Origin of the sequence: Pseudomonas lutea, assembly GCF_000759445.1 — a bacterium.
Lineage (GTDB): Bacteria > Pseudomonadota > Gammaproteobacteria > Pseudomonadales > Pseudomonadaceae > Aquipseudomonas > Aquipseudomonas lutea.
This window is the reverse complement of record NZ_JRMB01000002.1, coordinates 1,435,626-1,493,296: the sequence shown is the minus strand read 5'-3', so window position 1 is coordinate 1,493,296 and position 57,671 is coordinate 1,435,626. Positions and strand designations below refer to the sequence as shown.

The 57,671-nt window shown below is 59.4% G+C and carries 46 protein-coding genes and 1 pseudogene (2 of these 47 cut by a window edge); 28 read left to right on the top strand and 19 right to left on the bottom strand.

Annotation, left to right across the window (positions count from 1 at the left end; genetic code table 11):
• The 4 genes and pseudogenes from tauD to tauA all read right to left on the bottom strand — a co-directional run.
• On the bottom strand, window positions 1-307 hold the start of the coding sequence (gene tauD / locus LT42_RS18755) for a taurine dioxygenase (protein WP_037017545.1). Its footprint begins 515 nt before the window's first position; 307 of the gene's 822 nt are visible here — the first part of the coding sequence; it begins with the start codon at window positions 305-307; the stop codon falls past the left edge of the window.
• Window positions 308-377: 70 nt separating this feature from the next.
• A pseudogene (gene tauC / locus LT42_RS18750) lies at window positions 378-1,142 on the bottom strand (taurine ABC transporter permease TauC); the annotation flags it as partial.
• 77 nt (window positions 1,143-1,219) lie between these two features.
• Complete coding sequence (gene tauB, locus LT42_RS18745; protein ID WP_037016252.1) at window positions 1,220-2,011, bottom strand: taurine ABC transporter ATP-binding subunit; 792 nt, start codon at window positions 2,009-2,011, stop codon at window positions 1,220-1,222.
• A 648-nt stretch (window positions 2,012-2,659) separates the two neighbouring features.
• Window positions 2,660-3,637: a taurine ABC transporter substrate-binding protein gene (gene tauA / locus LT42_RS18740; protein ID WP_037016250.1), complete on the bottom strand. Its 978-nt coding sequence runs from the start codon at window positions 3,635-3,637 to the stop codon at window positions 2,660-2,662.
• Between the two features lie 791 nt (window positions 3,638-4,428).
• On the opposite strand from tauA, the gene LT42_RS18735 reads away from it, so the two are divergent.
• From LT42_RS18735 to LT42_RS18710, 6 genes are all read left to right on the top strand, one after another.
• Window positions 4,429-5,796, top strand: coding sequence for an OprD family porin (locus LT42_RS18735; RefSeq protein ID WP_037016248.1), 1,368 nt, complete (start codon window positions 4,429-4,431; stop codon window positions 5,794-5,796).
• Window positions 5,797-5,938: 142 nt separating this feature from the next.
• Complete coding sequence (locus tag LT42_RS18730; RefSeq protein WP_037016244.1) at window positions 5,939-6,577, top strand: peroxiredoxin; 639 nt, start codon at window positions 5,939-5,941, stop codon at window positions 6,575-6,577.
• 390 nt (window positions 6,578-6,967) lie between these two features.
• Window positions 6,968-7,933, top strand: a complete 966-nt coding sequence (locus tag LT42_RS18725) for a sulfonate ABC transporter substrate-binding protein (protein ID WP_037016241.1) — start codon at window positions 6,968-6,970, stop codon at window positions 7,931-7,933.
• Window positions 7,934-7,959: 26 nt separating this feature from the next.
• On the top strand, window positions 7,960-8,748 hold the full coding sequence (ssuC, locus tag LT42_RS18720; RefSeq protein ID WP_037016238.1) for an aliphatic sulfonate ABC transporter permease SsuC: 789 nt from the start codon (window positions 7,960-7,962) through the stop codon (window positions 8,746-8,748).
• A complete protein-coding gene (gene ssuB / locus LT42_RS18715; protein ID WP_037016235.1) occupies window positions 8,745-9,554 on the top strand; it encodes an aliphatic sulfonates ABC transporter ATP-binding protein in 810 nt (269 codons plus the stop codon). Before ssuC ends, ssuB begins: the two co-directional genes overlap by 4 nt.
• Before the next feature lie 51 nt (window positions 9,555-9,605).
• Window positions 9,606-9,821: a TOBE domain-containing protein gene (locus LT42_RS18710; RefSeq protein ID WP_037016233.1), complete on the top strand. Its 216-nt coding sequence runs from the start codon at window positions 9,606-9,608 to the stop codon at window positions 9,819-9,821.
• A 526-nt stretch (window positions 9,822-10,347) separates the two neighbouring features.
• On the opposite strand, the gene LT42_RS18705 is transcribed toward LT42_RS18710, so the two are convergent.
• From LT42_RS18705 to LT42_RS18695, 3 genes are all read right to left on the bottom strand, one after another.
• Complete coding sequence (locus LT42_RS18705; RefSeq protein WP_037011250.1) at window positions 10,348-11,319, bottom strand: IS110 family RNA-guided transposase; 972 nt, start codon at window positions 11,317-11,319, stop codon at window positions 10,348-10,350.
• Window positions 11,320-11,807: 488 nt separating this feature from the next.
• Entirely contained in the window at window positions 11,808-12,446 is a 639-nt protein-coding gene (locus LT42_RS18700; RefSeq protein ID WP_037016231.1) for a TetR/AcrR family transcriptional regulator, read from the bottom strand.
• 265 nt (window positions 12,447-12,711) lie between these two features.
• The gene (locus LT42_RS18695) at window positions 12,712-14,088 is read right to left on the bottom strand and encodes a glutamine synthetase family protein (protein ID WP_037016229.1); all 1,377 of its coding nucleotides are present in this window, start codon (window positions 14,086-14,088) and stop codon (window positions 12,712-12,714) included.
• Between the two features lie 651 nt (window positions 14,089-14,739).
• On the opposite strand from LT42_RS18695, the gene LT42_RS18690 reads away from it, so the two are divergent.
• From LT42_RS18690 to LT42_RS18660, 7 genes are all read left to right on the top strand, one after another.
• Window positions 14,740-16,098, top strand: coding sequence for a glutamine synthetase family protein (locus tag LT42_RS18690; protein WP_037016227.1), 1,359 nt, complete (start codon window positions 14,740-14,742; stop codon window positions 16,096-16,098).
• A gap of 80 nt (window positions 16,099-16,178) precedes the next feature.
• Window positions 16,179-17,543, top strand: coding sequence for an aspartate aminotransferase family protein (locus tag LT42_RS18685; RefSeq protein ID WP_037016225.1), 1,365 nt, complete (start codon window positions 16,179-16,181; stop codon window positions 17,541-17,543).
• A 72-nt stretch (window positions 17,544-17,615) separates the two neighbouring features.
• On the top strand, window positions 17,616-18,713 hold the full coding sequence (locus tag LT42_RS18680; protein WP_037016222.1) for a polyamine ABC transporter substrate-binding protein: 1,098 nt from the start codon (window positions 17,616-17,618) through the stop codon (window positions 18,711-18,713).
• Window positions 18,714-18,983: 270 nt separating this feature from the next.
• Window positions 18,984-20,078: a polyamine ABC transporter substrate-binding protein gene (locus LT42_RS18675; RefSeq protein ID WP_037016219.1), complete on the top strand. Its 1,095-nt coding sequence runs from the start codon at window positions 18,984-18,986 to the stop codon at window positions 20,076-20,078.
• Between the two features lie 56 nt (window positions 20,079-20,134).
• Window positions 20,135-21,277, top strand: coding sequence for a polyamine ABC transporter ATP-binding protein (gene potA, locus LT42_RS18670; protein ID WP_037016216.1), 1,143 nt, complete (start codon window positions 20,135-20,137; stop codon window positions 21,275-21,277).
• Window positions 21,274-22,194: an ABC transporter permease subunit gene (locus LT42_RS18665; protein ID WP_037016213.1), complete on the top strand. Its 921-nt coding sequence runs from the start codon at window positions 21,274-21,276 to the stop codon at window positions 22,192-22,194. Before potA ends, LT42_RS18665 begins: the two co-directional genes overlap by 4 nt.
• Window positions 22,191-23,081: an ABC transporter permease subunit gene (locus tag LT42_RS18660; RefSeq protein ID WP_037016210.1), complete on the top strand. Its 891-nt coding sequence runs from the start codon at window positions 22,191-22,193 to the stop codon at window positions 23,079-23,081. Before LT42_RS18665 ends, LT42_RS18660 begins: the two co-directional genes overlap by 4 nt.
• Before the next feature lie 577 nt (window positions 23,082-23,658).
• Here the strand turns inward: LT42_RS18660 and LT42_RS18655 are convergent.
• On the bottom strand, window positions 23,659-26,052 hold the full coding sequence (locus LT42_RS18655; RefSeq protein WP_037016209.1) for a penicillin acylase family protein: 2,394 nt from the start codon (window positions 26,050-26,052) through the stop codon (window positions 23,659-23,661).
• A 163-nt stretch (window positions 26,053-26,215) separates the two neighbouring features.
• On the opposite strand from LT42_RS18655, the gene bipL reads away from it, so the two are divergent.
• Window positions 26,216-27,157: a phospholipase BipL gene (bipL, locus tag LT42_RS18650; RefSeq protein WP_037016206.1), complete on the top strand. Its 942-nt coding sequence runs from the start codon at window positions 26,216-26,218 to the stop codon at window positions 27,155-27,157.
• Window positions 27,158-27,291: 134 nt separating this feature from the next.
• On the opposite strand, the gene LT42_RS18645 is transcribed toward bipL, so the two are convergent.
• Window positions 27,292-28,032, bottom strand: a complete 741-nt coding sequence (locus LT42_RS18645) for a DUF2059 domain-containing protein (protein ID WP_037016203.1) — start codon at window positions 28,030-28,032, stop codon at window positions 27,292-27,294.
• A gap of 195 nt (window positions 28,033-28,227) precedes the next feature.
• Between LT42_RS18645 and LT42_RS18640 the strand changes: the two genes are divergently transcribed.
• Both LT42_RS18640 and LT42_RS18635 read left to right on the top strand, forming a co-directional pair.
• Window positions 28,228-28,866 carry a 2OG-Fe(II) oxygenase gene (locus LT42_RS18640; RefSeq protein ID WP_037016200.1) on the top strand — a complete coding sequence of 213 codons (639 nt, stop codon included), beginning with the start codon at window positions 28,228-28,230 and terminating at the stop codon, window positions 28,864-28,866.
• Between the two features lie 335 nt (window positions 28,867-29,201).
• Window positions 29,202-29,639, top strand: a complete 438-nt coding sequence (locus LT42_RS18635) for a DUF4399 domain-containing protein (RefSeq protein WP_037016197.1) — start codon at window positions 29,202-29,204, stop codon at window positions 29,637-29,639.
• 720 nt (window positions 29,640-30,359) lie between these two features.
• On the opposite strand, the gene serA is transcribed toward LT42_RS18635, so the two are convergent.
• Window positions 30,360-31,589 carry a phosphoglycerate dehydrogenase gene (gene serA / locus LT42_RS18630; RefSeq protein ID WP_037016195.1) on the bottom strand — a complete coding sequence of 410 codons (1,230 nt, stop codon included), beginning with the start codon at window positions 31,587-31,589 and terminating at the stop codon, window positions 30,360-30,362.
• Between the two features lie 170 nt (window positions 31,590-31,759).
• On the opposite strand from serA, the gene LT42_RS18625 reads away from it, so the two are divergent.
• The 4 genes from LT42_RS18625 to LT42_RS18610 all read left to right on the top strand — a co-directional run bounded on the left by LT42_RS18625 (window position 31,760) and on the right by LT42_RS18610 (window position 35,806).
• Window positions 31,760-33,154, top strand: a complete 1,395-nt coding sequence (locus LT42_RS18625) for an FAD-binding oxidoreductase (RefSeq protein ID WP_037016193.1) — start codon at window positions 31,760-31,762, stop codon at window positions 33,152-33,154.
• A 38-nt stretch (window positions 33,155-33,192) separates the two neighbouring features.
• A complete protein-coding gene (locus tag LT42_RS18620) occupies window positions 33,193-33,861 on the top strand; it encodes a fumarylacetoacetate hydrolase family protein (RefSeq protein ID WP_037016189.1) in 669 nt (222 codons plus the stop codon).
• Window positions 33,858-34,757 (top strand): SdiA-regulated domain-containing protein, encoded by a 900-nt coding sequence (locus LT42_RS18615; protein ID WP_037016187.1) that lies wholly within the window; start codon window positions 33,858-33,860, stop codon window positions 34,755-34,757. The genes LT42_RS18620 and LT42_RS18615 overlap by 4 nt, the downstream gene beginning before the upstream one ends.
• Window positions 34,758-34,894: 137 nt before the next feature.
• Window positions 34,895-35,806 carry an SdiA-regulated domain-containing protein gene (locus tag LT42_RS18610; protein ID WP_037016185.1) on the top strand — a complete coding sequence of 304 codons (912 nt, stop codon included), beginning with the start codon at window positions 34,895-34,897 and terminating at the stop codon, window positions 35,804-35,806.
• 41 nt (window positions 35,807-35,847) lie between these two features.
• On the opposite strand, the gene rpiA is transcribed toward LT42_RS18610, so the two are convergent.
• On the bottom strand, window positions 35,848-36,519 hold the full coding sequence (gene rpiA / locus LT42_RS18605; RefSeq protein ID WP_037016182.1) for a ribose-5-phosphate isomerase RpiA: 672 nt from the start codon (window positions 36,517-36,519) through the stop codon (window positions 35,848-35,850).
• Between the two features lie 266 nt (window positions 36,520-36,785).
• On the opposite strand from rpiA, the gene ilvA reads away from it, so the two are divergent.
• Window positions 36,786-38,300, top strand: coding sequence for a threonine ammonia-lyase, biosynthetic (gene ilvA, locus LT42_RS18600; RefSeq protein WP_037016178.1), 1,515 nt, complete (start codon window positions 36,786-36,788; stop codon window positions 38,298-38,300).
• Window positions 38,301-38,997: 697 nt separating this feature from the next.
• Window positions 38,998-39,426 carry a DUF2269 family protein gene (locus tag LT42_RS18595; protein ID WP_037016175.1) on the top strand — a complete coding sequence of 143 codons (429 nt, stop codon included), beginning with the start codon at window positions 38,998-39,000 and terminating at the stop codon, window positions 39,424-39,426.
• Window positions 39,427-39,531: 105 nt separating this feature from the next.
• Here the strand turns inward: LT42_RS18595 and LT42_RS18590 are convergent, their stop codons facing one another.
• Window positions 39,532-40,188 (bottom strand): histidinol-phosphatase, encoded by a 657-nt coding sequence (locus LT42_RS18590; protein WP_037016171.1) that lies wholly within the window; start codon window positions 40,186-40,188, stop codon window positions 39,532-39,534.
• A 166-nt stretch (window positions 40,189-40,354) separates the two neighbouring features.
• Between LT42_RS18590 and LT42_RS18585 the strand changes: the two genes are divergently transcribed.
• Both LT42_RS18585 and ptsP read left to right on the top strand, forming a co-directional pair.
• The gene (locus LT42_RS18585; protein WP_037017543.1) at window positions 40,355-40,834 is read left to right on the top strand and encodes an RNA pyrophosphohydrolase; all 480 of its coding nucleotides are present in this window, start codon (window positions 40,355-40,357) and stop codon (window positions 40,832-40,834) included.
• Between the two features lie 21 nt (window positions 40,835-40,855).
• Window positions 40,856-43,135: a phosphoenolpyruvate--protein phosphotransferase gene (gene ptsP / locus LT42_RS18580; protein WP_037016168.1), complete on the top strand. Its 2,280-nt coding sequence runs from the start codon at window positions 40,856-40,858 to the stop codon at window positions 43,133-43,135.
• A 130-nt stretch (window positions 43,136-43,265) separates the two neighbouring features.
• On the opposite strand, the gene LT42_RS18575 is transcribed toward ptsP, so the two are convergent.
• Complete coding sequence (locus LT42_RS18575) at window positions 43,266-44,012, bottom strand: NRDE family protein (RefSeq protein WP_037016165.1); 747 nt, start codon at window positions 44,010-44,012, stop codon at window positions 43,266-43,268.
• A 266-nt stretch (window positions 44,013-44,278) separates the two neighbouring features.
• On the opposite strand from LT42_RS18575, the gene lgt reads away from it, so the two are divergent.
• The 3 genes from lgt to LT42_RS18560 all read left to right on the top strand — a co-directional run bounded on the left by lgt (window position 44,279) and on the right by LT42_RS18560 (window position 47,645).
• Entirely contained in the window at window positions 44,279-45,091 is an 813-nt protein-coding gene (gene lgt / locus LT42_RS18570; protein ID WP_037016162.1) for a prolipoprotein diacylglyceryl transferase, read from the top strand.
• 66 nt (window positions 45,092-45,157) lie between these two features.
• Entirely contained in the window at window positions 45,158-45,991 is an 834-nt protein-coding gene (locus LT42_RS18565) for a thymidylate synthase (protein ID WP_037016160.1), read from the top strand.
• A gap of 205 nt (window positions 45,992-46,196) precedes the next feature.
• Complete coding sequence (locus tag LT42_RS18560; RefSeq protein WP_037016158.1) at window positions 46,197-47,645, top strand: catalase; 1,449 nt, start codon at window positions 46,197-46,199, stop codon at window positions 47,643-47,645.
• A 265-nt stretch (window positions 47,646-47,910) separates the two neighbouring features.
• On the opposite strand, the gene cadR is transcribed toward LT42_RS18560, so the two are convergent.
• Complete coding sequence (gene cadR, locus LT42_RS18555) at window positions 47,911-48,369, bottom strand: Cd(II)/Pb(II)-responsive transcriptional regulator (RefSeq protein WP_037016155.1); 459 nt, start codon at window positions 48,367-48,369, stop codon at window positions 47,911-47,913.
• Window positions 48,370-48,453: 84 nt separating this feature from the next.
• On the opposite strand from cadR, the gene LT42_RS18550 reads away from it, so the two are divergent.
• The gene (locus LT42_RS18550; RefSeq protein WP_052075331.1) at window positions 48,454-50,814 is read left to right on the top strand and encodes a heavy metal translocating P-type ATPase; all 2,361 of its coding nucleotides are present in this window, start codon (window positions 48,454-48,456) and stop codon (window positions 50,812-50,814) included.
• 578 nt (window positions 50,815-51,392) lie between these two features.
• Here the strand turns inward: LT42_RS18550 and hutG are convergent.
• The 5 genes from hutG to hutH (LT42_RS18525) all read right to left on the bottom strand — a co-directional run.
• On the bottom strand, window positions 51,393-52,196 hold the full coding sequence (gene hutG / locus LT42_RS18545; RefSeq protein WP_037016152.1) for an N-formylglutamate deformylase: 804 nt from the start codon (window positions 52,194-52,196) through the stop codon (window positions 51,393-51,395).
• Between the two features lie 13 nt (window positions 52,197-52,209).
• Entirely contained in the window at window positions 52,210-53,415 is a 1,206-nt protein-coding gene (hutI, locus tag LT42_RS18540) for an imidazolonepropionase (RefSeq protein WP_037016149.1), read from the bottom strand.
• Window positions 53,416-53,619: 204 nt separating this feature from the next.
• Complete coding sequence (locus tag LT42_RS18535; protein ID WP_037016147.1) at window positions 53,620-55,014, bottom strand: amino acid permease; 1,395 nt, start codon at window positions 55,012-55,014, stop codon at window positions 53,620-53,622.
• Window positions 55,015-55,199: 185 nt separating this feature from the next.
• Complete coding sequence (hutH, locus tag LT42_RS18530; protein WP_037016144.1) at window positions 55,200-56,750, bottom strand: histidine ammonia-lyase; 1,551 nt, start codon at window positions 56,748-56,750, stop codon at window positions 55,200-55,202.
• Window positions 56,747-57,671, bottom strand: the 3' portion of a protein-coding gene (gene hutH, locus LT42_RS18525; RefSeq protein ID WP_081955416.1) for a histidine ammonia-lyase. It continues 728 nt past the right edge of the window; 925 of the gene's 1,653 nt are visible here — the last part of the coding sequence; the start codon falls outside the window, past its right edge — the gene reads right to left on this strand; the stop codon is at window positions 56,747-56,749. Before hutH (LT42_RS18525) ends, hutH (LT42_RS18530) begins: the two co-directional genes overlap by 4 nt.

The window sequence follows — 57,671 nt, the reverse complement described above, 5'->3', positions numbered from 1 at the left end:
CAGGCGTCGGCAAAAAGGTCACATCGGTGTGCCAGATGGCGTTGTCGCGCACGTCGGTCACCGCCGTGTCGAGGATCAGCACTTCTGGCTGCTCCGGCACATTGGGGTAAATCGGATGGATGTGCAGGTCGCCGAAGTTGGCAGCGAAACGTGCCTGTTGCCGAGGCGTGATCGGCTGATTACGAAAGAACAGCACCTGATGAGTGAGCAACGCCTGTTCGATGGCAGCGCGTTGATCACCGGTCAGGTCGCGGCTCAGGTCAACGCCGCTGATCTCTGCGCCCAATGCCGGGCTGAGCGGAATAATGTCGTGCTCATGATGTACTCGTTGTGTTCGGCGCCGAAATGTCGGCGTGGCCAGTTGTAAAACCGTGTTCTCAGTGATTCTGGCCGTGCCAGGGCACCAGCTTGCGTTGCAGCGCGCGAAGGCCCATTTCCAGGGCGAAGGCAATCAGTGCGATGACCAGAATTCCCAGCACGACGACGTCAGTCACCAAAAACTGCGCGGCTGACTGCACCATGAAGCCGAGGCCGCTGGTGGCGGCGATCAACTCGGCCGCCACCAGTGTCGACCAGCCCACGCCGAGACCGATACGCACGCCGGTGAGGATGTCAGGCAGGGCGCTTGGCAGGATAACGTGACGGATCAGTTGCCACCGGCTGGCGCCTAATGATTGCGCCGCGCGCAGTTTCGCGGTGTCGACAGTGCGCACCCCTGTCGCAGTCGCGATGGCAACCGGCGCGAAGATCGCCAGATAAATCAGCAGCACTTTGGAAAATTCGCCAATGCCACACCAGATGACGATCAAAGGCAGGTATGCCAGCGGCGGCACCGGACGATAAAACTCGATCACCGGGTCGAAAATCCCTCGCGCGATTCGGTTATGGCCAATCGCAATACCCACCGGAATGGCCGTCAGCACAGCGAAAAACAGCGCCAGGCCGATGCGCTGCAGACTCGCCCCCAAGTGCTGCCACAGGGTCGAGTCCATGTAGCCCTTGGTCATCAGCAGCCAGGCTTTTTCCAGCACGGCCGAAGGTGGCGGCAGGAACAGCGGCTCGACCCACTCAAATGCCGTGACCAGCCACCAACTGCCCAACAGCACGGCGAGCGTCAGCACACTGATGGCGCGAGTGCTTACATAAATAGAGGAGCCCTGACGCGAAGCGGTTTTTACCGGCACGTGCGTGAGCGCGGGCTCTGGCGATGGATAAAGACTCATGCCCGTTGCTCCCGAACGCTTTGCCGCTGGGAGAATACCCGCGCCAAAACGTGCTCGCGGGTTTCAATGAAGCGGGGGTCGGATTTAATCGCGCGGGCCGATTCACCTGCGCTGTAACGCTGACCGAAGTCCAGTTTCAAGTGCTCGACGATATGACCTGGGTTCGGCGCGAGCAGAATCAGATCCGTCGACAGGAACACCGCTTCTTCAATGTCGTGGGTGATGAGGAACACCGGCTTGGCGCTGCGTTGCCAGACTTGTAGCAGCAACTCTTGCATCTGTTCGCGGGTGAAGGCGTCCAGGGCGCCAAATGGCTCGTCCATCAGCAGCACGCTCGGGTCGGCTGCCAATGCACGGGCCAGACCGACGCGTTGCTTCTGCCCGCCCGACAACTCCCAAATACGCCTCTGCTCGAAACCGGCGAGGTCAACCAGCGCGAGCATGTCCCGCGCCTTGGCCTCGCGTTCGTCACGGGCAACGCCGGCGAGTTGAAGCCCGAATGCGACGTTGGCCAGCACATTCTGCCAAGGCAGCAGCGCGTCATCCTGAAACACCACGCCGCGCTCGGCGCCAGGACCGTTTACCGGCGCGCCATCGAGAGTGATGCGGCCTGCGCTTGGGGGGACGAACCCGGCGATCAAGTTGAGTAGCGACGTCTTGCCGCTGCCGGACGGACCAAGCGCTACCAGCAATTGCTGCGGACCGAGGGCGAGGGAAATATCCGACAGCACCGGCTCGGCCGCACCGGGATACCGTGCGCTGATGCGCTCCAGCTGTAACAAGGCCATGGCATGGGCTCCGATGAATGTAAGGACGTGCTTGAACGGTTGTGTAACTGATGTCGCTGAGAGTGGTTTCTCCGCAATGGCTGCAAGAGTTGCTGCTCATTCACCCTAACGCCCACTGCGAGTGGCACTGCTTGTGCGGCGTCACATCGCTGCGGCTGGCACTGCTTTTTACGGCATCACGTCGCCTGCGGGGTATGCCTTATGACGGCCTCACGCCGCATGTTGTAGGAGCCGGCTTGCTGGCGAACGGGTCGGGTCAGTCACCTCACAGCGAGTGACAGACCGGGTTCGCCAGCAAGCCGGCTCCTACAGAAACGGGCGCGCCAACGGGATGTGATTACTGCTTTTCAACGTCACGCCGCCAGCGGGCAGTACTGCTTTTTTGCGGCATCACATCGCATGCGGGTAGAGCTGCTTTTTGCGGCGTCTCATCGTCTGCGGGCGGTATGCCTTATGCGGCTTCACACCGCGCGTTGTAGGCGCCGGCTTGCTGGCGAACGCGTCGGGTCAGTCACCTCACAGCGAGTGGCAGACCGGGTTCGCCAGCAAGCCGGCTCCTACAGAAGCGGGCACCCGACGGACGTGAGTCCGCGTGTGAATCGCGGGGATACGCGGCTAATCCCATTGGTACACAGCTTCTGGCCAGCATCACTGGGCGACGAACTTGGTGGTCACGTAGGGCGCGTAATCGGCCAGCACGGCGTCGACCTTGCCCTGTTCTTTGAGGAATGCTGCGGTCTTGGTGATGGCGTCGGTGGTCGGCGCGCCCAGTTCGGTCACTTGGTCAGCCGCCAGCGGGTAGACGTTGCCCTGCAACAGACCAGGTATGTCGCCAGGTTTGGCGCCGGACAGCTTCACCAGCTTGTCGACGTTGCTGGCATCGGCCAGCCAGGCCGCTGGGTCCCTGCGGTAGGCGGCGTAGGCATCCAGAGTCGTTTTGGCGAAGGCACTGACGACTTCGGGATGCTTGTCGGCGAAATCCTTGCGCACAATCCATGCATCGAAGGTCGGTGCCCCGAGCTTCGCCAACTCACCCGAGGTAATCAGCACTTTGCCGGTCTCTTTGGCGACGCCCAATGCCGGGTCCCAGACGTAGGTGGCATCGATGTCGCCACGTTTCCACGCGGCGGCGATGGCCGGCGGAGCGAGATTGAGGATCGTCACTTTCGCCGGATCAATCTTCCAGTACTTCAGAGCGGCGAGCAGGCTGTAGTGACCCGTCGACACAAACGGCACGGCGACTTTCTTGCCAGTCAGATCCTGCGGACCGTTGATCCCGGAGCCATTACGCGCCACCAACGCTTCGGCGGCGCCGATTTGGGTGGCAATCAGGAAGATTTCGATTGGCACCTTTCGCGTCGCTGCTGCTGTCAGGGGGCTGGACCCCAAGTAACCAATTTGCACGTCACCCGACGCAATGGCGCTGATCACATCCGCGCCGTTATCGAACTTCCTCCAGGAAATTTTGGAATTGGTGGCCTTTTCGTAAGCGCCGTCAGCCTGCGCAACCTTGGCGGGATCCACAGTGGTCTGATAGGCAACGGTGAAATCTGCCGCTTGAGCAAGCAGCGCTGAACCGGCAAGCGACAAGGCTGCCAATAGGCGAAATGGGTTGAGCAGCTTCATGGGTGACGCTCCGATTATGGCAAACCAGCAGGAATGCGAACGAGCGTAAATGATCTAAGAAAGGCTAAATAAATAACATTTTGGAATTTGCTTAGTGGGAATTGAAACGTTGCGAGAGGTGGACTTCGTCATCGACAGATCAATGGCTATCGAGAAGCGGATGGATTCATCCAAACGTCACATTTTGTAAATACGATCTCGACGCGCGCCTACTGGATGCACCGCATGCGGCCTTGGGACGGGTAGGCGTAGCAGACGGGCCACGCCCGAAAAAATCGCCTGAAGGGGCAGGTCTGACTTGTTACTGAAATATTGGCTGGCGCTAGCAGAAAATAGACGAACAGCAAGGTGACAACTGCAATATTTGCGACTACCAACGCTAAATTACAGTCTTTTCATGGGCTTAGAGACGCAAATCTCACCCTGTTTCACAGGCAGACCGTGACTTGCTGGTCAAGTTCCTGAAGCGGGGGGCAGCAAAACCAAACGATCTGACGAATGGCACTGAAATATTTTTTGGGAATTAGGGAATAGGGCCGATACACTCCGCAACGGACGGCTGAAACGGCTTGTGACATATAACTGCTTGGCATAAAAGCAGATCCAACAAGTCTTTTTAGGTTTAAAGGATTTACCTTACCTTGCAGCCAGCTGTTACGCGGTCTAGTCAATTAGTCTTGGGGCCATTGACTCGCCGAGTCAGGTCCGGCGCTAATCGCGCATCCTCGGTTTTGAGCCTTAGGCTCTGGCCCGGGAACTACAAAAATTAGATTCATGAGGAGCGATACACAATGAAGAAGTCCACCCTGGCCTTGGCCGTATACGCAGGTGTCTTGGCCACTCAGGCTGGTGCAGCTGGTTTCCTGGATGACAGCAAAGCGACACTCAGTTCTCGTACTCTTTATTTCGAACAAGATCCGCGTGAGCCCTCTTCGAATGGAGCCAAAGGGCAGGATCAGCGTCAGACTGCCCAGGGTTTCCTGTTCAACTTCATTTCGGGATACACCCCGGGTACAGTTGGCTTCGGTCTTGATGTTCAGGGCATGTACGGTCTAAACCTGAGTGGTGGTATCGACAACCGTGCCGTAAACGGCAGCACTCCGAACACAGTGTCGCCAACATCTTCCGACGGCACGCCGGTTGCTGATTGGGCTCGCGCTGGCGCCAATGCCAAGGTGAAGCTATCCAAGACTGAACTGAAAGTCGGTAATGCGCTGCAGCCTAACCTGCCGATCCTCGTATCGAACGATGGCCGTCTGCTGCCGCAAACCTTCCAGGGTGGCATCGTTACCTCTAAAGAAATCGACGGTCTGACGTTGACCGCTGGTAAGCTGACCAAGGCAGCTGGCCGTGCTTCTTCGAACTATGACGACCTTTCCCTGAACGCCGGGACTAAGGGCTCGAACAACTTTCAGTTCGCTGGCGGTGATTACAAGGTCACCAAAGACCTGACCGTTCAGTACTACTACGCCAACCTGGAAGACTATTACAAGCAACATTTCCTGGGTTTGGTCCACGTTCTGCCTATTGCCGAAGACCAGTCGTTCAAAACCGATCTGCGTTATTTCCACAGCACATCTGACGGCAAGAACGGCCAGACGGCAAACGCAGGTTATAAGTTCAACAACGGCTACAGCGACAACGGTGAAGTCGATAACAACACCTGGACCGCAATGTTCACCTACACCCTGGGTGGCAACGCATTCCTGTTGGGCTATCAATCCGTAAGCGATGACGGCGCTATGCCATTTATCAATAATGGTAGCGTTATTGACAGTCGCGGTCGTAACGAGGGTGAGGGTGGCGCGAGCGTCTACCTGTTCACTGACAGTATGATCGGCAACTTTACCCGCACCGGTGAGCAAACTCGCTTCGGTCAGTACTCGTACGATTTCGCACGTTTGGGTATCCCCGGTCTGAAGGCGGCTGTTGCTTACCTGAAAGGCGATCAGATCCGTCTGCAAACCGCGTCGCTTGGCCGTGGTTCTGAGTGGGAACGCGACATGCGTGTCGACTACGTGTTTCAAGAAGGCCTGATGAAGGGCTTTGGCGTAACGCTGCGTCGCGCTAACCTTCGTACAGACTCCGACCTCTATGGTTCCCAAGCGAACGTCGATCAGACTCGTCTGATCTTCAACTACACCTACGCCTTCAAATAAGCGTGATGTGTTGAAAAGAGCCCCGCTTCGGCGGGGCTTTTTTATGCCTGAAACAATGTAATTCAGCACCAATTGTTCCTTTTGTTTTCAGATGCCCAGATGCACAGTAAACCGATGACTCACCACCAAGGAGCACGACTGTATGGGCCTTAAACTCGGCGACATCGCCCCCGACTTCGAGCAGGATTCCAGCGAGGGACCTATCAGGTTTCACGAGTGGCTGGATGGCAAATGGGGTGTCTTGTTCTCGCACCCTGCGGATTTCACCCCGGTGTGCACCACTGAGCTGGGCTTCACCGCAAAACTGAAAGACGAATTCGACAAGCGCAACGTCAAGGCGATTGCTCTGTCCGTGGACTCGGCCGAGTCCCACACCAAGTGGATCGCCGACATCAACTCGACGCAAAACACCCTCGTCAACTTCCCGATCCTGGCGGATGAAGATCGCAAGGTCTCCGAGCTCTACGACCTGATCCACCCTAATGCCAGCGAGACGCTGACCGTGCGTTCGTTGTTCGTCATCGACCCGAACAAGAAAGTCCGCCTCACCATTACTTACCCGGCCAGTACCGGACGCAACTTCCACGAAATCCTGCGGGTGATCGACTCGTTGCAGCTCACCGACAACTATAAGGTCGCAACGCCGGCAAACTGGAAGGACGGTGAAGACGTCGTGATCGTGCCGTCGATCAAAGACGAAGCAGAGATCAAGGAGCGCTTTCCTAAAGGCTATACCGCCGTCACGCCGTATCTGCGCCTGACGCCACAGCCGAATCGCTGATACTCGCGCTTTGCGCATCGCATGAGGGCCGACTTGTCGGCCCTTTTTTTGAGCCGCTCTGTTCGATTATCCGGGTATATCCGAAGCGTCTGAACGGCCCGCCACCTGTAGGAGCGCGCTTGCCCGCGATTGCGGTCCACCCGTGACATCAAACTTCCTGACACGATGCCTTCGCGGGCAAGCGCGCTCCTACAGAAAAGCTACCCCTACCTCGCCATATATTCTATTTGGTGCTAACCAAATGAATAAATATGATTTTAGAGAATAAACATCGCCTGTTATGTTCTCTCCGTCCTGGCGAGATCGCCGGCAATGAATCCCGTCTCACCTTACTGGTCCGCCATCGGACGAGCAGGTGCCACCTGTTAGCTACAAGCAAAGGAGCGTGCCATGCGCACCGTTATTTTGCGTCGAGGCCTGGTCGCTCTGTTTGCTGCGGCAGTTTCCTTCGGCGTACTCAATCAGGCCCAGGCCGATACGTTGCGCATCGGTTATCAGAAGTACGGCACGCTGGTGTTACTCAAGGCCAAAGGGTCGCTTGAGAAAAAACTCGCTGATCAGGGTGTGCAAGTTCAGTGGACTGAATTTCCGGGCGGCCCGCAGTTGCTCGAAGGCCTGAACGTGGGCTCGATCGACTTCGGCGTGACCGGTGAAACCCCGCCCGTATTTGCTCAGGCCGCTGGCGCAGATCTGCTGTATGTAGCCTCCGAGCCGCCGGCGCCGACCAGTGAAGCGATTCTGGTGCCCAAGGATTCGCCGCTCACCTCCGTCAAAGATCTCAAAGGCAAGAAGGTCGTCCTCAACAAAGGCTCCAACGTTCACTACCTGCTGGTGCGCGCATTGGAAGACGCCGGCCTTAAATACACCGACATCCAGACCGTATTCCTGCCGCCCGCCGATGCCCGCGCAGCGTTCGAACGCGGCAGCGTCGATGCCTGGGTGATTTGGGACCCTTACCAGGCCGCCGCCGAGCAGCAGTTGCAGGCGCGAACCCTGCGAGACGGTAAAGGCATCGTCGACAACAACCAGTTTTACCTCGCCAACAAGCCCTATGCGCAGCAGCATCCCAAGGTCATCCAGACCTTGGTTGAAGAAGTGCGCGCTGTCGGCGAATGGTCCAAAGCCAACCCGGAGGAGGTGACCAAACAGGTCGCGCCCCTGCTTGGCCTCTCGGAAGACATCACGCGTACTTCAGTAAAGCGTCAGGGCTACGGCGCGTTGTTCATCACGCCCGAGACGGTCGCCGCACAGCAGAAAATCGCTGACACGTTTTACCAGCTCAAGCTAATCCCTAAACCGTTGCGCATCGCTGATGTGATCTGGACGCCACCTGCTGCTGTTGCGAAAGCGCAGTAAGCCCGGCATTGGAAGGAGACAACTCCATGAGCGTGGAAAAAATCACCCACAGACTGGCGCCCTGGCTGCTACCGGTCCTGTTGTTGGCGGTATGGCAGCTGGCAGTCAGCGCTGGCTGGCTCTCGACCCGCATTCTGCCCGCCCCGAGCGCTGTGATTGAAGCCGGCGTGTCGCTGGTGCGCAGCGGTGAAATCTGGACCCACCTGGCAATCAGTGGCTGGCGCGCAGGGATCGGTTTTGCCATCGGCGGTGGGATCGGCTTGGCGCTGGGCTTTATCACCGGGCTGTCGAAATGGGGCGAGCGCCTGCTCGACAGCTCCGTGCAGATGATCCGTAACGTGCCCCATCTGGCGCTGATTCCGCTGGTCATCCTGTGGTTCGGCATCGACGAAACCGCCAAGGTGTTTCTCGTCGCGCTGGGCACGCTGTTTCCGATTTACCTGAACACGTATCACGGTATTCGCAACATCGATCCGGCGCTGGTGGAAATGTCCCGCAGCTATGGCTTGAGCGGCTTCGGGTTGTTCTGGCATGTGATCCTGCCAGGTGCGATGCCTTCGATTCTGGTGGGCGTGCGCTTTGCGCTGGGGTTCATGTGGCTGACGCTGATCGTCGCAGAAACCATCTCGGCCAGCTCCGGTATCGGCTATCTGGCGATGAACGCCCGGGAGTTTCTGCAGACCGACGTCGTGGTGCTGGCGATCGTGCTCTACGCCGTTCTCGGCAAACTGGCAGACCTCGCGGCGCGCGGTCTGGAACGGGTCTGCCTGCGGTGGCACCCGGCGTATCAAGTGGCAAAAGGTGGCGCCCAATGAGCAATCTCCAACAACCGGCAAACCTGTTGCGCGGGATTCCCTTGCAGGTTCGCAAACTGAAAAAAACCTTTGGCTCGCGGGAGGTGTTGAAAGACATCGATCTGCACATCCCGGCCGGCCAATTCGTGGCGGTCGTGGGCCGAAGCGGCTGCGGCAAGAGCACCTTGCTGCGCCTGCTGGCAGGGCTTGATCTGCCGTCGAGTGGTCAGCTGCTGGCAGGCAACGGGGCGTTGGCTGATGCGCGGGAGGACACGCGCCTGATGTTTCAGGAAGCGCGTCTGCTGCCCTGGAAAAAGATCATCGATAACGTCGGGTTGGGGCTCAGTGGCGACTGGCGCGGCAAAGCGCTTGAAGCGCTGGAGGCGGTAGGTCTGGCCGAGCGCGCCAATGAGTGGCCGGCGGCGCTGTCGGGTGGACAGAAGCAGCGTGTGGCGCTGGCCCGCGCGCTCATTCATCAGCCGCGCCTGTTGTTGCTCGACGAACCCCTCGGTGCGCTGGACGCTCTGACCCGAATTGAAATGCAGCAACTGATCGAAAATCTGTGGCGCAAGCACGGTTTCACCGTGTTGCTGGTGACCCACGACGTCAGTGAAGCCGTGGCCATTGCCGACCGGGTTTTGCTGATTGAAGAGGGACGCATCGGCCTTGATCTGCAGGTTGATCTGGCCCGTCCAAGGGCGCGTGGCTCCTATCAGCTCGCTGCGCTGGAAACCGAAGTGCTCAACCGCGTGTTGTCCCTGCCAGGCAACCCCCCCGAACCCGAACCGACTTCACCGCTGCCCACGCAATTGCGATGGGCCAACTAACTCCGCAGGGCAATTTTGCTCCCGGACTGATCTTTCAAAGGAAGCCTTACCATGACTATCAAAGCGATCAACGTGCGTAACCAGTTCAAAGGCACCATCAAGGAAATCGTTACGGGCGACGTACTGTCCGAAATCGACGTGCAGACCGCCTCGGGCGTTGTCACCTCCGTGATCACCACCCGCTCCGTCAAAGAGCTGGAACTGGTGGTTGGCAGTGAAGTGATCGCGTTCGTGAAATCCACCGAGGTGTCGATCGCCAAGTTGTGATCGGTCCTGAATGGCAAGCGCCCCCTGTACAGGAGCGCGCTTGCCCGCGAATGCAGCGTGTCAGCCACTGACCATGTGGGTGGCCCACCGCAATCGCGGGCAAGCGCGCTCCTACATTTTGAGCTCCGTCCAGACCTCAGCTCCGCGTCGCCTTCAGGGCTCTGCTGGTCGGAACCTGAATCAGAGCGTCCGCAAAACTGATCTTTGATCATTCCCACGCTCCGCGTGGGAATGCCGGTCTGGACGCTCCGCGTCCTTGGGGCTGACGCGGAGCGTCAGGGAATGGATTTCCACGCAGAGCGTGGGAACGATCATCAAAGCGATGTTGGTCGGAACCTGAATCAGGGCGTCCGCAAAACTGATCCTGGTCGAGCCCGAAATGTTCAACCTGTAGATATCGTCTTAATGCTCCTACTGCAAGCCCAGCAGCGCGCTAGCGCTGCTGCTTTTCAAGCAGGCACGAATATACGCCCGCGGCCCATCCCGCAGCGACATCCTAGCCATTCAAGTCCTACTTGATCAGCCGTTAATGAGCCAAAGCAATTTCAGGTTCGAAAGGCCTGTTGCTTTTAAGCACGCCATAGACCAAGTGCAACATCTTACGCATCACTGCACAGATAATTTGCCGGGGAGCCTTTCCGTTCGCCTTCAATCTCTTGGCGAACTCTCTCAGCACCACATTGTGTTGTATTCCTACGATCGCGGGCATGTAAAGGCCGCCCCTGAGTCGCGACGAGCCGGTTCGACTTATGCGGGTTGGACCCACGTAGCCTCCAGAGCGGTCCTGTCTGGGCGATAATCCAGCGAAGGCAGAAAGTTTTTTCGGTCCTTCGTAGTCCAGAGGGTCTCCCAGTTCCGCGAGGATCAGCGCGGCGGTCTTCTCGCCTAGACCATCAATGGAGGTCATCAACTCGCTCTTGCCGCGTAGGTCAGGATCATCGTCGATGTGTTGCTTGATCGCTTTTTCCGTTTTGGTGATTTCTTCCAAGACATGAGCAATCACCGATTCGATCGACGTTACGACGTTCGGGCTGGCAACTTCCAAGCGGTTTTTCTCCATCTGGCGGATCTCGTTGAGATCTTCCAAGCGGCGGACCAAAGCCCTCAGACGGCGCCGCGACTGTGGCTCAGGCACCCAAAGCCGTAACTTGCGATGCTTCTGCATGGCGAAATCGGAGATGAGTTTGGCGTCAGTCTTGTCAGTCTTGTTGCGTGACAACTCCGACTTGGCGTGAGCGGCGGTGGTGGCAGGGTTCGCGATATGAAGCCGATATCCCTTTTGAAAAAGGAAGTCAGCCAACGCTTCGTGATAATTACCCGTGGCCTCGATGACAATCAGCGCGTCCGCTGTGGCGTGCTTGCGAAGCCAGGACTCGAACTCGGCAAAGCCCTTGGCATCATTGCTCAACTTGCCCTTGGTGCGGTGTTTGCCATTGTCCAACGGCGTCGCAACATCAAAAGTATTCTTGGCCATGTCAACGCCAACGAATGAAGACATGCTGTTCTCCTTTTCAACTAAAGATCAATCATCGCGTCACTCGGCTTCGACCTTGTAAATGCGAGCTCACAAAGTGGCTCTAGATATCGTACGAGCTCAATGAGTGAGGTTGGAAAGGCGGAGAATGGATCTACTTCGCAGGCTACAACGCCACTAGGAGCCGGTCATCTTCACGCCTTTCCCTCGATGATCAGTCGAGAACTTTACCTTCTGAGAAGACAAAGTCGAGATACAAGGAGCCGGCTTGCTGGCGAACGCGATGTGTCAGCCGCGATCGACATCTCTGACCCGCTGCCTTCGCCAGCAAGCCGGCTCCTCGGACCCAGATCGGCCGCAGGATTTATGAATGACACAGATCCATTGTAGGAGCGCGCTTGCCCGCGAATGCAGCGTGTCAGCCACTGACCATATGGCTGACCCACCGCAATCTCCTGCATTTGATCTACGTCCAGACCGCTCCACGGTTTATGGAGCGTGGATGTGACTGGCTATGGCTGCTGCGCGCGCTTGGGCAGATAGGGCGGCAGGTACAAGCCCAGGTAGGCATCGAACACGCGCATGCCTTCTTCGGCCATGCGCTCGGTGATTTGATCATGCAGCTGTACCGAGCGGGCATAGACCCGGTCGGCCAGTTCGATGGCCAGGGCAAAGACATCGACGTCGTCCGGCAGGGTGGGCAATTGAAAGTGCATGGCGAAGAGCGCGTGCAGCAGCTTCCCCAACTCAATGTCATGTTGGCGATCGGCCTGAGTCACTTCAGTCAGCCCGTGTTGGGCGAGGATCAATTGCTGGGCAGCAACGTCTTCCCTGTAGATCGCCAGCATGCGGGCTTCGACCAGCGTGGATAGATCAGGCCATCTGTTGAGACGTTCATGATCAATGGGCTGCTGCAGGCTCTCACGAAAGGCTTCATGGACGTCGGCAGTAAGCGCTTCAAGCAGCGCCGGCACGCTGGCAAAAAAGTGATAAACCGAAGAGGGCGGAATGCCCGCGCGTTCGGCAACGCTGTAGATAGAAAGGCTGGCCACGCCGTCCGCAGCCAGGAGCGCGCGCGCGGCATCAAGGATCGAATCGATGCGTGCCTGGCTGCGTGCGCGTGGTTTACGAGGAGGGGCGAGGCGGGTCATCGGTGCTCTCTTGATCGGGGCCGCGAGCATTCTACAGTGACAGCCGACACATTGCCTTCGCGAGCAAGCTCACTCCCACCAAGGTAGCGGCGGGCTCGATGGCCAGGGACTGCGCCACTTCCGATGATCCCGCCACGCTCTGCGGCTCGACAGCCTCTGCGATTCGTCAGCCTCTGCGATTCGTCAGCCCTTCAAACGAAAACGCCACCGGTTCTTCCGAAGCGGTGGCGTTTTTCATAGCTCTGACAACTAAGTCAGGCAGGCATCAAACCGTGTGCAGATACCAGTTGTACTCAAGGTCGGAGATGGAGTGCTCGAACTCTTCCAGCTCACTTTCCTTGCACGCAACGAAGATATCGATGTACTTGGGATCGATGTACTTGGCCATGACTTCGCTGTCGTCCAACTCGCGCAGGGCATCGCGCAGGTTGTTCGGCAGGCTCTGCTCGTTCTGCTCGTAGGAGTTGCCTTCTACGGGCGGGCCCGGCTCGATCTTGTTGGTCAAGCCGTGGTGAATGCCCGCCAATACCGATGCCATCAACAAGTATGGGTTGGCATCTGCGCCGGCAACCCGATGCTCGATACGCACCGAATCTGCTGTTCCAGTCGGAACCCGCACGGCAACAGTCCGGTTATCCAGACCCCAGCACGGAGAGTTCGGAACATAGAACTGGGCACCAAACCTGCGATACGAATTGACGTTCGGGCAAAGGAACGCCATCTGCGCGGGTAGGGTCTCGAGCACACCGCCGATCGCATGACGTAATGCGGCGTTCTGCTCGGGATCCTCGCTGGTGAAGATATTTTTGCCATCGCGATCAAGGATCGAAATGTGAACATGCAGACCGTTGCCCGCCTGGCCCGGATAAGGCTTGGCCATGAAGGTGGTGTCCATCTCATGGTCGTAGGCGATGTTTTTGATCAGGCGCTTGAGCAGCACTGCGTAATCGCAGGCTTTGAGCGCATCGGCAGTATGGTGCAGGTTGACTTCGAACTGCGCCGGAGCGCTTTCTTTAACAATCGCGTCAGCCGGGATGCCTTGTTCTTTGGCGCCTTCCAGAATGTCCTGAAGGCAGTCGACGTACTCGTCCAGATCGTCGATCAGGTAGACCTGAGTCGAGTGCGGGCGTTTGCCGGAGATGGGCGAGCGTGGAGGCTGCGGACGACCGTTCACGTTTTCCTGATCGATCAGGTAAAACTCGAGTTCGAATGCAGCGCAGATGGTCAGACCCATCTCGTCGAACTTGCTGACAACCTGACGCAGCACTTCACGAGGATCGGCGAAGAAGGGCGTGCCTTCCAGCTCGTGCATGGTCATCAAAAGTTGTGCGGTAGGACGCTTCTGCCAGGGCTCATTGCAGAGAGTGTCGGGGATCGGATAACAGATTCGGTCAGCATCGCCGATGTCCAGACCCAGGCCGGTGCTTTCCACCGTCGAGCCGTTGATATCCAGTGCGAATAGAGAAGCTGGGAGGTTGATGCCTTTCTCGTAAACCTTATGAAGGCTGGTGCGTTCGATGCGCTTGCCGCGCACCACTCCATTCATATCTGCAATCAGAAGGTCAACGTATAGAACCTCAGGATGTTCCTTAAGGAACGCGTTCGCTTCGTTGAGCTGAACGGCACGCGGGGGTACCGACATGATGCAACACCTTTGTTGTTGAAAATATCAATCATCGAGCATTACGGGTTTCAGTCAATCCGAAAGGCCAGACGAAGTCAAGGAGCCATGATTTGCCCTAAAAGGGCGCCAAAGAGCCATTTTTGCCGCACTTTAGGGCAAATGTTGTGCGCGGGAACACTCGCAAACTGCGGGCTTGAGCAGGGCGTGTTTTATTTTTTACGGGCGTGTTGTGGAAAAAAATGAACAACGCTAAGCTCGATTGCAACCCATAACAGCAATAATACCGGGGGTCTCATGTTTCGCCTTCCGCTGATCGGCTTCACCGCCTGCACTCAGCACATCGGGCTCCCGCGCTCCACGTCCAAGCCTTTCACTGTTGCGGCCCAGCTCGGGCGCCGGGTGCTGTTCATGTTCCTGCGCAACATCCCGTCACCTTACTCTTTAACCACGCAGCGGTCCCAGCAGGCGCGCCTCTTGCTTCGGCCGTTATTCGGCTGTCCAGAATTTTTACCGCATGCGAAGTGGCACCCGATGCGTGACCGCGACTATCTTTCAGTCTTCCGGGCAATTGGCAATGCCGGGCCGAGGCCTGCAACACCCTGATGCCAGCGTTTCAAAGAACGCCTGACCGCCATGACGGCGACCAGGAATCAAAACCCTGAGGTATTTATGAGTACCAACCTCGACCAGCTCACCGATTGGTTGAAAGAACACAGGATTACCGAAGTCGAATGCATGATCGCCGACCTCACCGGCATCACGCGGGGCAAGATCTCACCGACCAACAAGTTCATTGCTGAAAAGGGCATGCGCTTACCGGAGAGCGTACTGCTCCAGACCGTGACCGGTGACTACGTCGAAGACGACATCTACTACGAATTGCTGGACCCTGCAGACATCGACATGTTCTGCCGCCCAGACCAGAGCGCGGTGTTTCTGGTGCCCTGGGCCATCGAGCCGACCGCGCAGGTGATTCACGACACCTACGACAAGCAAGGCAATCCTATCGAGCTGTCGCCGCGCAACGTCCTCAAGAAAGTGCTCAAGCTCTACGCCGACCAAGGCTGGCAGCCTATCGTAGCGCCGGAGATGGAGTTCTACCTGACCAAGCGCAGCGACGACCCCGACTATCCGTTGCAGCCGCCAGTAGGCCGCTCCGGTCGCCCGGAAACCGGGCGTCAGTCTTTCTCCATTGAAGCCGCCAACGAATTCGACCCGTTGTTCGAAGACGTCTATGACTGGTGCGAGCTGCAAAACCTGGACCTCGACACGCTGATTCACGAGGACGGCACTGCGCAGATGGAGATCAACTTCCGTCACGGCGACGCGCTGTCGCTGGCGGATCAGATTCTGGTGTTCAAACGCACGATGCGCGAAGCCGCGCTCAAGCACGATGTGGCCGCGACCTTCATGGCCAAGCCCATGACCGGCGAGCCCGGCAGCGCAATGCACCTGCACCAGAGCATCATCGACATCGAGACCGGCAAGAACATCTTCTCCAACGAAGACGGCACGATGAGCCAGCTGTTCCTGCAGCACATCGGTGGCTTGCAGAAGCTGATTCCCGAGCTGCTGCCGTTGTTTGCCCCCAACGTGAACTCGTTCCGCCGCTTCCTGCCTGATACATCCGCACCGGTCAACGTGGAGTGGGGCGAGGAAAACCGCACCGTTGGCTTGCGCGTGCCGGATGCCGGCCCGCAGAACCGTCGCGTGGAAAACCGCCTTCCCGGCGCCGATGCCAACCCTTACCTGGCCATTGCCGCCAGCCTGTTGTGCGGCTTCATCGGCATGGTCGAAGGTTTGAACCCCAGTGCTCCCGTGGTCGGCCGTGGTTACGAGCGACGCAACCTGCGCTTGCCGTTGACCATCGAAGACGCGCTCGAGCGCATGGAAAACAGCAAGACGGTCGAAAAGTACCTCGGCAAGAAGTTCATCACCGGCTACGTCGCGGTCAAGCGCGCCGAGCACGAAAACTTCAAGCGTGTGATCAGTTCGTGGGAGCGGGAATTCCTGCTATTTGCCGTCTGACTCCCGGGGCACCGTCAGAGCCGAGCGAATTCCAAGCGGATCGACGGCGCCCCACACGCGATATTTCTATGGAGTGATTCATGAGTTCCAACAACCCGCAAACCCTGGAATGGCAAGCCCTCAGCAGTGATCATCACCTGGCGCCGTTCAGCGATTTCAAGCAGCTGAAAGAAAAAGGCCCGCGCATCATCACCAAGGCCAAGGGCGTTTATCTCTGGGACAGCGAAGGCAACAAGATCCTCGACGGTATGGCCGGCTTGTGGTGTGTCGCCATCGGCTATGGCCGTGAAGAGCTGGCGGACGCTGCCAGCAAGCAGATGCGTGAATTGCCCTATTACAACCTGTTCTTCCAGACCGCTCACCCGCCGGCACTTCAGTTGGCCAAAGCCATCTCCGACATCGCCCCGGAAGGCATGAACCACGTGTTCTTTACCGGTTCAGGCTCCGAAGGCAACGACACGGTGCTGCGTCTGGTCCGTCACTACTGGGCGATCAAGGGACAACCGAGCAAGAAAGTCATCATCAGCCGCGTTAACGGTTACCACGGCTCAACCGTTGCTGGCGCGAGCCTGGGCGGCATGACCTACATGCACGAGCAGGGCGACTTGCCCATTCCCGGTATCGTCCACATTCCTCAGCCTTACTGGTTCGGTGAAGGCGGGGACAAAACCCCCGACGAGTTTGGCGTGTGGGCAGCCGAGCAACTGGAGAAGAAGATTCTCGAACTGGGCGTCGAAAACGTGGGCGCGTTCATCGCCGAGCCGATTCAAGGCGCTGGTGGCGTGATCGTTCCGCCTGACACTTACTGGCCTAAGATCAAGGACATCCTCGCCAAGTACGACATCCTTTTCGTCGCCGATGAAGTGATCTGTGGTTTTGGTCGTACCGGCGAGTGGTTTGGCAGCGATTTCTACGACCTCAAGCCGGACCTGATGACCATTGCCAAGGGCCTGACCTCGGGCTATATCCCCATGGGCGGCGTCATCGTGCGCGACGAGGTGGTCAAGGTGCTGAACGATGGCGGCGATTTCAACCACGGCTTTACCTACTCCGGCCACCCGGTGGCGGCAGCGGTTGGGCTGGAAAACATCCGCATCCTGAGTGAAGAAAAGATCGTCGAGCGGGTGAAATCCGAAACGGCACCCTATTTGCAAAAGCGTCTGCGCGAGCTGAGCGATCACCCGCTGGTGGGTGAAGTGCGGGGCGTCGGCATGCTGGGCGCGATCGAACTGGTGAAGGACAAGACCACTCGTGAACGCTATGCCGGCCGAGGCGCAGGCATGATTTGCCGCACTTTCTGCTTCAATAACGGCCTGATCATGCGGGCCGTGGGCGATACCATGATTATCTCGCCGCCGCTGGTGATCACGTTCGCCGAGATCGACGAGTTGGTCGAAAAAGCGCGCAAGTGCCTTGATCTGACGCTTGAGGCATTGCAAGGCTGAATTTTTATCGGGAAATTGCCAGACTGTCCGCCGTCTTGACGCCGCTTACATAAAAACACTGGAGCCGTACGAATGAAGAAATTTGGCAAAACCCTTCTGGCCTTGTCCCTCATGGGCGCAGCGGCCGCCGCCGCACATGCCGATGACAAGGTTCTGCACGTCTATAACTGGTCCGACTACATCGCGCCAAACACCATCGCCGACTTCGAGAAAGAGTCGGGCATCAAAGTGGTGTACGACGTGTTCGACAGCAACGAGACTCTCGAAGCGAAGTTGCTGGCCGGTAAATCGGGTTACGACATCGTCGTTCCGTCGAACAACTTCCTGGCCAAGCAGATCAAGGCCGGCGTGTACCAGGAACTGGACAAGTCCAAACTGCCAAATTACAAAAACCTCGATCCTGCTCTGTTGAAAGCCGTGTCCATCAGCGACCCGGAAAACAAGCACGCCTTCCCGTACATGTGGGGCTCGATCGGCATCGGCTTTAACGCCGAGAAGGTCAAAGCTGCACTCGGCGCTGACGCACCGGTGAACTCCTGGGACCTGCTGTTCAAGCCTGAAAACGCTGCCAAGCTGAAAGGCTGCGGTATCAGCTTCCTCGATTCGCCCACCGAAATGCTGCCGGTGGCGCTGCATTACCTGGGCCTGCCGACCGACACTCAGAAGAAGGAAGACATTCAGAAGGCCGAGGATCTGTTCAAGAAGATCCGTCCTTCGATCACCTACTTCCACTCGTCCAAGTACATCTCGGACCTGGCCAACGGCAACGTCTGCGTAGCCGTGGGCTATTCGGGTGACATCTACCAGGCCAAGGCACGCGCCGAAGAGGCGGGCGGCAAGGTCAAAGTCAGCTACAACATTCCGAAAGAAGGTGCAGGCAGCTTCTACGACATGGTCGCCATCCCGAAAGATGCTGAAAACGTCGAAGGCGCCTACAAGTTCATGAACTTTATCCTGCAACCGAAGGTAATGGCCGAGATCACCAACTCCGTTCACTTCCCGAACGGCAACAAGGCTGCGACCGAGTTCGTCGACAAGGACATCACGTCTGACCCGGGCGTGTACCCGCCGGCAGACGTCCTGGCCAAGCTGTACGCGATCGCCGATTTGCCTGCGGCCACTCAGCGCCTGATGACCCGCAGCTGGACCAACATCAAGTCGGGTAAATAAGCCTGGCAGGGCGCGTCGTCCCGTACGGCGCACCCTGTAGGAGCGCGCTTGCCCGCGATTACGGTGTCTCGGCCGACATCAATGTCGTATTTGCACAAGGCATCGCGGGCAAGCGCGCTCCTACAGTTCACGCTTCGAGATGGCATTCACAAAAAGTTTTTTTGCGAGAAGGGTTTATCGAAGGTAAGTTGCGCGCCGGATGGGTCACAGGCAGTCGTTACTGTCATCGGTACGGGCAATAGGCCCACCTACTAAAAAAGGACAGCACACGTGTCTATTTCTTTATTTTCGAAAGGCTTGCTGCTTGGCGCCGGCCTCATGGTCGCTGCCGGTGCCTACGCGGATTCCACTGTCCGCATTTATAACTGGTCCGATTACATCGGCACCACGACGCTGGACGACTTCACTTCCACCACCGGGATCAAAACCAAGTACGACGTCTTCGACTCCAATGAAACCCTGGAAGGCAAGCTGCTGGCCGGCCACACCGGGTATGACGTGGTCGTGCCGTCCAACCACTTCCTCGGCAAGCAGATCAAGGCCGGCGCTTTCCAGAAGCTCGACAAAAAGCAGCTGCCTAACTACTCCAACCTTGACCCTGAACTGCTCAAACGCCTCGAAAAGAACGACCCGGGCAACCAGTACGCAGTGCCGTACCTGTGGGGCACCAACGGCATCGGCTACAACGTCGACAAGATCAAGGAAGTGCTGGGCGTCGACACCATCGACTCGTGGGCGACGCTGTTCGAGCCGGAGAACATCAAGAAGCTGCAAAAATGTGGCGTCGCGTTCCTGGACTCGGCTGACGAGATGATGCCTGCAGTCCTGAACTACATGGGGCTCAACCCGAACAGCACCGACGAAAAAGACTACAAAGCCGCTGAAGCCAAGCTGCTGAAAGTCCGCCCATACGTGACCTATTTCAACTCGTCCAAGTACATCACTGACCTGGCCAATGGCGACATCTGTATCGCTGCCGGTTTCTCCGGCGACGTATTCCAGGCCAAGGCCCGTGCCGCAGAGGCCGGTAAAGGCGTCAACATCGCCTACGCCATTCCGAAAGAAGGCGGCAATCTGTGGTTCGACATGCTCGCCATCCCTGCGGATGCGCCGGACGTGAAGGCCGCTCATGCGTTCATCAATTACATCCTCAAGCCCGACGTCATCGCCAAGGTCAGTGATCAGGTGGGTTATGCCAACCCGAACCCGGCTTCAGGCGCGCTGATGGACCAGGAAATTCGCAACGATGAGGCGGTGTACCCCTCAAAAGAGGTGCAGGCACGTTTGTACGTCAACTCCGAACTGCCGCCCAAGATCCAGCGTGTGATGACGCGCAGCTGGACGAAGATCAAATCCGGTAAATAAAGACCTTGGCGCCCGGCCGCATTGGCCGGGCGCAAAAACAGTTGGGAGTTTCACCCATGGCAGTTGCCTCCGGCGCCTACAAGAAAGCCCTTGAGGGCGGTCAGCAACCCAAACAGGTGCTGGTCAAGATCGATCGGGTCACGAAGAAGTTCGATGAGACGATTGCTGTGGACGATGTGTCTCTGCAGATCAACAAGGGCGAGATTTTCGCCCTGCTCGGCGGTTCCGGCTCGGGGAAATCCACCTTGCTGCGGATGCTCGCCGGCTTTGAGCGCCCGACCGAAGGGCGCATTTTCCTCGACGGCGTCGACATTACGGACATGCCGCCGTACGAACGACCGATCAACATGATGTTCCAGTCCTACGCGCTGTTTCCGCACATGACCGTGGCGCAGAACATCGCGTTCGGTTTGCAGCAGGACAAGCTGCCCAAGGCCGAGATTGAAGCGCGAGTCGCGGAGATGCTCAAACTGGTGCAAATGACCCAGTACGCCAAGCGCAAGCCGCATCAGTTGTCGGGTGGTCAGCGTCAGCGTGTAGCACTGGCGCGTTCCCTGGCGAAAAAACCAAAACTGCTGCTGCTCGACGAACCCATGGGCGCACTGGATAAGAAGCTGCGCTCGCAAATGCAATTGGAGCTGGTGGAAATCATCGAGCGCGTGGGCGTGACCTGCGTGATGGTGACCCACGACCAGGAAGAGGCCATGACCATGGCCCAGCGCATTGCGATCATGCATCTGGGGTGGATCGCGCAGATCGGCAGCCCTATCGATATCTACGAAACGCCAACCAGCCGTTTGGTCTGTGAATTCATTGGCAACGTCAACCTGTTCGAAGGCGAAGTCATCGAAGACATGGAAGGCCATGCGCTGATCAGCAGCCCCGAGCTGGAACGCAAAATCTATGTCGGCCACGGCGTGACGACTTCGGTGGAAGACAAGCGCATTACCTATGCGCTGCGCCCCGAGAAACTCTTGGTGACCACTCAACAGCCAACGTTCGAGCACAACTGGTCGCGGGGCAAGGTTCACGACATCGCCTATCTGGGCGGTCACTCCGTGTTCTACGTACAGCTGCCGTCGGGCAAGCTGGTGCAATCGTTTGTCGCCAACGCCGAGCGTCAGGGCACGCGGCCCACCTGGGACGACGAAGTCTTCGTCTGGTGGGAAGACGACAGCGGCGTGGTGCTGCGCTCATGAAAATCCGAAAAATAAAACGGGCTTTCAACCGAATAAAACCCACTGGGCGTCAGGCCGTCATTGGCGTGCCATTCCTGTGGCTGTTTCTGTTTTTTGCGCTGCCGTTTCTGATCGTCATCAAGATCAGCTTCGCTGAGGCCGATGTGGCCATCCCGCCGTACACCGAGATCTTCACATACGTCGAGCAGAAGCTGGACATCGTGCTCAACTTTGCCAACTACGCACTGCTGACCAGCGACGATCTGTACATTTCGGCGTATCTGGGCTCCTTGAAGATGGCGTTCATCAGCACCGTGTTGTGTTTGTTGATCGGCTATCCGATGGCCTATGGCATTTCCATTGCCCGTAAAGAAATGCAGACCGTGCTGTTGCTGCTGATCATGATGCCGACCTGGACCGCGATTCTGATTCGGGTCTACGCGTGGATGGGCATCCTCAGCAATAACGGACTGCTCAATGCGTTCCTGATGTGGCTGGGGGTGATCAGCGAGCCGTTGCAGATACTCAACACCAACCTGGCGGTGTACATCGGTGTGGTTTATTCGTACTTGCCATTCATGATCCTGCCGCTGTACGCCAACCTGGTGAAGCACGATCAAAGCTTGCTTGAGGCGGCGTCCGACCTGGGTTCGAGCACCTTCAACAGCTTTTGGAAGATCACTGTTCCGCTGTCCAAGAACGGCATCATCGCCGGCTGCATGCTGGTGTTCATTCCAGTGGTGGGCGAGTTTGTCATCCCTGAATTGCTGGGCGGCCCCGAGACGCTGATGATCGGTAAAGTGCTGTGGCAGGAATTCTTCAATAACCGTGACTGGCCGGTAGCCTCGTCGCTGGCGGTGGTCATGCTGCTGATCCTCATCGTGCCGATCATTCTGTTCAACCGCAGTCAGGCCAAAGAGCTGGAGGGCAAGGCATGAGAGGCTTCCGATTCTCGAACCTGATGTTGGTACTGGGCCTGATCTTCATCTACGCGCCCATGGTCATTCTGGTGATCTACTCGTTCAACGCCTCCAAGCTGGTGACGGTCTGGGGTGGCTGGTCGGTGAAGTGGTACGTCGGCCTGCTCGACAACACCCAGCTGATGAGCGCAGTCATGCGTTCGCTGGAAATCGCGCTGTACACCTCGATAGCGGCGGTAGCGCTGGGCACCATGGCGGCGTTTGTGCTGACACGCATCACCCGCTTCAAGGGCAAGACGTTTTTTGGCGGTCTGGTTACCGCGCCGCTGGTCATGCCTGAGGTCATCACCGGTCTGTCGCTATTGCTGCTGTTCGTGGCGATGGCGCAGTTGATCGGCTGGCCCCAGGAGCGTGGCATCGTCACCATCTGGATCGCCCACACCACCTTTTGTGCGGCCTACGTGGCGGTGGTGGTGTCGGCACGGCTGCGCGAGCTGGACATGTCCATTGAGGAAGCGGCAATGGACCTGGGTGCGCGGCCGTGGAAGGTGTTCTTCCTGATCACCATCCCGATGATCGCGCCGTCGCTGGCAGCGGGCGCGATGATGTCTTTCGCGCTCTCGCTGGACGATTTGGTTCTGGCGAGTTTTGTGTCCGGCCCTGGCTCGACGACGTTGCCGATGGAGGTGTTCTCGGCGGTACGTTTGGGTGTGAAGCCGGAGATCAACGCGATTGCCAGTCTGATTCTGCTGGCCGTGTCGATCGCCACCTTCCTGGTCTGGTTCTTCAGCCGCCGCGCGGAGAACAACCGCAAACGCGCCATTCAGTTGGCCATCGAAGAAGCTGCAGCAGACGGCTGGAAACAACCGGACGTCCGCCGCGCGAAGGTGGTCGAGCCGGTTTGATCCCGATCACTGCTCCAGTGAGGTGTTCCCACTGGATGCACGCGATGCTGTAGCGGGACTCCAGCCAACCCCGCTGGATGCAGGCGATGCATTCAGTGGAACTCCAGCCAGCCCCACTGAATGCACGCGATGCTGTCAGTGGGACCGGCTTCAGCCGGGAAGAGGCCGGTATGTGCGCTACAGATATGCGGCGTAACGTCCGACGCCTTCCCGGCTAAAGCCGGTCCCACAAGTTGGGACTCCGGACGGTCTCACTGAATGCACGCGATGCTGTCAGTGGGACCGGCTTTAGCCGGGAAGAGGCCAGTGCGTGCGCTATAGATCTGCGGCGTAACGCACTACGCCTTCCCGGCTAAAGCCGGTCCCACAGTCGCGTCCACGTTCACTGCATGATCTCACTGGACGGATGCATTCCTCTGTAGGAGCCGGCTTGCTGGCGAAAGCGGTTGATCATTGACCGCTACGGTGTCTGGTGCAATTCGCCAGCAAGCCGGCTCCTACGGGCCCTGATACCTGCCGTTGATGGGCAATTTCTGCTTCGCCGCTAAAGCCGACTCCCGCAGTCCTGTCGGGGTTGTCATGGCACCAGCTCCAACACCTCTTTGCTGTTCCCCTCCACATCCCCTTCGCTGAACCGCTCTGGCGCGTACTCGCCTTTTATGTAGCGCTGCGCCTGATCGGCATAATGCTTGTCGAACAGCACGCCGCTCTGGCCTACAGGATTGATCCCGAGTGCGTGGGCCGGGTCGGCAAAGTCGATCAGCCGGCGCGTTGACGGTCCGTAAGTCACCGGCCACGGCGCAGGCCCCATACTCGCGGAGAGGTTGTTCGGCACCTCATGCGTGCCCGGCGCTGCGAACGGCCCGACGTTAAACAGCATGTCCAGCGGCGGTTGCTTGCCCAGTGGGTGTTCATGGGTGAGCGTGTGAGCCTTGCCCCACGTCCATTCATCCGGGTTCTGCCCATACAACGATTTCAAATGCGAAACCGCTGCGTGCCAGGCAACTTTCACGGTGTTGTCACGGCTCTCGGGCTCACGCGAATGGCGATTGTTCCACCACGGCGAAGTGGGGTCGGCGGCCAGCCGTGGTAGCGCTGAATCGATAAGCCGAGTCGACAACAGCGTGTTGAACAGCCCGTCGCCCAGTTCGTCGTGGAAGGTCTGATCCGCCAGGTTGAAGAGGAACTGATTGAACAGCGTTGCGCCCACCGAATCCACTGAATAGTCGCCTTCCCACGCTGCCAGTCGTTCGAGCAAGTCGTGCTCCTCCGGCTCGCTCACCACTCGACGCAACACCGGAATCAGCGGTTCGAGAATTTGCGCCGCGTAGTCAGTCCGGATGCCCAGTTGCAGCGCCTGGCTGTTCTCCAGGTTCCATTTCACCTTGTCGTCGCTCAGTTGGCGATCAAGCTGTCGCCCACGCTCGGGAAGGTTGTAGTAACCCGGAATCTCCATGCCGGTAGGCGATACCGGCTGGAAGTTTGCCGAGACAATGTAGCCACGCGCCGGGTTCTCTTCCTGCGGATTGGCGCTGAAGGGATAGAACCCATTTTTGTCGGCCTGCTCCGAACTGCCGTCGAGAATAAAAGCTGGGTCCACACCGGCGGGGCGCTTGGGAAGTTGCGCTGCCGCCCACCAACCGATATCGCCCTTGGCGTTGGCGTAGATGATATTCAGGCCTGGCGATTGAAGTTTCTCCGCGGCACCGCGCATCTTGCCCAGCGTGTCAGCACGGTTGGCCTCGTAAAAGCCCTGCAGGATCGGATTATCCGATTCCAGAAACGACCACCACATCGCGATCGGCGTGTCGCTCGGCTGTTGCGTGCCGTTGGCGCCCATTGCGTCGTTGACGATCGGGCCATGGGGTGACTGGCGCAGAGTAACCATGACAGGCGACTCGCCCTTCACGTCGATCTGTTCGGTGCGGGACGTCATGTCTACCCAGGCGCCGTGATACCAGACCTGATTCGGGTTGTCGGGGTTGGTCTTTTCTGCGACCAGGTCCAGATCGTCATTCTGGAACATCGTCAGGCTCCAGCCGAAATCCAGGTTATGGCCGAGCAGCGCGAAGGGGTTTAGTGCCTGGAAGTGCCCATACAGTTCGAAACCCGGCGCTGCGAGTTGGGCTTCGTACCACACCGCTGGCACCGAAAAGCGAATGTGCGGATCACCCGCCAGCAACGGCTTGCCACTCTGGGTGCGACCGCCGGACACCGCCCACGCATTGCTGCCTTCAAACTGCGGCAGGCCGGCCTTCTCCAGGGCCTGTTGGCTGAGCAGCGCCAGGTCATCGAGGTTTTTCCAGTCGTTGCTCGTCAGCGCGGGCGACTGGCCGAGCGCCCCCTGAGGCTGCCACTCAAGGTCGAAAATTTTGAGGTAATCCGGCCCCAGTTGATTGCGCACATAGGTCATCAACGGTTCGGTACGAAAGGCCGCCGCAAAGCTGTAGGCCAGATAACCGCCGACGCTGAGGGTGTCCTGTGCGGTGAATGGCCGCTCGCGTATGCCCAGCACGTCGAATTCGACTGGCTTCGGGTGCGTTGCCTGAAACTGGTTGATGCCGTCGAGGTACGCCTGAAGCGCTTTCCACGCGGGCGTGTTCTGATCCTGACGAGCCACGTAGGCGTCGGCGTGCTCGCGAATGCGCAAGCTGCGGAAGAGCTTGTCGGTGTTGATCAGTTTCGGGCCAAGCACTTCAGCCAGTTCGCCACGCGCCAGCCTGCGCAGAATTTCCATCTGGAACAGGCGATCCTGCGCATGAACATAGCCAAGCGCGCGGTACAGATCGTCCTGGTTTGCGGCGCGAATGTGCGGCACACCTCGCTCGTCGTAACGTACGGTGACCGGCGCCTGCAGCCCTGCCAGGCGCATTTGGCCATCGCGAACCGGCTGCTTGTCGTGGAAATACCAGACGCCGGCGCACCCGATGACTACCAGCAGTGCGACGGCGACGTAAAGGCTGCGTTTCATCCGGGGGCTCAAATGAGAATCGGGAAGGTTCGCAGGCTACAGATTTGTCGCCTCACTGGGTAGACGGGGGACCCGGGATGCAAGCGACGTAAACTTGCCACGCCGCAACGGACAGATGACACTTCCGTGCGCCCGCTCCTGCGAACCCTGAACTGGAATTCCGATGTCCGACACGTTCGACCCTGATCACTTGCGAGCCGAAGCAGTGCCGCTGACTCGTTTTCGTGAACTTTCCCAAGAGGCCCAGGCTTACCAGCGTTTCTATGGTCTCAACGCCGTGGGTCCGAAGGGCGCATGCAGCGGGCAGATGGGACGCTTCGAAGTGGGTGGCTATGAAATCGTCACGCAGCTCTGGAGGCCCGAGCGCCCGGTCGGCACGCTGGTGCTGATGCACGGGTTTTACGACCATGTGGGTTTGTATGGGCATGTCATCGACTGGGCGCTGGGGCTAGGCCTGGCGGTGATTACCTGCGACCTGCCGGGCCATGGTCTGTCCAGCGGAGCGCGGGCAAGCATTACCGATTTCTCTGAGTATCAGACGGTACTGAATCGCCTGTTCATCGAAGCCGAAACCCTGCAGCTGCCCAAACCGTGGCACTTGTGCGGGCAGAGTACCGGCGGGGCGATTGTCATCGACCATTTGCTTCATCATGGCGACGACAGCCCGGCGCAGGGGCAGACGATCCTGCTTGCGCCGCTGGTGCGGCCACGCGGCTGGGCACTGTCGAAGCTCAGCTATTACCTGCTGCGCACCTTCGTCAAAGGGATCGACAGGCGTTTCAGCGAAAACTCCAACGCGCCGGCATTTCTGCCGTTCCTGCTGGCGGACCCCTTGCAACCCCGACGCCTGCCAACAGTCTGGGTGGGGGCGTTGGCCAAGTGGGTCGAAAGGATCGAACGCGCGCCTCGCAGCCGCCGCAGCCCGCTCATCGTGCAGGGCGAGTCGGACATGACCGTGGACTGGAAACACAATCTGGCTGTGCTCAAGAACAAATTTGATCAGCCGCAGATTCTCATGCTGGAAGAGGCGCGCCACCACCTGGCAAACGAGACGCCTGAGTTGCGGGCGCGGTTCTTTGAGTTCCTGACGCAGCGGATGGGTTAAGGCTCGAAGGGCACGGTTCCGGCTGACATAACGAATGTGGGGCCGGCTTCAACTGGGAAGGCTTGAGTCAGCATGCTGAAAGATGGAGGGTGTTCAAACAGTCCCTTTCCCGTCTGAAGCCGGTTCCACTGACGTTATTTCACATTCTGTCCGACCGCCAATCCTGCGCGAACAGAGGCCAGCGCTGCCTTGTAATAGGCTTTGCCTTCGTTTGACTCGGCAAAGGTAGCGAACTCGTCCAGTTCGCCGTCAGACAGATCGCGGTACACGTAGAGCAGCGTGTTGTTCACGTCTTTGCCGATCTGCCCCATAAGTCGCTGACGCTGACCGTCGAGCATTGCCTGGGTGGTGCTGCCGCCCATCAAGCCGGGAATCATCGAGCTCAGGCTGTCTGCAGCGACGCCGGCGATCGCGAGGCTGACTTCGGCGCCGGCCTCCTTGGCAGGCAGGGCGTTGGCCAGGTGGCCGATGATCAGCAGACGATTGTCGTCTGCCTGGATGTGCGGCAAGCCTTGAGCGTTTTTGGCCAGTTGGTCGGGGCGTGTGGCCGTGAGCTCGGCATTGACGATCTTGCGCCCCAGAGGCGTCTGGAAAAACTGAAGCGCAGGGTTTGGATCCGGCAGCGTCTGCCGCAGCATTTGCTCTGCGCGCTGGTCCATCGCCTGCGACGCGAAACGCTGATTGCTGTTATTCACCAGAGCCTCGAATACGGCAGGCGGGAGGCTGTTGCGGTAGCGCTGCTGAGCGGCTTTCAGGGCATCGACAAAATGAGCGCGTTGTTCCGGCCAGCCGGCAAGCTTGTACAGCTGATCGTGGCCGTCTGCCCAGGCGGGCAGGGAAGAAATCATCAACAGCAGGAAAAACAGACGGCGCATTAGAGACTCCTGTCGGCAGGCCGCTATTCTCGGCGGGGCAGCGGGGATTTGTCGAGTTAACACTTGCCAGACCCCGCTAAAACTCGTGGGTTCGACCTGCCGTTCGGCAAAACCGCTCGGGCGTATTCCCTGTGCAGAAATATTCCTCATTCGCCGGGCTCCGGGCTCTGTCGGATTAACCGGCGTATGGATACTATGCGCGCCATGCGCATATCCCCTGATCACCCTCTGCTGTTGCGAATCGTCGACGACCTGGCCGAGCGTGGCTGGTCGCAGCAGAACATTTTCCTGCCCGACGCCCTGACCCGGGAGCTGGCCCTGGAATGCCGCACGCGTGCCGTTCAGGGTGAGCTTGCGCCTGCTGCAGTGGGCCGAGGACCGGCGCAGGAGGTTCGCGAAGGGATTCGCGGTGATCACATTCAATGGCTGGAGGCGGGGCAGGCCGAACCTTGCGATCGCTATCTGGACTTGATGGACAGCCTGCGTCAGGCGCTCAATCGCGGGCTGTTTCTGGGGCTGGAAGACTACGAAAGCCACTTCGCGCTTTATCCCCCCGGGGCGTTCTATCGCAAGCATGTGGATCGGTTTCGGGATGACGACAAGCGCATGGTTTCAGCCGTCATCTACCTCAACGACGCCTGGCTGCCGGAGCACGGTGGTCAATTGCGCATGTACCTCAAAGGCGGCGTCGAATATGACGTGCAGCCCACCGGGGGATGCCTGGTGGTGTTTCTCTCGGGAGACATGCCCCACGAAGTCATGCCCTCGACCCGCGAGCGACTGTCGCTGACCGGATGGTTCCGGCGGCGCGGCAGTGAGCCGTTCGAGCTGTAGCAGGCTGACTCCCACAAGCTCTGCGGCGGCCGGAGATTGCAACCCAGCCCCGATCCCGTGGGAGCGAGCTTGCTCGCGAAGGCATAGGTTCAGTCCCAGAAAAAGCGGTTGAATCAACTGACCTCTTCGCGAGCAGGCTCACTCCCACAGGGGTTGTGGTCGTTGCGCGTCTGCGCATGGGCCCAACATGAAACCTTCTACATCCAGCCACTCCGCGAAATACTTCGCGGCCAACCGCAGCTAAGGTAAGGGTCGTTCCTGAGCGGTTGTCTGTCGGGATGGAAAAGCCTTCGAAGCCTGACCCCCAACTGCCTATCGATAAAAACGGAGAAATCATGAAGACGTTAGTTGCTAAAGCCGCCCTGACCGGACTGCTCCTTGGAGCAAGCTTGCTGGCTCATGCCGACGATATGCCACGCACGGCATCACCCGCAGGGGCCGAGGTTTACATCATTTCGCCGAAGGATGGCGCGGTCGTCAACGGCGCCTTCAAGGTGCAGTTTGGCCTCAAAGGCATGGGCGTTGCGCCTGCAGGCGTCGATGTACCTGATACCGGTCATCACCACCTGTTGATCGACGTCAAAGATCAGCCCGACATGAACGCGCCGCTGCCAACGACCGACAACATCCGCCATTTCGGCAAAGGCCAAACCGAAACCGAGCTGAACCTGACGCCAGGGCAGCACACGCTCCAGTTGCTGGTGGGCGACAAGAATCACGTACCGCTGAATCCGCCGGTCGAGTCACAGAAGATCACCGTCACGGTGAAGTAGGGCGCTCAGCGCTCCAGAGTCACGGCTTGCGTTGCCAAGTGCCGACGGCTCGCCTGGGACCTGAAGGAGCCGGCTTGCTGGCGAAACGTTTTATTCATCCACCATGGATGTGTCTGACTTGACGCTTTCGCCAGCAAGCCGGCTCCTACAGGTCGGGTACGGCGCGCAGAGTGTATGGCGCATTCCGTTGTAGGAGGCGCTTGCCCGCGAATGCGGTGGGTCAGCGGTATACCCATAACTGACGAAACGCCTTCGCGGGCAAGCGCGCTCCTACAATTTGATCGCCGTAAGCAGGCGTGAATCCGTCCAATCCTCCATCGTGCGGCAAGCGTAGATTGGTCCAATTCTCCATCGTGCGGCAAGCGTGGGTCCGTCCAATTCTCCATCGCGCGGCGGGCGTGGATTGGTCCAATTCTCCATCGTGCGGCAAGCGTGGATTGGTCCAATTTTCCATCGTGCGGCAAGCGTGGGTCCGTCCAATTCTCCATCGTGTGGCTAACGTGGGTCTGTTCGATCCCCCGCGCGATGGCTGGCGTGGGCCGGTATCTCCAATCGTATGGCTCATCTCGATCTGTAGGAGCCGGCTTGCTGGCGAAGGCGTCGCTTCAAGTGCATTGATGGTGACTGGATAAACCGGTTCACAAACATCAGGACACGGCTGCTTGAGGCACAAAAAAAGGAGACCCGAAGGTCTCCTTTTGCACATTGAACGCTCGCGGTTTAGAACAGAACGCGGCTGCGGATGGTGCCTTTGATGTGCTGCAGCTTCTCTTGCGCCAGATCGGAATACTCGGCGTCGACGTCGATCACCACATAACCGACTTTCTCGTTGGTTTGCAGGAACTGGCCGGAGATGTTGATACCGTTTTCGGCGAAGACCTTGTTGATCTCCATCAGCACGCCCGGGATGTTCTCGTGGATGTGCAGCAGACGGTGCTTGCCCGGGTGAGCCGGCAGGGCCACTTCGGGGAAGTTGACCGAGGAAACCGACGTACCGTTGTCGCTGTATTTGACCAGCTTCTCTGCCACTTCCAGACCGATGTTGGCTTGCGCTTCGGCCGTCGAGCCACCGATGTGCGGTGTCAGGATGACGTTGTCCAGGCCGCGCAGCGGGCTTTCGAACACATCATCGTTGGAGCGTGGCTCAACCGGGAACACGTCGATGGCCGCGCCGATCAGGTGCTGATCCTTGATCGCGTCAGCCAGGGCGTCGAGCTCAACCACCGTGCCGCGTGCCGCGTTGATCAGGATGGCGCCCTTCTTCATGCCGCGAATTTCTTTTTCGCCGATCATCCACTGGGTTTCGCTGGTTTCCGGAACGTGCAGGGTGACGATGTCGGACATGCCCAGCAGCTCGTTCAGGCTGGACACCTGCGTAGCGTTACCCAGCGGCAGCTTGGTCAGGGTGTCGTAGAAATAAACCTGCATGCCCAGGCCTTCAGCCAGGACCGACAGCTGGGTGCCGATCGAGCCGTAGCCGATGATGCCGAGCTTCTTGCCACGAATTTCGAACGAGTTCGCGGCGCTCTTGATCCAGCCACCACGGTGGCAGGAAGCGTTTTTCTCCGGGATGCCGCGCAGCAGCAGGATGGCCTCGGCCAACACCAGCTCCGCCACCGAACGGGTGTTGGAGTAGGGGGCATTGAACACGGCGATACCGCGTTCGCGGGCTGCGTTGAGGTCAACCTGATTGGTACCGATGCAGAAGCAGCCCACCGCGACCAGTTTCTTGGCGCAATCGAACAGCTCTTCAGTCAGTTGGGTGCGGGAACGAATACCGATGAAATGAGCGTCGGCAATCTTTTCCTTCAGTTCGGCTTCCGGCAGAGACTTGGTGTGGTACTCGATGCTGGTGTAACCGGCGGACTTGAGGACGTCGACCGCGGACTGGTGGACGCCTTCGAGAAGAAGGAACTTGATCTTGCTCTTGTCGAGGGAAGTCTTGCTCATCTGCGTAAACCTGTGTCCCGGAGAGAAATGGCAGTAAGTGAAGCGCCCGCAAATCGGCCGAAAGCTCGTTTGGCGGGGGGCGTATGCTAGCATATGCACCCCGCGAAACACCCCATTCCTGGACGTGAGCCGTTCTCAGGATGACCATGAATTGTTCGAGAGTTCTGTTGATGACCCATCCTGCGCTGATAGATGAGCTGAAGACCCTGGTTGAGCCTGGCAAGGTGCTTACCGACGCCGATTCCCTCGAAACCTACGGCAAGGACTGGACCAAACATTTCGCCCCGGCGCCCACCGCCATCGTGTTCCCCAAGACCACCGAGCAGGTTCAGGCCATCGTCCGTTGGGCCAACGAACGCAAGGTTGCGCTGGTCCCTTCGGGTGGCCGTACCGGGTTGTCGGCCGCCGCCGTCGCCGCCAATGGCGAGGTGGTCGTTTCGTTCGATTACATGAACCAGGTGCTCGAACTCAACCTGACCGATCGCACCGCCATCTGCCAGCCAGGGGTGGTCACCAAGCAATTGCAAAATCTCGCGGAAGAAAACGGCCTGTATTACCCGGTCGATTTCGCCTCGTCCGGCTCCAGCAACATCGGCGGCAACATCGGCACCAACGCCGGCGGGATCAAAGTGATTCGCTACGGCATGACGCGTAACTGGGTGGCGGGCCTCAAGGTTGTCACGGGCAAGGGCGACCTGCTCGAACTGAACAAAGACCTCATCAAAAACGCCACCGGCTACGACATGCGGCAGCTGTTCATCGGCGCCGAAGGCACGCTCGGTTTCGTGGTCGAGGCGACCATGCGCCTGGATCGTGCCCCGAAAAACCTCACCGCGATGGTTCTCGGGACCACCGATTTCAACGCCATCATGCCGGTGCTGCACGCCTTCCAGAGCAAACTGGACCTGACCGCATTCGAGTTCTTCTCCGACAAGGCATTGGCCAAGGTCATGGCGCGCGGTGATGTGCCGTCGCCGTTTGAAACCGAATGCCCGTTCTACGCGCTGCTGGAGTTTGAAGCGACCACTGAAGAGGTGGCCAACCACGCGCTGGAAACCTTCGAGCACTGCGTCGAGCAGGGCTGGGTGCTTGACGGCGTGATGAGCCAGAGCGAACAGCAACTGCACAATCTGTGGAAGCTGCGCGAATACATTTCTGAAACCATCTCCCACTTCACGCCGTACAAGAACGACATCTCGGTCACCGTTTCAAAGGTCCCGGCGTTCCTCGCCGAAGTGGATGCGATCGTCGGCCAGCATTACCCGGATTTTGAAATCGTCTGGTTCGGGCACATTGGCGACGGCAATCTGCACCTGAACATCCTCAAGCCGGAAAACCTGAGCAAGGACGAATTCTTTGCCAAGTGCGCCACGGTGAACAAGTGGGTGTTCGAGATCGTGCAAAAGTACAACGGCTCGATTTCGGCCGAGCACGGCGTCGGCATGACCAAGCGTGACTATCTGCACTACAGCCGCTCGCCGGTTGAAATCGAATACATGAAGGCCGTCAAGGCAGCGTTCGATCCGAACGGCATCATGAACCCCGGTAAAATTTTCGCGCTGTAAGCGGTTTCCCTATTACAACAAGCTTCTCAGGAGCGCTCATGAGCTATCAGCACAAATACGTAGACGGCACCAAGGTTCATTTTCCGCTCGGCAAAGTGGTCTGCATCGGCCGTAATTACGCCGAGCACGCCAAGGAACTGGACAACCCGGTGCCGACCGAACCGTTGCTGTTCATCAAGCCAGGTAGCTGCGTGGTCGGGATCGAAGGCGGTTTCAGCATCCCGCAGGACCGTGGCTCGGTGCATTACGAAGCCGAGATCGTGGTGCTGATCGGCAAGCCGCTGAGCAAGAAACCGAGCCGTGAAGAAGTGCTCGATGCCATTTCCGGGTTCGCTCCGGGCCTGGACCTCACGCTGCGCGACGTGCAGTCGAAGCTGAAAGAAAAAGGCCTGCCGTGGGAAATCGCCAAGTCGTTTGACGGCGCAGCAGTGATCGCACCCTTTGTGTCGGCCGATACCTATCCCGACCTGACCGACATCGCGATCCGCCTGACCATCAACGGTGAAGTCCGTCAGGATGGCAACAGCAGCCACATGCTCAACCCGATTGTGCCGATGATCCAGCACATGGCCTCGCAGTTCTCCCTGCAAGCCGGTGACCTGATTATGACCGGCACACCTGCCGGTGTTGGCCCTTTCAACATTGGCGATGAAATCGTGCTGGAGCTGACAGGTCATAGCCGATTCGAAAGCGACGTCCGCGGATGACACAGCGCCAAAGCCGTGTGCGTTTCCGTTGGTGGTGGCTGCTTGTCGCCGCCTTGGTGATCCTCGCCAGCCTGTCCTTCGCCTGGCACTGGGATGATCGCGGTCTGTTGTGGCTGCGCGAGCATAACGTCACCTCGGCTGAGCGCGCGGCGGGCATCTGGTTGCCGGATTACAAGGTCGACATTGATGGCAAGCCGTTGGCGGGCATGGAAAAGGACGAGGCCTCGGATCTGTCTTACGACTCCGAGAGCAAAACCTTGTATTCGGTGATGGGCAAGAACCCCTTTCTCTCCGAGCTGACGCTCACCGGCGACGTCATCCGCAAGATTCCGCTGGTAGGCTGGGGCAACCCCGAGGGCGTGGCCGTGCTGGGCAAGGGTCTGATCGCCATCGTCGACGAGCGCCAGCACTTGATGACCATTGTCCAGGTCACGCCGGAGACCAAGAGCCTAAACCTCGCCGACTTCCCCAAGTACGACCTCGGTGTGTCCAAAGATCAGAACAAGGCCTTTGAAGGCATCGCCTGGGACCCTCGGGACCAACAATTCCTGTTTGGCGAAGAACGCCCCCCTGCGCTGTACAGCTGGAAGGCCGACGGCAGCAGTGAGGTCAAGGGTGAAAAGCGCAAGCTGATCAACGACAACCTCATCGTGCGTAACCTGTCTTCGTTGTTTGCCGACCAGAAGACGGGGCACTTGCTGGTGTTGTCCGCCGAGTCGCACATGCTGTTGGAGCTGGACGGGCACGGGAACGAGGTTAGCTTTATGACGCTCCTGAGCGGATTCAATGGCCTGCGCCAGACCATTCCGCGTGCCGAAGGCGTAGCCATGGACGAGAACGGCACCATTTACATGGTCAGCGAGCCGAATCTCTTTTATACCTTCAAGCGTCAGTGACCGACGCCCGACCTTCCGGGCAAACCTGGCCGACCCCAGGTTGCGCTCGGGAAACGCAAACGAGATGCGACGCAGGTTCAGTTTGGCTTCAGAATACGGTGCTATTAAAGCCGCCCCACTGAAGTCGAGCCCCTTGCATGCGTCGTGTGTCCCCGTTTCAGACCGTTGTGCTCACCCTGGCTGTGGTGTTGATCCTCACGGCCTCTTTTTTTCTGGCACGCGAATACCGGGTCATCGAGCGCCTCTGGTTCAACTGGTACGTTTTCTGGCAATCCAGCGATGCCCAGGCGTTGGGCCTTGATGATTATGAAGTCGTGATCGAGGCGCGCGCCATTGATGGGCTTGAGTACAACGTCTCGGCCCTCAGCTTTGATCCCCAACGCAAAACTCTCTTCACAGTCACCAACAAAGACCCGGAACTGGTCGAACTTAGCCTCGAAGGGCGGATCCTGAGAAGGATTCCGTTGACGGGTTTCGGTGATGCCGAGGCTGTCGAATACATCAGCCCCGGCATTTACGTTATCAGTGACGAGCACAGCCAGCGCCTGATCAAGGTGCATCTGGATGACGACACCACTTTCCTTGATGCGGCCGATGCCGAGCAGCTGACACTGGGTATCGACGCCGGCGGCAACAATGGCTTCGAGGGCCTGGCTTACGACAATCAGGGTCGTCGCTTGTTCGTCGCCAAAGAGCGGCGGCCGGTGCAGATCATCGAAGTGCGCGGCTTCCCCGACGCTGGCACGGATTCACCGAACATTCTGGAAGTGACGTCCAGCAAGGAGCGGGACGCGGGGCTGTTTGTGCGCGACCTTTCCAGCTTGCAGTTCGATGAGCGCAGCGGGCATTTGCTGGCGCTGTCTGATGAATCTCGGCAAATTCTGGAGCTTGATACGCAGGGCAAGCCGGTCGGCAACGTGTCACTGACCAAGGGCAGCATGGGCCTGAGCAAGAGCGTGCCCCAAGCGGAGGGCATCGCGATGGGCGACGACGGCACCTTGTACGTCGTCAGCGAGCCGAATCTGTTTTACGTGTTCAAGAAGCGCTGAGGCCAAGGCATCTCCGGAAGGATTTGCCTGGCCCGCAACAATCAACGCTTGAGGGTTTTCACGCCTTCTTGCGTGCCCAGCAGCAGCAAATCTGCCGAGCGCGCAGCGAACAGGCCGTTGGTGACGACGCCGACGATGTTGTTGATCTGCGCTTCCACCTCGACCGGGTTGCTGATGTTCATGTTGTGCACATCGAGGATGATGTTGCCGTTGTCGGTCAGCACACCTTCGCGATAAACCGGGTCGCCACCCAGTTTCACCAACTGGCGGGCCACGTGGCTACGGGCCATCGGGATCACTTCGACGGGCAGGGGGAACGCACCCAGTACCGACACCAGCTTGCTGCCATCGGCGATGCAAATAAACGTTCTGGCGACAGCAGCGACGATTTTCTCGCGGGTGAGGGCTGCGCCGCCGCCCTTGATCAGGTTCAGGTGTTCGTCGCTTTCGTCGGCGCCGTCGACATAAAACTCAAGGTCGCTGACCGTATTCAGCTCGTACACCGGAATGCCGTGCCCCTTCAGGCGCGCGGCCGTGGCGTCAGAGCTGGCGACTGCGCCGTCAAACGCGCCTTTGTGCCGGGCCAGTGCGTCGATGAAGCAGTTGGCGGTAGAGCCGGTGCCGACGCCCACGATGCTTTTGTCGTCCAGCTTCGGAAGGATGAAATCGACCGCGGCTTGGGCAACGGCCTGTTTGAGTTGATCCTGGGTCATGCGAGGTGGGCTCCGGTTATGAATGACAAACTGAAAGAGCGCGCTTGCCCGCAAAGGGCGTTGCAGGGGCGACGAATCGGCGACCGCGCAGGGGGTCGTTCGATTTCAGCCCATTCCTGGCGCGCTGCAACAGTGGAATGACGATAACGCTTGGGGGCGGCAGTATAACGACATGCCCTCATCAAAGCCTGAGTCTTGGTGTGGTCGTACGTGAGGTCGAGGGGTAGACTTCCGGGCCTTGCCCCTTCGCCAGTGATCTTTCCCCGATGCTCGAACACTACGTCAAGAAAATCCTCAACTCCCGTGTCTACGACGTCGCCGTGGAAACCCCGCTGCACGCCGCTCGCCAGCTGTCCGAGCGCCTGGGCAATCAGGTGCTGCTCAAGCGCGAAGATTTGCAGCCGGTGTTCTCGTTCAAGATTCGCGGCGCGTACAACAAGCTCGCCCAATTGAGCCCGGAAGAGCTGGCGCGTGGCGTGGTCACGGCGTCGGCTGGCAACCACGCGCAGGGCCTGGCGCTGGCGGCGAAGACCCTGGGCGTGTCGGCGACCATCGTGATGCCCAAGACCACCCCGGAAATCAAGATCGAAGGCGTCCGCTCACGCGGCGGAAAGGTCGTACTGCACGGCGACTCATTTCCCGAGGCGCTGGCGCATTCGCTGCAGCTGGTCGAGGAACACGGCTACGTTTACGTCCACCCGTATGACGACCCCGACACCATTGCCGGGCAAGGCACTGTGGCAATGGAGATCCTGCGTCAACATCAGGGCCCGCTGGACGCCATATTCGTCCCGGTGGGTGGCGGCGGGTTGATCGCCGGCATTGCGGCGTACGTGAAATACCTGCGCCCGGAGATCAAGGTGATCGGCGTGGAGCCGGACGATTCCAACTGCCTGCAGCAGGCGATGGCTTACGGCGAGCGGGTGGTCTTGCAGCAGGTCGGGCTGTTTGCCGATGGGGTGGCCGTGGCGCAGATCGGCCATCACACCTTCGAGATCTGCAAGGACTACGTCGATGAGGTGATCACCGTCAGCACCGACGAGATTTGCGCGGCGATCAAGGACATCTACGACGATACCCGTTCAATCACCGAACCCTCCGGCGCCCTGGGCGTGGCCGGGATCAAGAAGTACACCGAGCAATACGAAGTCACCGGGCAGACGTTTGTCGCCATCGACTCCGGCGCCAACGTCAATTTCGACCGTTTGCGTCATGTGGCAGAGCGCGCCGAGCTGGGCGAAGGCCGCGAAGCCATCATTGCCGTGACCATTCCGGAACAGCCGGGCAGCTTCAAGGCGTTCTGCGAGGCCATCGGAAAGCGGCAGATCACCGAATTCAACTACCGCTACCACACCGATCGCGAAGCGCACATCTTTGTCGGCGTGCAGACCCACCCCGACACCGACCCGCGCAAGGCCTTGATCGCAAGCCTCACCGAGCAGGGCTTCCCGGTGCTCGACCTCACCGACAACGAACTGGCCAAGCTGCATTTACGCCACATGGTGGGTGGCCATTCGGAGCGGGTTAACGACGAGGTGGTGATGCGTTTTGAATTCCCCGAGCGGCCGGGCGCGCTGTTCAACTTTCTCAACAAGCTGGGCGGTCGGTGGAATATCTCGATGTTCCACTACCGCAACCATGGCTCGGCGGATGGACGAGTGGTCGCGGGCCTGGTGGTGCCGGAGGACGAACGGCATCTGGTGCCGCAGGCGCTGGCCGAGATTGGCTATCCGTACTGGGACGAAACCAGGAACCCTGCGTACAAGCTGTTTTTGGGGTGATGGCCGACGAACATAATCTGCCCGCACCCTTAACATCGCCTGACCCAACGCCTTCGCGGGCAAGCGCGCTCCTACACGGGATCTGCGGCGAATGACGTATCGACGGGTACGCATGCGTACAGGGGATCTGCGGCGAATGCCATATCGGTGGGGAATGACGTCCGTAGGAGCCGGCTTGCTGGCGAACGCAATCTTGCAGCGCCATCATCTTTGCCTGACACATCGCATCGCGGGCAAGCGCGCTCCTACAGGGAATCTGCGGCGAATGACATATTGGCAGGGGGAACGCGATCCGTAGGGGCCGGCTTGCTGGCGAATGCATTCTTCCAGCGGCATCATCGTTGTCTGACACACCGCATCGCGGGCAAGCGCGCTCCTACACGGGGTCTGCAGCGAACGACGTATCGACGGGGCGCACGCGTGTACACGGGATCTCCGGCGGATGACGTATCGACGGGGTACGCGCGCGTAAACGGGATCTGCGGCGAATGACGTATCGGTGGGAAATGACGTCCGTAGGAGCCGGCTTGCTGGCGAATGCGATTCACCATTCACAATTCACCGTTGAGGTTGTTGGGCTCCGGGCATTCGCCGGCACGCCGGCTACGGTTGCATTCCCTTCAACCGGTACACACGGCCGCAACCGACGATGTGTTGCTACGCTTCAAACACCGCTAGATACAGGGATACGAACACAATGGAACACTTTGCTGCACTGAAAATCCTGCACGTCGTCAGTACGGTGCTGCTGTTCATCTGCGCGCTGGCATTGACGGTGTGGATCGTGCGCGGGCGTCGTGCGGGCGATGCGACGGTGCAGAACCGAGCCATGCAGCGGCCTTGGGTGTTTGTCTGGCTTTTAATGGGTTTGTGTTTGCTGAGCCTGCCAATCAGCGGTTGGTGGCTGGTCCACTTCGCAGGCTGGCCATTGGGGCAAACCTGGCTGCTGGCGGCGAGCGTGTTGTATCTATTCGGCGCATTGAGCTGGGCGTGGCTGGCCGTGCGGGTCAATCGCCTGCGGCGACCCGCCATTGTCGGCAACACCCGGTTTACGCTGGCCCTGGCGGTGTTCAGCGTCGTCTGTTTCGTTACGATTGCCGGACTGATGGGCGCCAAGCCGGTGTAGGGCGCCTCGCCCCTTAACTCCGCGTCAAGTAGATGTTTCGCGGGTAAGCGCGCTCCTGCGTCCCGCTGCGGTCTCTTGCAGGAGCGCGCTTACCCGCGAAGCTCTTCAATCCCGCAGTGAAATCACCGGCCAGCCGCGGCGGGTGGCCTCGGCGCGCAGCTTTTCATCAGGATCAACCGCGACCGGATTAGCCACTTGCTCCAGCAGTGGCAAATCATTCATCGAATCACTGTAGAACCAACTGTCGTTCAGGTTGAAGCGGTTCTCTTCGATCCAGCGGTTCAGACGTGTCACTTTGCCCTCGCGGAAGCACGGCACGTCGGTGGTCCGACCGGTGTAGCGGCCATCGACCACCTCGCACTCGGTTGCCAGCAGCGTGTCGATTCCCAACCGTGCAACGATAGGCGCGGTCACAAAGCGGTTGGTGGCCGTAATCACTACCAGCTTGTCGCCGGCATCGCGGTGTTTGGCGATGAGCGCCATGGCCTTGGGCAGGATCAATGGCTCGATGCAGTCACGCATGAATGCCTGATGCCACTGGTCAAGCTGCGCCATATCAGTACGGCCCAGAATCTCCAGACTGAAATTCAGGTAGTCGGTCAGGTTCAGCGTGCCGGCCAGATAATCCTGATAAAAGGCATCGTTGCGTGCCTTGTAGGCCGCGCCATCCAGAATGCCGCGTTCACACAGGTAATCGCCCCAGGCGTGGTCGCTGTCGCCGCCGAGAAGGGTGTTGTCGAGGTCGAACAGGGCCAGACGCATGAGCTTTACTCGCTGAAATATCAGAAAAAAGAGCACAAGAATACGAGGTTTGCCCAAGAGATCGCATCTATTAATGCGCTTGCCACGATAAGCTGTCGCAGCCTCGTTGCTGCCTTCACGATCTTTGTGGAACAATGCGACGACATGCGTTTGCGAGGTTGTGGCCGTGATCGACCCCGATGGTTTTCGCCCTAATGTCGGGATAATTCTGACAAATGATGTTGGCCAGGTCTTGTGGGCTCGGCGCATCAATCAAGACGCCTGGCAGTTTCCGCAGGGGGGTATCAACCCTCAGGAGACGCCGGAAGACGCGCTTTACCGTGAATTGAATGAAGAAGTCGGGCTGGAACGGCATGATGTTGAAATTCTTGCCTGCACCCGTGGTTGGTTGCGCTATCGTCTGCCGCAACGACTGGTCCGTACCCACAGTCAGCCGCTGTGCATCGGCCAGAAGCAAAAATGGTTTCTCCTGCGCCTGATCTCCGACGAGCAGCGGGTGCGGATGGATTTGACCGGCAAACCGGAGTTCGATGGCTGGCGTTGGGTCAGTTATTGGTATCCGTTGGGCCAGGTGGTGACATTCAAGCGCGAGGTATATCGCCGCGCACTCAAAGAGCTTGCCCCGCGCCTGTTGGCGCGCGACTGACACGGAGTTCGACCCCGAGCCATGCTCAATACGCTGCGCAAGATCGTCCAGGAAGTTAACTCCGCCAAGGATCTAAAGGCGGCGTTGGGCATTATTGTGTTACGCGTCAAAGAGGCGATGAGCAGCCAGGTCTGCTCGGTCTACCTGCTCGACCCCGAATTGAACCGCTTTGTGCTGATGGCCACCGAAGGCCTGAACAAGCGCTCGATCGGCAAGGTGAGCATGGCCCCGAACGAGGGCCTTGTGGGTCTGGTCGGTACGCGCGAAGAACCGCTTAACCTCGAAAATGCCGCCGATCACCCCCGTTATCGCTATTTTGCGGAGACCGGCGAAGAGCGCTACGCCTCCTTCCTGGGCGCGCCGATTATCCACCACCGGCGGGTTGTCGGGGTGCTGGTCATCCAGCAGAAGGAGCGGCGTCAGTTCGACGAGGGCGAAGAAGCCTTTCTGGTCACGATGAGCGCGCAGCTCGCCGGCGTTATTGCCCACGCGGAGGCCACCGGGTCGATTCGCGGGCTGGGTCGGCAGGGCAAGGGGATTCAGGAAGCCCGATTTGTCGGCGTCCCGGGCTCGCCGGGTGCTGCGGTCGGTACCGCACTGGTCATGCTGCCGCCTGCTGACCTTGAAGTGGTGCCGGACAAGACCGTCACCGATATTACCGCCGAGCTAAAGCTATTCCAGACCGCGCTGGAAGGCGTTCGCAATGATATGCGTACCCTTTCGGCAAAGTTGGCCACACAGTTGCGCCCGGAAGAGCGAGCGCTGTTCGATGTGTACCTGATGATGCTCGACGATGCCTCGCTCGGCAGCGAAGTGACCAATGTCATCAAGACTGGCCAGTGGGCACAGGGCGCCTTGCGATCTGTAGTCAACGAACACGTCAAACGCTTCGAGCTGATGGACGACGCCTACCTGCGTGAACGTGCATCGGACGTGAAAGACCTCGGTCGCCGCCTGCTCGCCTATCTTCAGGAAGCGCGGCAGCAAACCCTGGTTTACCCCGACAACACCATTTTGGTCAGCGAAGAGCTGTCGCCTGCCATGCTCGGCGAAGTGCCGGAAGGCAAGCTGGTGGGTCTGATCTCGGTACTCGGCTCGGGCAACTCCCACGTTGCCATTCTTGCCCGTGCCATGGGCATCCCCACCGTCATGGGTGTGGTGGATCTGCCGTATTCTAAAGTCGACGGCATCGAGCTGATCGTCGATGGCTACCACGGTGAGGTCTTCACCAACCCCTCCGAGATTCTCAAAAAGCAGTATTCGGTCGTCGTTGAAGAAGAGCGGCAGCTCTCTCAAGGCCTTGATGCGCTGCGCGAGTTACCGTGCGTGACACTTGACGGTCATCGCATGCCGTTGTGGGTCAACACCGGCCTGCTGGCTGACGTGGCACGTGCGCAGCAGCGCGGCGCGGAAGGGGTCGGGCTGTATCGCACCGAAGTGCCCTTCATGATCCAACAGCGCTTTCCCAGTGAAAAAGAACAGCTGGCGATCTATCGCGAGCAACTGGCGGCCTTCCACCCGCTGCCCGTGACAATGCGAACCCTGGACATCGGTGGCGACAAATCGCTGTCGTACTTTCCGATCAAGGAAGAAAACCCGTTCTTGGGCTGGCGCGGCATCCGCGTGACGCTGGATCACCCGGAAATCTTCCTGGTGCAGACTCGCGCAATGCTCAAGGCCAGCGAAGGCCTCAACAACCTGCGCATTCTGCTGCCGATGATTTCCGGTACCCATGAAACCGAAGAGGCGCTGCACCTTATCCACCGTGCGTGGGGCGAAGTGCGCGACGAAGGCACCGATGTGCCGATGCCGCCGGTTGGGGTGATGATCGAAGTGCCCGCAGCGGTCTACCAGACCCGTGAGCTGGCGCGTCAGGTGGATTTCCTGTCGGTCGGTTCCAATGACCTGACTCAGTATCTGCTGGCGGTCGACCGAAACAACCCGCGGGTGGCCGATCTGTACGATTACCTGCATCCAGCGGTGCTGCAGGCGTTGCAGAGCGTGGTGCGCGACGCCCACGCCGAAGGCAAGCCAGTGAGCATCTGCGGTGAAATGGCCGGTGATCCAGCGGCAGCCGTGCTCCTGATGGCGATGGGCTTCGACAGTCTGTCAATGAACGCCACCAATTTGCCGAAAGTGAAATGGATGCTGCGTCAGATCAACCTGAGCATGGCCAAGGATCTCTTGGCCCAGTTGATGAAAAACGACAACCCGCAAGTCATCAGCAGTTCGTTGCAACTGGCGCTGAGGAACCTGGGGCTGTCGCGGATGATCAACCCGGGGTCCGTAAAAGGGCATTGAGGGTTGGTTGGCTGCTATCCGTAGGAGCCGGCTTGCTGGCGAACGCGGTGAATCAGCCGCCTTTACAGTGCCTGACACACCCGGTTCGCCAGCAAGCCGGCTCCTACAGTGAGTACTTTTACAGTATCGGTTAAATCTCCAGATCCACCTCGCCCAGCCTCCCGCCACACGGCCCGAAGCTGCGCTCGATCAGGCGTCGGCTGCCGTCGGCATTTGCCACCAATACCGTACTTGCCCGTGTGCCGTAATTGGGGCTGGCGATAAATACGCTCGACAACAACTTCTCCGTTGCAATACCCACACCCGTGCTGGGCAGTTCGGCTTCTGGCGCTGGAGTGCCGTCTGCAAGCAGGTCGAATAACCTTTCCGGCCGTGGATCCTGCAACTGCGCGGACAGCGCCGCTTTGGCCTTGACCAACTTCGGCCATGGCGTATCCAGCCCTGCGTTGGAAACGCCGTACAGCCCCGGCGCCAGGCGGCGAGGTTCGGGGTCGCCTGAGTGAAGGAAATGCAGTTGCTCATGATCCCCCACGATCAGATTGAATCCGCTGTACTCCGCTGATCGCCCCGCGACATCCTGCAAATACGCCTCGACAGACACATCACTGGTTAAAAAACGAGCAACCAGTTCCCCCCGTGAGCGCCGACCAGGCGGCTTGCCTGGCTCGCGGATATTGGTCAGCGCGGCGAAACGTCCGTTGGCGTTGATGCCCAGCCAAGTCCCGCCCGCTTCCAGGTCCCGCCCTGCGTACACCTCTGGCGCATCTTCCCACTGTGCCAACGGCAGCGTCGGGCGCGCGTAAAACTCGTCGCGATTGGCCGCCAGAATAAGAGGTTGAGCCTGCGATGGCCGCCAGGCAAACACGATAAGGCACATGGATGACTCCTTTTTGCGCCACTTTACCCACCCTGCAGGCCGACATCCATCGCGCGCCGCTAGAGCGGATCGGCGCGGTCCGGTAACATGCCGCACTGCTTTTTTGGGATGCCCGGTGAGAAGCTGTGGTGACATCACCGGCATGCAGCGTCCCCATCGAGGTCGCCGCTGCACAGATTTCATGATTATTGGGTGGCACGACCTGCACCGCCGCCGCATAGTTCTGCCTCGTCGCTCAATGAGCGCTTCTATTTCAAGGAGTCGCAATGCTGCCTTACCCGCAGATTGACCCGGTAGCCGTGGCCATCGGTCCGCTGCAAATTCATTGGTACGGCCTGATGTATCTGGTCGGTATCGGCAGTGCCTGGTACCTGGCCTCCCGTCGCTTGAATCGCTTTGATCCGACCTGGACCAAGGAAAAGCTCTCGGACATGATCTTTTGGGTGGCCATGGGCGTTATCGTCGGCGGGCGGCTCGGTTACGTGTTGTTTTATGACCTGCCCAACTACATCGCCAATCCGCTGCTCATCTTTGAGGTGTGGAAGGGCGGGATGGCGTTCCACGGCGGCTTTATTGGCGTGATGATCGCGACGTACTGGTTCGGCAAACGCAACGGCAAGTCGTTCTTCCAGCTCATGGACTTTATCGCGCCGCTGGTGCCGATTGGTCTGGGGGCCGGGCGTATCGGCAACTTCATCAATGCCGAGTTGTGGGGCAAACCCACTGATCTGCCCTGGGCCATGGTATTCCCGCCTTACAGCGATCCCGCGCAGTTGGCGCGCCACCCGTCACAGCTCTATCAGTTCGCGCTTGAAGGCGTGGCGTTGTTCGCGATTCTGTATTTCTATTCCCGCAAGCCGCGTCCGACCATGGCGGTGTCCGGCATGTTCGCGCTGTTTTACGGCATCTTCCGCTTTGTGGTGGAGTTCGTTCGCGTGCCGGACGCGCAGCTTGGTTATCTCGCCTGGGGCTGGGTCACCATGGGGCAGATCCTCAGCCTGCCGATGATCATTGGCGGTCTGGTGCTGATCTGGCTCGCTTATCACCGCGCACCCGCTGCCAACAACGCTGCAGCTTGACGCCACCCATGCTGAACGCCGGGCCCCGAGGTCCGGTGGATTCACCGAAACAGAGGGCCTTTGGTCATGAAGCAATACCTTGAGCTGTTACAGGACGTGATCGACAACGGCACCCGCAAGGGCGACCGTACCGGCACCGGTACCACGGCGGTGTTTGGTCGTCAGATCCGCCATAACCTGGCCAACGGCTTCCCGCTGCTGACTACCAAAAAGCTGCACTTCAAGAGCATCGCCAACGAGCTGATCTGGATGCTCAGCGGCAACACCAATACCAAATGGCTCAACGAAAACGGGGTGACCATCTGGGACGAGTGGGCCACCGAAGACGGCGACCTGGGCCCGGTATATGGCGCCCAATGGACAGGCTGGCCCACCAAGGATGGCGGCAAGATCAACCAGATCGACTACATGGTCGATTGCCTGAAGAACAACCCCAACAGTCGCCGTATCCTGTTCCATGGCTGGAATACCGAATACCTGCCGGACGAGAAGCTGTCCCCTCAGGAAAACGTCAAGGCCGGGCGCCAGGCCCTCGCGGTGTGCCATCTGCTGTATCAGGCATTTGTCGCGGACGGCAAGCTGTCCATGCAGCTGTACATTCGCAGCTCTGACGTGTTCCTCGGCTTGCCGTACAACATCGCCGCACTGGCGTTGCTGACCCACATGCTGGCGCAGCAGTGCGATCTGATCCCCCACGAGATCATCGTCAGCCTGGGTGACACCCACGCGTACTCCAATCACGAAGAACAGATCGCCACGCAGCTAACGCGTACCCCAAGACAGCTCCCGCAGTTGAACATCAAGCGTCGCCCGGACAGCATCTACGATTACCGTTTCGAAGATTTCGAAATCGTAGGCTACGACGCTGATCCAAGTATCAAGGCGCCCGTCGCGGTTTGATGGCGGCACCCGTTTCGGTGGGCTCACCGCCCATCATGGGTGCGGGCTATCGATCAATCGTTAGTCGATTGAAAACCTCTATTCCCTCAGTGCGCAGTGACAATGAGCTTAAGCGCGCTGATATCTCTATCTTTCTCCCCATCGGACAGCCAACGGTCGACCTCATCAAAGGTCGCCCGAGACAGAACTTTGTGGAGTAGCACGCATGAGCAACAAACTGACGACCGCTTTCGGCGCCCCTGTAGTCGATAACCAGAACATCCAGACAGCCGGCCCGCATGGCCCCGCGCTGCTGCAAGACGTCTGGTTCCTCGAAAAGCTTGCGCATTTCGATCGTGAGGTCATCCCGGAGCGTCGCATGCACGCCAAAGGTTCTGGCGCATTTGGCACCTTCACGGTTACCCACGACATCACCCGTTATACCCGCGCCAAGCTCTTCTCCGAGATTGGCAAAACCACTGAAATGTTTGCCCGGTTCTCCACCGTTGCCGGTGAGCGCGGCGCTGCCGACGCCGAACGTGACATTCGCGGTTTCGCGCTCAAGTTCTACACCGAAGAAGGCAACTGGGACATGGTCGGCAACAACACGCCGGTATTTTTCCTGCGCGACCCGCTGAAGTTTCCCGACCTGAACCACGCGGTCAAACGCGATCCGCGCACCGGTATGCGCAGCGCTGAAAACAATTGGGACTTCTGGACCCAGTTGCCTGAAGCGCTGCACCAGGTAACCGTTGTCATGAGCGAGCGTGGCATCCCGCGCAGCTACCGTGAGATGCACGGGTTCGGCAGCCATACCTACAGCTTCCTGAATGCGCAGCACGAGCGTTTCTGGGTCAAGTTCCACTTCGTTTCGCAGCAGGGCATCGCCAACCTGACCGACGCGGAAGCGCAGGATCTGGTGGGTCGTGATCGTGAGTCGCATCACCGCGATCTGTACGAAAACATCGAGCAGGGCAACTTCCCGCGCTGGAAGCTGTTCGTGCAAATCATGCCGGAGAAAGAAGCGGGCTCGTACCCCATCAACCCGTTCGACCTGACCAAGGTCTGGCCAAAAGGCGACTACCCGCTGATCGAAGTCGGCGTTGTGGAACTGAACCGCAACCCGGAGAACAACTTCGCCGACGTCGAGCAGGCAGCATTTGCCCCGTCCAACGTGGTACCCGGCATCAGTTTCTCGCCCGACAAGATGCTTCAGGGACGCCTGTTTTCCTACGGCGATGCCCAGCGCTATCGCTTGAGCGTCAACCATCATCAGATTCCGGTGAACTCGCCACGCGCTGCGCTGCACGTGAACAGCTACCATCGGGACGGGCTGATGCGCATCGACGGTAACCGTGGCGGCATGACCTCGTACGAGCCTAACACCAAGGGTGCGTTTCAGGAGCAACCGGACTTCAGAGAGCCGCCACTGTCCATTGAAGGTGCGGCAGGTCACTGGAACCACCGGGTTGACGGCGATTACTACTCGCAGCCGGGCAATCTGTTCCGCTTGATGAACGCGCGTGAAAAGCAGTCGCTGTTCGACAACACCGCCCGCTCTCTGCGTGGTGTGTCAGCGCCGATCATCCAGTTGCACATCGAGCACTGCTCGATGGCTGATCCTGAATACGGGATTGGCGTGGCGGCGGCGGTTGAGCGTATTCACAACGCTTGATGCTGGCTGAATGCAAAGCCCCCGGCTGAAGAGGCCGGGGGCTTTTTTATGGGCGCGGTTTAATGCGGTTGCAGGCTGAACCAGGGTCATTGCACGGATCGGTGTCGTACGTAAATTTTTTAGGAGCCGGCTTGCTGGCGAACGCGATAAGCCTGAAACGGGGATGTCGCCTGACACAATGGGTTCGCCAGCAAGCCGGTTCCTACAGACCCAGTCGGACGCAGCATCCGTGAGCAGAAGGGATCAGGACGGCCGCGGCATCCGGTCAATGCCCGTGGCTACGGCCTACGTGGGAGTGCTCGACATCTGCCGCGACGACGCTTCCGCTGATTTCCAGTCGATCAAGAATCCCGCAATGGTCCGGCGCGCCTTCGCTGCAGCGTTGGCGCAAGTCCACCAATTGCTGCTGCAGGGCTTGCAGGCTCGCCACTCGTGCGTTCACGTGCTGGATGTGCTCATCGATCAAGGCGTTGACGTTTTCGCACTGATCCTGCGGGCTGTCGCGCAACGCCAACAGGCTACGAATTTCGTCCAACGTCATGTCCAGGCTGCGGCAGTTGCGGATGAACGTCAGCCGCTCAACGTGTTCCTGGGTGTATAGCCGGTAATTGCCATCACTGCGCGCGGGTTCGCTGAGCAGACCCTCGCGCTCGTAGTACCGGATGGTTTCCACCGGACAATCAGTGAGTTTTGCCAGTTCGCCGATTTTGAATGAAGGGTTCATGCACAAAGTTCTCAACGGGAGGCTTGACCCTATAGTGGCTACAGGGTGTTCACTTGGCAACACGCACACCTAGAGACTCAACCCATGAGTGACTCTGTACACAAATCTTCCACGCAAAAACCTGCTCACGATACTCACAATCATCACGAGCACGAGCACGAGCACGAGCACGAGCACGAGCACGAGCACGAGCACGCTGTGCGTGACCACGCCGCTCACCAGCACGCTGGTCACGACCACGGGCAATCAAGACTCACGCCGGTGCAGAAACACGACCACGCTGCCCACGCTTGCTGCTCTCACGACAGCGCGCCCGCCGTCGTAACCATCGATGGTGCGTCAGGCGCCGAGGGTCAGCTCAGCAGTTTCCGCATTGAAGCCATGGATTGCCCTACCGAGCAGACACTGATCCAGAACAAGCTCGGCAAGATGAAGGGCATCCAGAAGCTCGAATTCAACCTCATCAACCGCGTGCTGGGCGTGTGGCATGAGCTGCCGTCGACCGACCCTATCCGCGACGCCATTGGCGCGCTGGGCATGCAGGCCGACCTGATCGAGGAAGGTACGGACAAGGAAACCGCTTCACTGCCGCCAGCCAACAAACCCTGGTGGCCGCTGGCGCTGTCGGGCGTTGCGGCGTTGGCCGCTGAAGGCATCCACTTCACCGAAGCGGCACCGACGTGGGTGGTTGCCATTGTCGCGCTGATTGCCATTTTCAGCGGAGGCCTTACCACTTACAAAAAGGGCTGGATTGCCCTGAAGAACTTCAATCTCAACATCAACGCGCTGATGAGCATTGCGGTCACCGGCGCAGTGCTGATCGGGCAATGGCCGGAAGCTGCCATGGTGATGTTTCTGTTCACTGTCGCCGAGTTGATCGAGGCCAAATCGCTGGACCGCGCCCGAAACGCCATCGGCGGTCTGATGCAGCTGACCCCGGAAGCTGCGACGGTGCAGCAGAACGGCGAGTGGCTTGAGCTTGACGTAAAAAACGTCGTGTTGGGCAGCGTCGTCCGCGTCAAGCCGGGCGAGCGCATCGGCCTGGACGGTGAAGTGGTGGCGGGGCAGTCGTCCATTGATCAGGCACCCATCACCGGCGAAAGTCTGCCGGTGGAGAAGACCGTGGGCGACAAGGTCTTCGCCGGGACGATCAACCAAGCCGGCTCGCTGGACTACAAAGTGACTGCCGCAGCCGGCAACTCGACGCTGGCGCGAATCATCCATGCCGTCGAAGCAGCGCAGGGCGCGCGAGCCCCCACACAGCGATTCGTCGACCGTTTCTCCAAGGTCTATACGCCTGCAGTGTTCGCTTTGGCACTGGCGATCGCAATCATCCCGCCGCTATTCATGGGCGCAGTGTGGTTCGACTGGATCTACCGCGCGTTGGTGCTGTTGGTGGTCGCATGCCCGTGTGCTTTGGTGATTTCGACGCCGGTGACCATTGTCAGCGGGCTCGCAGCGGCGGCGCGCAAAGGGATTTTGGTCAAGGGTGGCGTCTATCTGGAAATGGGGCACAGGCTCGATTATCTGGCCCTCGACAAAACCGGAACCCTTACCCACGGCAAGCCGGTGCAGACCGACTATGTGTTGCTTGACCCGTCCCTGGGCGAGCAGGCAGTGGCGATTTCCGCGAGCCTGGCCGGCCGCTCGGATCATCCGGTGTCTCAAGCGATTGCCAAGGCGGCGCAAGATGGCGCCCCGTTGCCGGTGGAAGCGTTCGAGGCCCTTGCGGGTCTTGGCGTGAAGGGCGAGGTGCAGGGGCGCGTGTACCACTTGGGCAATCATCGTCTGGTGCATGAGGCCGGGTATTGTTCGCCGCAGCTCGAAGCGCAGCTTGAAGCGCTGGAGAGCGAGGGCAAAACCGTGGTGCTGCTGTTCGATGCTTCAGGACCTCTAGCCTTGTTTGCGGTTGCCGATACGGTCAAGGACAGCAGCCGTGAAGCCATCTCGCAGCTGCACGCCCTGGGCGTGAAGACGATGATGCTGACGGGCGATAACCCGCACACCGCCAAAGCGATCGCGGCCCAAGTGGGCATAGATCAGGCGCAGGGCAATCTGCTGCCCACTGACAAGCTGCAGGCCATCGAAGCCTTGTACGCGCAGAACCATCGGGTGGGCATGGTCGGCGACGGCATCAACGACGCACCGGCGCTGGCCCGGGCCGAGATTGGTTTTGCCATGGCGGCAGCGGGTACGGACACGGCCATCGAGACCGCTGATGTGGCGCTGATGGACGATGATCTGCGCAAGATTCCTGCGTTCATTCGCCTCTCGCGCGATACCGCTGCAGTGCTCAAGCAGAACATCGCGCTGGCGCTGGTGATCAAGGTTATCTTTCTGGGCATTACCTTCGCCGGCATGGCCACCATGTGGATGGCCGTGTTCGCCGACATGGGTGTGAGTCTGCTGGTGGTGTTCAACGGGCTGCGATTGTTGAAGAAGTAGCCCTAGGTCGTGCTGACGATGATCGTGCCCACGCTCCGCGAGATATGCACTCAGCGAGTATCCGGATGCTGCAAACAACCGTAGGAGCCGGCTTGCTGGCGAAGGCATTGGTTCAGTCACTGCTTTGTCGACTGACACACCGTGTTCGCGGGCAAGCGCGCTCCTACACCGGCTCAGCTTCGGGTGAAGGATTGATGTCAGGATGACGGGTCAGGTTGGCGGATGACGGATCAAGGTTGATCGCTGTCTGTAGGAGCCGGCTTGCTGGCGAATGCGTCAGGTCAGTCACTGGTTTGTCGACCGATCCACTGTGTTCACCAGCAAGCCGGCTCCTACAATTCGATTCCCAACCCAAGTCCCAAGCCCAAGTCCCAAGCCCAAGCCCAAGCCCAAGCCCAAGCCCAAACTCAAACTCAAACTCAAACTCAAACTCAAACTCAAACTCAAACTCAAACTCAAACTCAAACTCAAACTCAAACTCAAGCCGAAGCCGAAGCCCCGACTCTCCTTGATGATCGTGCCCACGCTCTGCGTGGGCACGCGGCTGGTGGACGCTCCGCGTCCTTTGACGCGCCAGGCTACCTCCCGTACTTCTCCCGTCCCCACGCGATCATCTCGTGCAGCAAAGTCTTCAACACCTCCCGCGTCGGCTCGGCCAGGTCGGGGCGGTAGTGGAAAGGCACGAACTCGTCCATGTAGGTGCTCTGGGTCAGCTCCAGTTGCACGGCATGGACATGGTTAGCCGGGTCGCCGTAGTGGCGGGTGATATGGCCGCCCTTGAAGCGACCGTTCAGGACATGGCTGTACTGCTTGGCGGCGGCGCAGGTCGCATCGAGACGCTGGGCCAGCGCTTCATCACAGCTGGCGCCATTGAAGGTGCCAAGGTTGAAGTCCGGTAGCCGGCCGTCGAACAAATGGGGGATGTGCCCGCGAATGGAGTGCGCGTCGAACAACAGCGCATAACCGAACTCGGCGCGCAGGCGCTCCAGCTCGTTGCGCAGCGTGTTGTGATACGGCGTCCAAATCTGCTCCAGATACGTCGCGCGTTCTTCCTTGCTCGGGGCCAAACCCTCCTTGAACAACGGATCGCCTTCAAACAGCGTGGACGGGAACAGGCCGGTGGTGGCTCCCGCGTAAAGAGGCGTGTCGTCGGAAGGGCGATTGAGGTCGATCACGTACCGTGAATATTCTGCCGACAGCACGCTGGCGCCCAGCTCATCAGCGAAGTCGTACAAGCGTGGAATGTGCCAGTCGGTGTCCGGCAGGCTCACGGCTTCGTCCACCAGACCGTCACGCACGGCGGGCGTCAGGTGCTGGCCGGGGTGGGGCATGCTGATCAACAGCGGTACACGACCGCGAGTAAAACTCAGAACCTTGTCCACAGTATTCTCCTGATTAGAGGGTGCGCTCCACGCCATGGCGCACGACGCGTTTATCCAGATCGCCGCCCAGCCAATAGGCCAGATCAGCGGGACGTTCAATGTTCCATGCCACGAAGTCGGCGGTTTTGCCGACCTCCAGCGAACCATGGGTATCCGCCATGCCCAGCGCTTGAGCGGCGTGAATTGTGGCCCCGGCCAAGGCCTCTTCCGGCGTCATGCGAAACAGCGTGCAGGCCATGTTCAGCATCAACCTCAGTGACAGGCCCGGCGAGGTGCCCGGGTTGAGGTCGGTGGAGATGGCGATCTTCACACCGTATTTGCGCAGGGCGTCCATGGGCGGCAACTGTGTCTCGCGCAGGAAATAGAATGCGCCGGGCAGCAACACAGCGACCGTGCCCGCGGCGGCCATCGCGATGGCGTCCTCTTCGGTCATGAACTCCAGATGATCAGCCGACAGCGCCTGGTAGCGCGCCGCGAGGCTTGAGCCATGCAGAGAGGAGAGCTGTTCGGCATGCAGCTTGACCGGCAGGCCCAGCTGGCCCGCCGTGATGAAAACCTGCTCGACCTGGGCCGGTGAAAACGCCAGGTACTCGCAGAAGGCATCAACCGCATCCACGAGATTCTCGGCCGCAAGCGCCGGCAGCATTTCGCTGCAGATGTGGGCGATGTAGTCGTCGGCGCGGTCTTGGTATTCCGGGGGCAGGGCGTGGGCGGCGAGGCAAGTGCTGCGCACGGTGACCGGCAGATTTTCACCCAACTGGCGAATCACCCGCAGGATCTTGCGCTCGCTTGCCAGGTCCAGCCCGTAACCGGATTTCATCTCGATGGTGGTGACGCCGTCCTTGAGCAAATGCAGCAGGCGACGCTCGGCGCTGACGTAGAGTTCTTCCTCGCTGGCGGCGCGTGTGGCGCGCACGGTGCTGGCGATGCCGCCGCCTGCAGCGGCAATCTCCGCGTAACTGACCCCTTGCAGGCGTTGCTCGAATTCACCGCTGCGGTTGCCGCCAAACACCGTGTGCGTATGGCAATCGATCAGGCCGGGTGTGACCCACGCGCCGTTGAGGTCCACACGCTTGAGGTCGCGCTGCTCGGGCAGCGCATCAAGAGGCCCGATCCAGATGATCTGCGCGCCGTCGGTCACGATGGCAGCGTCTTCGATAATCGAGTAGCTGCCGTTTGCCATGGTTGCTGCGTGACAGTGGTGCCAGAGCGTTTTCATCAGTACCTCCAGAATTCGGTTTTGCCGCGGGTTTCGCGTATCGCTGATCTCCACTGTGGGAGTGAGCTTGCTCACGAATGCGTGGGTAAATCCGCTAAGTCTCTAGCGGCTCAATTGCAACCTTCGCGAGCAAGCTCACTCCCACAGGGTTCGTCCATGGTGTCAGGAAGGCGGCATATTCCACACGCCATGACAGCCGAATTATCAGCTGTTCGACGTAGCCTTCATCAGGTTCTGCTTCGGTCTGACCCAAATCCAGTAAGCAACCACCAGCAACACGATCCATACCGCCCCGACCACCAGCGCGGCCTGGCTGTCCGGGAAGTAACCCAGCACGCCAAACACGAACACCATGAACAACGTGGCGACAATGGGCGCCACGGGCCAGAACGGCACCGGGAATTTAAGCTGCGCCACCTCTTCTGCGCTCATCGAGCGGCGCATGGCAATCTGCGTGACCAGAATCATCAGCCACACCCACACCGTTGCAAATGTCGCGATTGAAGCAATCAGCAGGAACACGTTTTCAGGGATCAGGTAATTCAGCACGACGCCGCAAAGCAGCGCAGCGCCCATCACCAGCACGGTCATCCAGGGCACGCCATGGGCAGACAGCTGCGCGAATCCTTTCGGTGCCTGACCCTGTTTCGCCAGGCCGTACATCATGCGTCCTGCGCCAAAGACATCACTGTTGATTGCCGATACGGCCGCTGTAATCACCACGATGTTGAGAAGCGTCGCAGCGGAGGAAATCCCCAGGTGGTCGAAGATCTGGACGAACGGGCTGCCTTGGCTGCCGATCTGCTGCCATGGATACAACGACATCAGCACGAAGAGGGTAAGCACGTAAAACAGCAAGATGCGCAGCGGCACGGCGTTGATGGCTCGGGGAATCACGCGCTCGGGGTTGCGCGCTTCCCCGGCCGTGATGCCGATGATTTCGATGCCGCCAAAGGCGAACATCACCACGGCCAGCGAGGCGACGAGCCCGCCGACGCCGTTGGGCATGAAACCGCCATAGGCCCAGAGATTGCTCACGCTGCTGACACCGCCCCCGGCCACCGAGCCAATGCCGAACAGCATGATGCCGAAGCCCGCCAGAATCATCGCGATGATGGCACCGACCTTGAGCAGCGACAGCCAGAACTCCAGCTCACCGAAGACTTTGACACTGCACAGGTTGAGTGCGCCGATCAGAAAGACGATGCCCAGCACCCAGATCCAGCGCGGTACATCGGGGAACCAGAAGCCCATGTAGATGCCGAACGCGGTGACATCGGCCAGACAGACGATGATCATTTCGAAGGCGTAGGTCCAGCCGAGGACGAATCCCGCCAGTGGACCCAGGTAGGTGGTTGCGTACTCGCCGAATGACCCGGACACCGGGTTGCGGACAGCCATTTCGCCAAGGGCGCGCATAACCATGTACACCGCAGCGCCAGCGATGATGTACACCAGCAAGACCGCGGGGCCGGCCAGTTTGATCGCTGACGCCGAACCGTAGAACAACCCGGTACCAATGGCCGAGCCCAGCGCCATGAAGCGAATGTGACGGGCGCTGAGCCCGCGTTTCAGATCTGTAGCGTTTTGCGATGTCATTTCACACGTTCCTAGTCTTACTTTTTGCTGCGAAATGAGTGCCTTTGTAGGAGTGAGCTTGCTCGCGATTAGGTTGTGTCAGATGGCAAATGCGTTTCTGACCCATTGCATCGCGAGCAAGCTCACTCCAACAGGGGACGATCCCCCCACTCATTTCAACGACGGGCCATCCTGGCCCGTCCCGATCAGAAACTCGGCAGCAGGTCAGCAGAAACCAGTTCGCTCAGGCAGTTGGAAGCCAGCAGCTCGGTGGCGGCTTCGATATCAGGGGCGAAAAAGCGGTCTTTCTCGTAGAACGGCACTTTGCCGCGCAGGGTAGTGCGGGCAATTTCCAGTTTCTCGGAGGTTTTCAGACCGTTGCGCAAGTCCAGACCCTGACACGCAGCCAGCCATTCTACAGCCAGCACGCCGCGAGTGTTCTCCGCCATTTCCCACAACCGCTTGCCGGCGGCAGGTGCCATCGACACATGGTCTTCCTGGTTGGCGGAGGTCGGCAGGCTGTCGACACTGTGCGGATGGGACAACGCCTTGTTTTCACTGGCCAGCGCTGCGGCCGTGACCTGAGCAATCATAAAGCCTGAATTCACCCCGCCATTGGCCACCAGGAAGGGCGGCAGCTGCGACATGTGCTTGTCCATCATCAGCGAGATGCGGCGTTCGCTGAGCGAACCGATTTCGGCAATGGCCAGCGCGAGGTTGTCGGCGGCCATGGCAACCGGTTCGGCATGAAAGTTACCGCCGGAGATCACCTCACCCTCAGCGGCAAAGACCAGCGGGTTGTCCGACACCGCGTTGGACTCGATCGCCAGCACTTCGGCGGCCTGACGCATCTGAGTCAGGCAGGCGCCCATGACCTGGGGTTGGCAACGCAAAGAGTAGGGGTCCTGAACCTTGTCGCAGTCGCGGTGGGAATCAGACACCTGGCTGCCCTCGCCGAGCAGGTCGCGAAGGGCTGCAGCCGAATCGATCTGCCCGCGCTGGCCGCGTGCCGCATGGATGCGTGCGTCGAATGGCGCGCGCGAACCGAGCACCGCTTCTACGGTCAGCGCACCGCAGCACAGGGCGCCGGCAAACAGGTCTTCGGCCTCAAACAGGCCGCGCAAAGCGTAAGCCGTCGACACTTGTGTGCCGTTGAGCAGCGCCAGTCCTTCTTTGGCCGCCAGCGTCAGCGGCGTGAGCCCGGCGATCGCCAGCGCTTCGACGGCGTTCAGCCACTGGCCCTTGTGACGCGCCTTGCCTTCGCCCAATAGCACCAGCGACATATGCGCCAGCGGGGCCAGGTCGCCGGATGCGCCCACTGAGCCTTTCAGTGGAATGTGCGGATAGACCTCGGCATTGATCAGGGCGATCAGCGCGTCGATGACCTGACGACGGATCCCCGAAAAGCCGCGGCTCAGGCTGTTGACCTTGAGCACCATGATCAGGCGCACCAGCGCATCACTGATCGGCTGACCCACGCCTGCAGCGTGAGACAGCACCAGCGAGCGCTGCAGGTTTTCAAGGTCGGCGCTAGCAATTCGGGTTGAAGCGAGCAAGCCGAAGCCGGTGTTAATGCCGTAGGCAGTGCGGTTCTCGGCGAGGATCTGCTCGACGCAGGCCACGCTGTCCTCAATCTGCCGATTGGCGCTGGCGTCCAGGGTCAGCGTCACAGGTTGCTGATAGATCGCGCGCAATTGAGCCAGAGTCAGCTGGCCGGGGATCAGATTCAGCGGGGTCGCCTTTTGGGTGTTGGTCACGATGCTGCTACTCCTGAGGGGGTGTCGGTCGTCTGCACTGAACCGGCTCCTGCCTGTCCTGCGCGGGTTGCGCTTGCCCAGCGACCGTTGTTGTCGGTGTCGGTGTCGGTGTGAGCTGTCGCGTAATCGCGGCAGCACTGAAATACGGTTTCCAGTGACTCTTCGTTTTTGAGCAGGGTCACGCTGCTGGCGATGTCCGGAGCCAGCCAGCGGTCTTCGTCGTACGCCGGTACGCGCTCACGCAGCAGACGCCACGCCGCCTCGGTGCCAACGCCAAAACGCGGGCCCTTGAAGAACTCGAACGCCTGCGCGGCCAGCAAATACTCGATGGCGAGGATTTGCGTCACGTTTTCCAGCACCTTGTGCAGCTTCAAGGCAGCGCTGGTGCCCATGCTCAGATGATCCTCCTGCAGCCCGGAGGTCACGTAGTTGTCGATGACCGCCGGTTGTGCCAGCTGGCGGTTTTCGGCGCACAACGAGGCAGCCACGTACTGGGTGATCATCATCCCGGAGTTGACCCCCGGCTGACTGACCAGAAACGCCGGAAGACCGCTGACGGTCGGGTTGATCAGCCGGTCGAGGCGTCGCTCGGCAATCGAACCCAGCTCGGCCATGGCAATCGCCAGCAGGTCAGCCGCCATCGCCACTGACTGGCCATGGGGGTTGGCCTGGGAGACGACGCGATGCGCCTCGGGCGTGCCGAGCAGCAGAGGGTTGTCGGTGGCGGAGTTGAGCTCGATCTCGATCTGGCGCGTGGCGTGGGCCAGCTGATCGCGGGTAGCGCCATGAACCTGCGGGATCGAGCGAATGCTCAAGGCGTCCTGAGTGCGGATGCCCTGACTGTTGGCCAGCACTTCACTGCCCGCCAATAGCCCGCGCAGGTTCCTTCCAACCTGTTGCATGCCGGGGTGCGGCTTGAGC

What these genes read in the sequence shown, in the direction of transcription:
- tauB (WP_037016252.1), bottom strand. Translation starts at nt 2,011, where the DNA reads ATGGCCTTGTTACAGCTGGAGCGCATCAGCGCACGGTATCCCGGTGCG.
- tauA (WP_037016250.1), bottom strand. Translation starts at nt 3,637, where the DNA reads ATGAAGCTGCTCAACCCATTTCGCCTATTGGCAGCCTTGTCGCTTGCC.
- LT42_RS18735 (WP_037016248.1), top strand. Translation starts at nt 4,429, where the DNA reads ATGAAGAAGTCCACCCTGGCCTTGGCCGTATACGCAGGTGTCTTGGCC.
- LT42_RS18730 (WP_037016244.1), top strand. Translation starts at nt 5,939, where the DNA reads ATGGGCCTTAAACTCGGCGACATCGCCCCCGACTTCGAGCAGGATTCC.
- LT42_RS18725 (WP_037016241.1), top strand. Translation starts at nt 6,968, where the DNA reads ATGCGCACCGTTATTTTGCGTCGAGGCCTGGTCGCTCTGTTTGCTGCG.
- ssuC (WP_037016238.1), top strand. Translation starts at nt 7,960, where the DNA reads ATGAGCGTGGAAAAAATCACCCACAGACTGGCGCCCTGGCTGCTACCG.
- ssuB (WP_037016235.1), top strand. Translation starts at nt 8,745, where the DNA reads ATGAGCAATCTCCAACAACCGGCAAACCTGTTGCGCGGGATTCCCTTG.
- LT42_RS18710 (WP_037016233.1), top strand. Translation starts at nt 9,606, where the DNA reads ATGACTATCAAAGCGATCAACGTGCGTAACCAGTTCAAAGGCACCATC.
- LT42_RS18705 (WP_037011250.1), bottom strand. Translation starts at nt 11,319, where the DNA reads ATGTCTTCATTCGTTGGCGTTGACATGGCCAAGAATACTTTTGATGTT.
- LT42_RS18700 (WP_037016231.1), bottom strand. Translation starts at nt 12,446, where the DNA reads ATGACCCGCCTCGCCCCTCCTCGTAAACCACGCGCACGCAGCCAGGCA.
- LT42_RS18695 (WP_037016229.1), bottom strand. Translation starts at nt 14,088, where the DNA reads ATGTCGGTACCCCCGCGTGCCGTTCAGCTCAACGAAGCGAACGCGTTC.
- LT42_RS18690 (WP_037016227.1), top strand. Translation starts at nt 14,740, where the DNA reads ATGAGTACCAACCTCGACCAGCTCACCGATTGGTTGAAAGAACACAGG.
- LT42_RS18685 (WP_037016225.1), top strand. Translation starts at nt 16,179, where the DNA reads ATGAGTTCCAACAACCCGCAAACCCTGGAATGGCAAGCCCTCAGCAGT.
- LT42_RS18680 (WP_037016222.1), top strand. Translation starts at nt 17,616, where the DNA reads ATGAAGAAATTTGGCAAAACCCTTCTGGCCTTGTCCCTCATGGGCGCA.
- potA (WP_037016216.1), top strand. Translation starts at nt 20,135, where the DNA reads ATGGCAGTTGCCTCCGGCGCCTACAAGAAAGCCCTTGAGGGCGGTCAG.
- LT42_RS18665 (WP_037016213.1), top strand. Translation starts at nt 21,274, where the DNA reads ATGAAAATCCGAAAAATAAAACGGGCTTTCAACCGAATAAAACCCACT.
- LT42_RS18660 (WP_037016210.1), top strand. Translation starts at nt 22,191, where the DNA reads ATGAGAGGCTTCCGATTCTCGAACCTGATGTTGGTACTGGGCCTGATC.
- LT42_RS18655 (WP_037016209.1), bottom strand. Translation starts at nt 26,052, where the DNA reads ATGAAACGCAGCCTTTACGTCGCCGTCGCACTGCTGGTAGTCATCGGG.
- bipL (WP_037016206.1), top strand. Translation starts at nt 26,216, where the DNA reads ATGTCCGACACGTTCGACCCTGATCACTTGCGAGCCGAAGCAGTGCCG.
- LT42_RS18645 (WP_037016203.1), bottom strand. Translation starts at nt 28,032, where the DNA reads ATGCGCCGTCTGTTTTTCCTGCTGTTGATGATTTCTTCCCTGCCCGCC.
- LT42_RS18640 (WP_037016200.1), top strand. Translation starts at nt 28,228, where the DNA reads ATGCGCGCCATGCGCATATCCCCTGATCACCCTCTGCTGTTGCGAATC.
- LT42_RS18635 (WP_037016197.1), top strand. Translation starts at nt 29,202, where the DNA reads ATGAAGACGTTAGTTGCTAAAGCCGCCCTGACCGGACTGCTCCTTGGA.
- serA (WP_037016195.1), bottom strand. Translation starts at nt 31,589, where the DNA reads ATGAGCAAGACTTCCCTCGACAAGAGCAAGATCAAGTTCCTTCTTCTC.
- LT42_RS18625 (WP_037016193.1), top strand. Translation starts at nt 31,760, where the DNA reads ATGACCCATCCTGCGCTGATAGATGAGCTGAAGACCCTGGTTGAGCCT.
- LT42_RS18620 (WP_037016189.1), top strand. Translation starts at nt 33,193, where the DNA reads ATGAGCTATCAGCACAAATACGTAGACGGCACCAAGGTTCATTTTCCG.
- LT42_RS18615 (WP_037016187.1), top strand. Translation starts at nt 33,858, where the DNA reads ATGACACAGCGCCAAAGCCGTGTGCGTTTCCGTTGGTGGTGGCTGCTT.
- LT42_RS18610 (WP_037016185.1), top strand. Translation starts at nt 34,895, where the DNA reads ATGCGTCGTGTGTCCCCGTTTCAGACCGTTGTGCTCACCCTGGCTGTG.
- rpiA (WP_037016182.1), bottom strand. Translation starts at nt 36,519, where the DNA reads ATGACCCAGGATCAACTCAAACAGGCCGTTGCCCAAGCCGCGGTCGAT.
- ilvA (WP_037016178.1), top strand. Translation starts at nt 36,786, where the DNA reads ATGCTCGAACACTACGTCAAGAAAATCCTCAACTCCCGTGTCTACGAC.
- LT42_RS18595 (WP_037016175.1), top strand. Translation starts at nt 38,998, where the DNA reads ATGGAACACTTTGCTGCACTGAAAATCCTGCACGTCGTCAGTACGGTG.
- LT42_RS18590 (WP_037016171.1), bottom strand. Translation starts at nt 40,188, where the DNA reads ATGCGTCTGGCCCTGTTCGACCTCGACAACACCCTTCTCGGCGGCGAC.
- ptsP (WP_037016168.1), top strand. Translation starts at nt 40,856, where the DNA reads ATGCTCAATACGCTGCGCAAGATCGTCCAGGAAGTTAACTCCGCCAAG.
- LT42_RS18575 (WP_037016165.1), bottom strand. Translation starts at nt 44,012, where the DNA reads ATGTGCCTTATCGTGTTTGCCTGGCGGCCATCGCAGGCTCAACCTCTT.
- lgt (WP_037016162.1), top strand. Translation starts at nt 44,279, where the DNA reads ATGCTGCCTTACCCGCAGATTGACCCGGTAGCCGTGGCCATCGGTCCG.
- LT42_RS18565 (WP_037016160.1), top strand. Translation starts at nt 45,158, where the DNA reads ATGAAGCAATACCTTGAGCTGTTACAGGACGTGATCGACAACGGCACC.
- LT42_RS18560 (WP_037016158.1), top strand. Translation starts at nt 46,197, where the DNA reads ATGAGCAACAAACTGACGACCGCTTTCGGCGCCCCTGTAGTCGATAAC.
- cadR (WP_037016155.1), bottom strand. Translation starts at nt 48,369, where the DNA reads ATGAACCCTTCATTCAAAATCGGCGAACTGGCAAAACTCACTGATTGT.
- LT42_RS18550 (WP_052075331.1), top strand. Translation starts at nt 48,454, where the DNA reads ATGAGTGACTCTGTACACAAATCTTCCACGCAAAAACCTGCTCACGAT.
- hutI (WP_037016149.1), bottom strand. Translation starts at nt 53,415, where the DNA reads ATGAAAACGCTCTGGCACCACTGTCACGCAGCAACCATGGCAAACGGC.
- LT42_RS18535 (WP_037016147.1), bottom strand. Translation starts at nt 55,014, where the DNA reads ATGACATCGCAAAACGCTACAGATCTGAAACGCGGGCTCAGCGCCCGT.